Annotated in this window: 38 protein-coding genes (1 of these 38 running past the window's edge); 36 read left to right on the top strand and 2 right to left on the bottom strand. The window is 54.9% G+C overall.

All coding sequences use genetic code 11. The features are described 5' to 3' along the window. From BMW41_RS04180 to BMW41_RS04080, 21 genes are all read left to right on the top strand, one after another. Positions 1–933, top strand: partial view of a TRAP transporter permease gene (locus BMW41_RS04180; RefSeq protein WP_242870293.1) — the final stretch only. Its footprint begins 1,080 nt before the window's first position; 933 of the gene's 2,013 nt are visible here — the last part of the coding sequence; its start codon lies beyond the left edge, outside the window; its stop codon occupies positions 931–933. 246 nt (positions 934–1,179) lie between these two features. After that, complete coding sequence (locus BMW41_RS04175) at positions 1,180–3,012, top strand: LytS/YhcK type 5TM receptor domain-containing protein (RefSeq protein ID WP_074648985.1); 1,833 nt, start codon at positions 1,180–1,182, stop codon at positions 3,010–3,012. After that, positions 3,009–3,824, top strand: coding sequence for a LytR/AlgR family response regulator transcription factor (locus tag BMW41_RS04170; protein ID WP_074648984.1), 816 nt, complete (start codon positions 3,009–3,011; stop codon positions 3,822–3,824). The genes BMW41_RS04175 and BMW41_RS04170 overlap by 4 nt, the downstream gene beginning before the upstream one ends. A 360-nt stretch (positions 3,825–4,184) precedes the next feature. Continuing rightward, a complete protein-coding gene (locus tag BMW41_RS04165; RefSeq protein ID WP_074648983.1) occupies positions 4,185–5,678 on the top strand; it encodes a carbon starvation CstA family protein in 1,494 nt (497 codons plus the stop codon). A 232-nt stretch (positions 5,679–5,910) separates the two neighbouring features. Beyond that, complete coding sequence (locus BMW41_RS04160; protein ID WP_074648982.1) at positions 5,911–6,930, top strand: hypothetical protein; 1,020 nt, start codon at positions 5,911–5,913, stop codon at positions 6,928–6,930. Between the two features lie 325 nt (positions 6,931–7,255). Next, positions 7,256–8,632, top strand: a complete 1,377-nt coding sequence (locus tag BMW41_RS04155; RefSeq protein ID WP_074648981.1) for an ABC transporter ATP-binding protein — start codon at positions 7,256–7,258, stop codon at positions 8,630–8,632. Positions 8,633–9,521: 889 nt separating this feature from the next. Continuing rightward, positions 9,522–12,764 (top strand): glycosyltransferase, encoded by a 3,243-nt coding sequence (locus tag BMW41_RS04150; protein ID WP_420341566.1) that lies wholly within the window; start codon positions 9,522–9,524, stop codon positions 12,762–12,764. Positions 12,765–12,908: 144 nt separating this feature from the next. Next, entirely contained in the window at positions 12,909–13,622 is a 714-nt protein-coding gene (locus BMW41_RS04145) for a nucleotidyltransferase family protein (RefSeq protein WP_074648980.1), read from the top strand. A 39-nt stretch (positions 13,623–13,661) separates the two neighbouring features. Beyond that, positions 13,662–14,402: a D-glycero-alpha-D-manno-heptose-1,7-bisphosphate 7-phosphatase gene (locus BMW41_RS15115; protein ID WP_074648998.1), complete on the top strand. Its 741-nt coding sequence runs from the start codon at positions 13,662–13,664 to the stop codon at positions 14,400–14,402. A 74-nt stretch (positions 14,403–14,476) separates the two neighbouring features. After that, the gene (locus BMW41_RS04135; RefSeq protein WP_083378774.1) at positions 14,477–16,930 is read left to right on the top strand and encodes a hypothetical protein; all 2,454 of its coding nucleotides are present in this window, start codon (positions 14,477–14,479) and stop codon (positions 16,928–16,930) included. Next, on the top strand, positions 16,927–17,568 hold the full coding sequence (locus BMW41_RS04130; RefSeq protein WP_074648979.1) for a D-sedoheptulose-7-phosphate isomerase: 642 nt from the start codon (positions 16,927–16,929) through the stop codon (positions 17,566–17,568). The genes BMW41_RS04135 and BMW41_RS04130 overlap by 4 nt, the downstream gene beginning before the upstream one ends. Then, positions 17,565–19,613 (top strand): B12-binding domain-containing radical SAM protein, encoded by a 2,049-nt coding sequence (locus BMW41_RS04125; RefSeq protein ID WP_074648978.1) that lies wholly within the window; start codon positions 17,565–17,567, stop codon positions 19,611–19,613. The genes BMW41_RS04130 and BMW41_RS04125 overlap by 4 nt, the downstream gene beginning before the upstream one ends. Then, positions 19,614–20,699: an aldose epimerase family protein gene (locus BMW41_RS04120; RefSeq protein WP_074648977.1), complete on the top strand. Its 1,086-nt coding sequence runs from the start codon at positions 19,614–19,616 to the stop codon at positions 20,697–20,699. Next, positions 20,696–22,099 (top strand): hypothetical protein, encoded by a 1,404-nt coding sequence (locus tag BMW41_RS04115; RefSeq protein ID WP_074648976.1) that lies wholly within the window; start codon positions 20,696–20,698, stop codon positions 22,097–22,099. The genes BMW41_RS04120 and BMW41_RS04115 overlap by 4 nt, the downstream gene beginning before the upstream one ends. A gap of 123 nt (positions 22,100–22,222) precedes the next feature. Continuing rightward, positions 22,223–22,996 (top strand): glucose-1-phosphate cytidylyltransferase, encoded by a 774-nt coding sequence (rfbF, locus tag BMW41_RS04110; protein WP_074648975.1) that lies wholly within the window; start codon positions 22,223–22,225, stop codon positions 22,994–22,996. Next, the gene (gene rfbG / locus BMW41_RS04105; protein ID WP_334292492.1) at positions 22,993–24,057 is read left to right on the top strand and encodes a CDP-glucose 4,6-dehydratase; all 1,065 of its coding nucleotides are present in this window, start codon (positions 22,993–22,995) and stop codon (positions 24,055–24,057) included. Before rfbF ends, rfbG begins: the two co-directional genes overlap by 4 nt. 62 nt (positions 24,058–24,119) lie before the next feature. Further along, positions 24,120–25,451 (top strand): lipopolysaccharide biosynthesis protein RfbH, encoded by a 1,332-nt coding sequence (rfbH, locus tag BMW41_RS04100; protein ID WP_074648973.1) that lies wholly within the window; start codon positions 24,120–24,122, stop codon positions 25,449–25,451. Between the two features lie 186 nt (positions 25,452–25,637). After that, positions 25,638–26,477: a LicD family protein gene (locus BMW41_RS04095; protein ID WP_031472420.1), complete on the top strand. Its 840-nt coding sequence runs from the start codon at positions 25,638–25,640 to the stop codon at positions 26,475–26,477. 4 nt (positions 26,478–26,481) lie between these two features. Continuing rightward, a complete protein-coding gene (locus BMW41_RS04090; protein ID WP_031472422.1) occupies positions 26,482–27,438 on the top strand; it encodes a glycosyltransferase family 2 protein in 957 nt (318 codons plus the stop codon). A gap of 2 nt (positions 27,439–27,440) precedes the next feature. Then, a complete protein-coding gene (locus BMW41_RS04085) occupies positions 27,441–29,423 on the top strand; it encodes a D-alanyl-D-alanine carboxypeptidase family protein (RefSeq protein ID WP_074648972.1) in 1,983 nt (660 codons plus the stop codon). A gap of 98 nt (positions 29,424–29,521) precedes the next feature. Then, a complete protein-coding gene (locus tag BMW41_RS04080) occupies positions 29,522–30,193 on the top strand; it encodes a hypothetical protein (protein WP_074648971.1) in 672 nt (223 codons plus the stop codon). 173 nt (positions 30,194–30,366) lie between these two features. On the opposite strand, the gene BMW41_RS04075 is transcribed toward BMW41_RS04080, so the two are convergent. Beyond that, positions 30,367–31,362, bottom strand: coding sequence for a zinc dependent phospholipase C family protein (locus BMW41_RS04075; RefSeq protein WP_074648970.1), 996 nt, complete (start codon positions 31,360–31,362; stop codon positions 30,367–30,369). 524 nt (positions 31,363–31,886) lie between these two features. On the opposite strand from BMW41_RS04075, the gene BMW41_RS04070 reads away from it, so the two are divergent. From BMW41_RS04070 to BMW41_RS04010, 13 genes are all read left to right on the top strand, one after another. Beyond that, the gene (locus BMW41_RS04070; RefSeq protein WP_074648969.1) at positions 31,887–33,005 is read left to right on the top strand and encodes a metallophosphoesterase family protein; all 1,119 of its coding nucleotides are present in this window, start codon (positions 31,887–31,889) and stop codon (positions 33,003–33,005) included. Then, positions 33,002–35,656, top strand: a complete 2,655-nt coding sequence (locus tag BMW41_RS04065; protein WP_074648968.1) for an AAA family ATPase — start codon at positions 33,002–33,004, stop codon at positions 35,654–35,656. Before BMW41_RS04070 ends, BMW41_RS04065 begins: the two co-directional genes overlap by 4 nt. Before the next feature lie 204 nt (positions 35,657–35,860). Further along, positions 35,861–36,379, top strand: a complete 519-nt coding sequence (locus BMW41_RS04060; protein ID WP_074648967.1) for a peptidylprolyl isomerase — start codon at positions 35,861–35,863, stop codon at positions 36,377–36,379. Positions 36,380–36,381: 2 nt separating this feature from the next. Next, entirely contained in the window at positions 36,382–37,203 is an 822-nt protein-coding gene (locus BMW41_RS04055; protein WP_074648966.1) for a GNAT family N-acetyltransferase, read from the top strand. 191 nt (positions 37,204–37,394) lie between these two features. Next, complete coding sequence (gene ispE / locus BMW41_RS04050; protein ID WP_074648965.1) at positions 37,395–38,348, top strand: 4-(cytidine 5'-diphospho)-2-C-methyl-D-erythritol kinase; 954 nt, start codon at positions 37,395–37,397, stop codon at positions 38,346–38,348. Then, positions 38,345–39,061: a GntR family transcriptional regulator gene (locus BMW41_RS04045; RefSeq protein WP_074648964.1), complete on the top strand. Its 717-nt coding sequence runs from the start codon at positions 38,345–38,347 to the stop codon at positions 39,059–39,061. The genes ispE and BMW41_RS04045 overlap by 4 nt, the downstream gene beginning before the upstream one ends. Positions 39,062–39,443: 382 nt before the next feature. After that, complete coding sequence (locus BMW41_RS04040; RefSeq protein ID WP_074648963.1) at positions 39,444–40,088, top strand: TetR/AcrR family transcriptional regulator; 645 nt, start codon at positions 39,444–39,446, stop codon at positions 40,086–40,088. A gap of 172 nt (positions 40,089–40,260) precedes the next feature. Next, on the top strand, positions 40,261–41,394 hold the full coding sequence (locus tag BMW41_RS04035; RefSeq protein WP_074648962.1) for an efflux RND transporter periplasmic adaptor subunit: 1,134 nt from the start codon (positions 40,261–40,263) through the stop codon (positions 41,392–41,394). Positions 41,395–41,406: 12 nt separating this feature from the next. After that, the gene (locus tag BMW41_RS04030) at positions 41,407–44,460 is read left to right on the top strand and encodes an efflux RND transporter permease subunit (protein ID WP_031472446.1); all 3,054 of its coding nucleotides are present in this window, start codon (positions 41,407–41,409) and stop codon (positions 44,458–44,460) included. A gap of 44 nt (positions 44,461–44,504) precedes the next feature. Then, complete coding sequence (locus BMW41_RS04025; protein WP_074648961.1) at positions 44,505–45,659, top strand: TolC family protein; 1,155 nt, start codon at positions 44,505–44,507, stop codon at positions 45,657–45,659. Positions 45,660–45,712: 53 nt separating this feature from the next. Continuing rightward, positions 45,713–46,996, top strand: coding sequence for a TolC family protein (locus tag BMW41_RS04020; protein ID WP_074648960.1), 1,284 nt, complete (start codon positions 45,713–45,715; stop codon positions 46,994–46,996). Positions 46,997–47,156: 160 nt separating this feature from the next. Beyond that, complete coding sequence (locus BMW41_RS04015) at positions 47,157–48,218, top strand: D-alanine--D-alanine ligase family protein (RefSeq protein WP_143050809.1); 1,062 nt, start codon at positions 47,157–47,159, stop codon at positions 48,216–48,218. After that, on the top strand, positions 48,218–48,637 hold the full coding sequence (locus BMW41_RS04010) for a YwiB family protein (protein WP_074648959.1): 420 nt from the start codon (positions 48,218–48,220) through the stop codon (positions 48,635–48,637). The genes BMW41_RS04015 and BMW41_RS04010 overlap by 1 nt, the downstream gene beginning before the upstream one ends. A gap of 121 nt (positions 48,638–48,758) precedes the next feature. Here the strand turns inward: BMW41_RS04010 and BMW41_RS04005 are convergent, their stop codons facing one another. Beyond that, the gene (locus BMW41_RS04005; protein WP_074648958.1) at positions 48,759–49,247 is read right to left on the bottom strand and encodes a hypothetical protein; all 489 of its coding nucleotides are present in this window, start codon (positions 49,245–49,247) and stop codon (positions 48,759–48,761) included. Positions 49,248–49,613: 366 nt separating this feature from the next. Here BMW41_RS04005 and BMW41_RS04000 point away from each other — a divergent pair, with 366 nt between their 5' ends. Both BMW41_RS04000 and rpoC read left to right on the top strand, forming a co-directional pair. After that, positions 49,614–53,540 (top strand): DNA-directed RNA polymerase subunit beta, encoded by a 3,927-nt coding sequence (locus tag BMW41_RS04000; RefSeq protein WP_074648957.1) that lies wholly within the window; start codon positions 49,614–49,616, stop codon positions 53,538–53,540. Positions 53,541–53,558: 18 nt separating this feature from the next. Further along, the gene (gene rpoC, locus BMW41_RS03995; protein ID WP_074648956.1) at positions 53,559–57,242 is read left to right on the top strand and encodes a DNA-directed RNA polymerase subunit beta'; all 3,684 of its coding nucleotides are present in this window, start codon (positions 53,559–53,561) and stop codon (positions 57,240–57,242) included. The last annotated feature ends 429 nt before the right edge of the window (positions 57,243–57,671 follow it).

The following is a 57,671-nucleotide window of genomic DNA, read 5'->3' as shown; positions in this document are numbered from 1 at the left end:
TTGGAAATGAAGCCGACCCCGAAGGAGGATCTCCCGAAGATCGGCGAGGTCATGAAGGAATCCGGACATCTGGCAATTCCGATCATTTTCCTCGTATACATGCTGTTCTTCTCCGGCAAGACCGTTATCATGGCGGCGTTCTACTCCATCATCTGCACCATCGTGGTAGCACAGCTCAGAAAGAACACCAGAATGAGCCTGAATGACATTCTGGGCGCACTGCAGAAGAGTGCAACCTCCACCGTATCCGTAGCGATTGCCTGCGCCTGCGTTGGTTGTATCGTCGGCGTATGCTCCATCACCGGATTTGCGCTGAACCTGGCAAATGCCATCGTTATGATCGGCGGAAAGAGCCTGCTGTTTACACTGGTATTCTCTATGATTACCTGTATGATCCTCGGCATGGGACTTCCGTCCATTCCGTCCTACATCATTACATCCACCGTTGCCGCTCCGGCGCTGGTACAGCTCGGTATCCCGGCAATCGCAGCTCACATGTTCTGCTTCTACTTCGCGATGTTTGCAAACCTGACACCGCCGGTAGCACTGGCATCGTTTGCGGCGGCAGGTATCTCCGGCGGCGATCCGATGAAGACCGGATGGGCATCCGTAAAACTGGCACTTGCAGGATTTATCCTTCCGTACATGTTCGTTTACAACACAGAGCTTCTGCTGCTTGATACCCCGATTGCAACAGGCCTGCGTGTAGCGATCACCGCGATCATCGGCGTATTCCTGATCTCGGTTGCGGTTGAGGGCTTCCTCTATGCAAATGTCAATGTAGTTCTCCGTGCAGCTGCGCTGGTCGGCGCTTACATGCTGATCGATTCCGGTATGGTTACCGACCTGATCGGCGTAGCGATCGCCGTTGTTCTCTTCGTGATTCAGAAAGGAATCCAGAAGAAGAACGGTGTCACACCGACGGCGGCATAAGATTGGATTTTTAAGACATGATTTGATAGGCAGTTATGGCTGACCGGAGATGTCCTCCGCGGCAGACGTAACCCGATCCGCAGCCTCGCATCACCGGATGCGGGGCTGCCTTTGTATTATTGCGGGCTGACAGGCTGTTTGAACCTGTTGTCCTGCGCAGCGCCGCCGGATGAGCACGAATGCTCGCCCGGTTCGTGCTTTATCGTGTATAATCAGTATCAGAGCAGAAATGGAAGGAGACGGTGCATGGATTACGAAGTTTTCATGAGCCTTCTGATGAATATATCGATCCTCGTGCTGATCGCGGAGGGAATGACGAGTCTTACGGTTTTCCGGAGAATTCTTGCCGGCGAATTGTACGGAGGATTGGTTGAGGGACGTTTTTCTCAAAAAGGGAAGGAGGAACCGGCGGATGAACGGCGCAGCGAGGGCGAACCGGGACAGGGCGGAAATGCCACCGGTTTCCGCATGGTCCGGGGAGTCCTGCTGGGTGTCTGCTTCGGCCTGTTCTGCATCGTCTCGGACTGCATCGGTGTTCAGATGAACGGATCGATTCCGAACGCCCGGGTGATCGGCATTCTTTCCGCCGGTATTCTGGGCGGACCGGAGGCGGGAATTCTGACGTCGCTGATCGCGGCGCTTCACCGCTATCTGGTCTTTCCGCAGCGGGCAAGCACCCTCGCGTGCATTGCGGCGACATTTATTCAGGGCTTCATCGGCGCAGCCCTCGGAGAAATGATCCGTCACGGAAAAATGAAGAGCCAGATGAGGGCGGTGGTCCTGTTCTTGGCGGCGTTTGCGGCCGGGCTCATTCATCTGATTCTGGTCTACACCCTGGTGGAGGACCGCGTGACTGCCGTGGAGATCGTCCGGTCCGTGATGATTCCGATGCTGATCATGAATTCACTCGGCATTGTGATTTTCTTCGGCGTCTTCAACTCTGCCATGCGGCAGTCAGATCTGGAGTCGGCGGCAAAAGTCAGCAACGCCCTGCGCATTGCCGAACAGTGCACGCCGTTTCTGCGGAACGGGCTGGAGGCCGACGGGAGTGCGGATGAGATTGTGAACATTATCCGGAATGAGGAGCCGGCCTGCGAGGGTGCGGCGATTGTGAAGGATTGCCGGTTTCTGGCCAGAAGCGAGGAATTCGGCGCAATCACGCTGAGTGAGGATAACTATCCGAGACTGCTGATGGCGGCAAAGACCTATAAGAATACGAGGATCAGTCATGTCCCGGTTCCGGAGGACGCATTTTATCCGCTCTACGGTAAAAGTCTGATCATGGCTGCGCCGATTCAGCCGGATGAGGCGAACTGCTATATTCTGGTTATGCTGTTCCGCCGCGGCGTGCAGTTCATGAAGGCAGATGAGGAAGTTATCGGCGGACTGGCGCATTTCCTGACGTCCCAGCTTCAGCTGGCACAGATGGACCACCAGAAGGACGAACTGCAGAAGGCGGAGTACCGGGCGCTGCAGTCCCAGATCAACCCGCATTTTCTCTTCAATGCGCTGAATACGATCTCCTGCTTCTGCCGGGAGAAACCGGACCGGGCCAGGGAACTTCTCCAGTCCCTGAGCTCGTATTTCCGGAATATGCTGACGGACAGCAACAAAAAGGTTACACTGGAAAAGGAAATGGAGCATGTGGAGGCGTATCTCGAACTGGAGAAGGCGCGGTTCGAGGAACGGCTGATCGTGGAAGTGGAGGCGGAGCCTCAAGACTGTATCTGCCGGGTGCCGAACCTGATTCTGCAGCCGATTGTGGAGAATGCCGTGCATCACGGCGCCATGCAGCGTGAGGTTGGAAGGGTTTCCATCCGGATTCACCGGGAGGAGATCAACACCCTGATCGATGTGGAGGACAACGGGCCCGGAATCCCGCAGTATGTTCTGGACCGGCTTCACGGAGCCGAGACAGAGAGCTTTAAGAGTATCGGGATCGGTATGCTGAATGTGCAGGAACGTCTCCGGGCCGTTTACGGCAAGGCGGCGAGTATGCAGATTCTGACCGGCGAGAGCGGAACGACGGTGCGGCTGGTACTGCCCAACAACCTGAAGACGGAGGAAGATGCGGAATGAAAATCGCAGTAGTGGATGACGAAAGACCGGCAAGAAGCGAACTGATCTGGCTTCTTCAGCAGTGCGAGCCGGAGGCAGGAATACAGGAGGCGTCGACGGCGGACGCATTTCTGAAGCTGCTGGAAGAGGAACACTTTGACGTCTGCTTTGTCGACATCAATCTGAACGGTGCCAACGGGACGACACTGGCGTCCATGGTCCGGTCCAAGGCGCCGGATACCAAGATCGTCTTTGCGACGGCGTACCGGGAGTATGCGGTGAAGGCGTTTGAGCTCGGGGCGCTCGACTATGTGCTGAAACCGTTTGATCTGGAGCGGATCCGCAAAACCATGGAGCGCGTCCGGACCTGGAGAAATCCTGCGGCTTCGGAGAACGGAGCCGGAGCAGGCGCCGATGCCGCGCACACCGCACACACACCGCACACGGCGGAGCAGGATATTCCGGCAGGAAATGACCGCAGCCATGAGCTGTCCGCGGAAAAACCGGACAGCATCCTTCTGACACTTGGGACCGGTTTCAGAATTGTGGAAGTGAAGGATATCATCTACATTGAGGCACAGAACCGTCAGTGTCTGGTCCATACGAAAAACGGTTCCTTCGAGCAGAAAGAAACACTGGGATATTACGAGCAGAAGCTTGCAAGACACCGTTTTTTCCGGATTCACAAGAGCTACCTGATCAACCTTGACCGGCTGGAGGAGATGGTGCCGGGGTACAACAACGGTTACAGTGTCCGCATGAAGGGAAGAGATGAGCAGCTCCCCATTGGCCGGACCCAGCTGAAAGACTTTCGGAGTCTGTTTGGAAAATAACGAAACATTCTAAAAAGCAACGGACGCAAGCATAAAAATAAGAATAACGCATCCTGTAATTTGTGCAGAATATGTCGAAAACTGACGTATTCTGCACAAATTTGTCGTTATAAGGAAATGCTCCGGTACAGCCTCTGCCGAAACACCGAAAAAAGCAAGGAAAACCGTGGATCCGCAGGCATTGTCAATGTACTTGGACAATCGCGGAGGGCAGACCTGAATTATTATGGAAATTATGATGAAAAAACGGAATAGACAGTTGAAAACGGTTTCGCCGGGAATATAATTAAGATAATAACAGGCAATCGCCGGCCCGTGGGTGCAGGGCCGACAGGGCGAATACTACAGGAGGGGAATAGTATGATAAGCTTTGTTATTTGTTTATGTTTACTTATTGGCGGATACTTCACCTACGGCAAACTTGTCGATAACACCTTCGGCCCGGATGATCGTGAGACACCGGCCGTTGCGATCAATGACGGCGTTGACTACGTTGTCATGCCGCAGTGGAAGCTTTTCCTGGTTCAGCTGCTTAACATTGCCGGCCTCGGCCCGATCTTCGGCGCACTTCAGGGTGCTCTCTGGGGCCCGATCGTATTCCTTTGGATCACCTTTGGTACGATCTTTGCCGGTGCCGTTCACGACTATTTCTCCGGTATGCTCAGTGAGAGAAATAACGGCGCATCCATCGCTGAAGTTACCGGTAAATATCTCGGCAACAGGATGAAGGCAGTCATGAGAGTGTTCTCCGTTGTTCTTCTGGTTATGGTAGGTACTGTATTTGCAGTAGGACCGGCAGGACTTCTGGTAAAACTCCTCGGCGAGAAGGGGGTGACAGGACCGTTTGCGAATACCGCGGTATGGCTTGCCATCATTCTTGCTTACTATTTCATCGCAACCTTTATTTCCATCGATAAGATCATCGGTAAGATCTATCCGCTGTTCGGTATCTGCCTGATCGTGATGGCTGTCGGCGTTGCAATCGGAATGCCGCTCAATGGATTCCATACACCGGAGATCTGGACCAACTTCTACAGCATGCATCCGGCAAATACACCGGTATGGTCCTTCATGTTCATCACGGTAGCCTGCGGCGCGATTTCCGGATTCCATTCCACACAGTCCCCGCTGATGGCAAGATGCCTGAAGTCGGAGAGACAGGGACATTTTGTATTCTACGGTGCCATGGTAGCAGAGGGTGTCATCGCTCTCGTATGGGCAGCGGCAGGATGCTCGATCTATGAGGTGACCGGCGGACTGAACACCGGACTTTCCGAGGCACTCGGTGCAGGACAGTCTGCAGCCATCTATGATGTTTGTGTAAAGACCATGGGTTCTCTCGGTGTGATCCTTGCCATGCTCGGCGTTATCGCATGTCCGATCACTTCCGGTGATACCGCATTCCGTTCCGCAAGACTGACTCTTGCCGACTGGATGGGACTGGATCAGGGATCCTATGTCAATCGTCTGAAACTCTGCGTTCCGCTGCTCGGCTGCGGCGCATTCCTTGGATTCGGAAACTCCTTCGGACTCTTCTCTTATCAGGTTATCTGGAGATATTTCTCCTGGACCAACCAGACACTGGCAATGCTCGTTCTCTGGTCTGCATCCATGTATCTTGCTTCTGAGAAGAAGAACTTCTGGATCACCGCGGTTCCGGCAACCTTTATGTCTGCGGTTTCCGCAACCTACTTCAGCATGGCTCCGGAGTGTCTCGGCCTGATTCCGTTCTTTAAGAACAACGTAGCCTTTGCGTATCCGTTCGGAATCGTGGTCGCTGTCGTATTCCTGGGACTGTTCATGAAGGCGTCCGCAAAGCACAGAATGTCCGACGGAACGAAAACTGCCGCATAATCACGGCGCAGGATTCGCCATCGCGCACCGGATGACGGACTGAAACTCAGACAGAAGAAGTAAAAAGCGAAACAAACAGGGCGGACGGAGAATACTTCATCCGCCCTTGACTGTATCATGGAAGGCCGTCGAGCCGCCCTCAGAAATGAGGGGAAGTGAGTCGATGACCGCTTGCGGAGCTTTCCTGTGATACCGTCGGAGTGAAAAACAGATGGTTTCAGGGGGAGGGAATATGATTTTAAAACCGGTATGTATCGGTACATCACAACTGAGGGATGACATTCTGAAGGAAGATGCCCGCAGATGCCTTCGGATCGGTCCGTGCGGACTCGGAGAGAAGGCACTTTATATCGGCAGTCTCTTTCTGGAACGCCGGTGCTACATCCGATACAGTGACATCAGCCGCTGTTTTAAGCGCGTCGCCATGAGCAAGGGCGGTTTTACCGGAAAGGGAATGTTCGGTTCCATCGCGTATCTCGTGGTTCTGACCCGTTCGGGTGAGGAGCATCAGTGCAGTTTTAAATTTGAAGACGAAGTCGATCTGTTTCTCGCCCAGCTGAAGACCGCACATCCGGATATCCGCCTTCACAGTGAAGAGGCGGAGCGGAAACTGAAGGAAGCGGAGGCGAAGGAGCGGGCCAGATATCTGGATAAACTCTCACCGGAACAGGACGCGGCAGTAAGGGATCTCACCGCCGCCGAACACGCGCTCCGGAGACATCCGGTTCAGTATACACAGCTGGCGCATGCCGCGAGACAGAAACGCATCATTGACCATATCAGCCCGACCTATCGTCTGGCCGCCATGGTTGTGTTCGGACTCGCCGCCGCTGCGGCCCTGTTTGGAGTATATTCCATCATTCAGGGAATGGGCGGAGCCGTCTACTTTGTCCTTTTCGGCATTGCGGCGATCTTTGCGGTGGTCTCTTCAAGAATTCTGCCGACCGGCCGCAATAACAGGAAGGCGGCACAGGAAGACTGGGAGTCGGCACTTCAGGCGATGGCAAAGATCGTGGATGAGGAGTCGGACGGCCGACAGACATTTCCGGTTCCGGCGCAGTATGCGCATCCGGTGGTGCTGGAGCGAATGATCCGTGTGGTTCGTGAGGGAAGAGCATCCTCGGCGGCGGAGGCGCTGGCGGTGGAGAAGGAGGACCTTCGAAAGCTGAATTATACCGTGGAAGTTTCCCAGAAAGAGCACGATGAAGTGGTCATGGTGAAGCCGATGTTCCTTGTGATGAATTACGAGTGAAAGTCGTCGGCGGAACGGTGAACTGCCGGACGAAATTCTGAACCCGGTCCGGATCAGAGGCGGAAAGGGGCGGAACGGAATTTGAAACAGATTTTAACGGAAGGGAAAGCCGGACGGGTGAAAGTATTTTGACCTGTCCGGCTTGATCTTGTGTTATAAGAGACATCTCTGAAATTCCGGTAACGCAGAAACTGCCTGCGAAGGATGTCAGGTTATGGGAAATATGTTCTGTTTCAAGGTTTTTCGGCGGTTTTTGACTGTTTTTTAACGGTGTGATATGCTATACTGTCGAGGTTAATGTGGAAAACTATGTTCGGAGGGTAACATGTCACCGGAGAACGCAATCGAAGTAAAAAACGTTGTTAAAATATATAGGCTTTATAACAAGCCGATCGACCGTCTGAAGGAGTCGATGAATCCGACGCACAAGAGCTATCACAAAGATTTCTACGCGCTGAACGATATTTCCTTTGATGTAAAAAAAGGCGAGACTGTCGGCATCATCGGAACCAACGGATCGGGAAAATCCACGATTCTGAAGATCATCACCGGAGTGCTCACGCCGACATCCGGAACCGCGCAGGTAAACGGAAAGATCTCCGCGCTTCTGGAACTCGGGGCGGGATTCAACCAGGATTACACCGGAATTGAGAACATCTACATGAACGGCACGATGATGGGATACACCAAAAAGGAGATGGACGAAAAACTCCAGGATATTCTTGATTTTGCCGAGATCGGCGATTTCGTCTATCAGCCGGTCAAGACGTATTCCAGCGGTATGTTCGTCCGGCTGGCGTTTGCGCTCGCCATCAATGTCGATCCGGAGATCCTGATCGTCGACGAGGCACTGTCGGTGGGAGACGTCTTCTTCCAGGCAAAATGCTACCGCCGTATGGAGGAGATCCGCAAGAACGGCACCACCATCGTGATGGTTACGCATGATATGGGCTCGATCATCAAGTACTGCGACAAGGTTGTCGTGCTGAACAAGGGCGATTTCGTCGCGCAGGGAAGCGCCGGGAAAATGGTGGATCTCTACAAGAAGATTCTGGCCGGACAGATGGATCAGCTGAAAGAAGATCTGGAGATGAACGACTATTCCGGAGAAAAGGAAGTCGTTGCCGAGAAATCCGGCGCACTGGAGAACGGAAAGGATGCTGCCGGCGGATCAAAGAAAAAAATGCTGGATCAGATGGTGATCAACGGAAACCGGGAAGAGTACGGAGACGGCCGTGCCGAGTTCATTGACCTGGGTCTTCTCGATCAGAGGGGCAATGTCACGAACCTTCTTCTGAAAGGGGAAATGTTCACCATTCGCGAGATTATCAGGTTCCATGCGGATATTGCCGCACCGATTTTTACTTATACGATCAAAGACAAGAAGGGAACGGATCTGACAGGAACCAACACCATGTACGAGGGGACGGATATCAAGCCGGTCAGGAAGGGCGATGTCTATGTCGTGGAATTCCGTCAGAAGATGAATCTTCAGGGCGGTGAGTACCTGCTCTCCATGAGCTGCACCGGATTCGAGCAGGGAGAGCACGTGGTCTATCACCGGCTGTATGACGTGATCAGCATGACAGTCATTTCCAATAAGAACACGGTCGGCCTGTATGACATGGATTCTCAGACCGCGGCCATGAAGACCACGGAAGACCACCTGCAGGAAGCGATCGCGGAACTGGGGAAGGAATGAGGAAAACAACATGAACGGAACGAAGATCAAGGACTCCGCGGAGGAAGTTCTGGCGATTCTTGAGAGATATCACGGTGATACGGAACGGATTCTGCGTGAAAACCGGAATCTGTCGTATCTTTGTGCGTTTGCACCGCTGCGCGAAAATCTTCTGGAGTGGATTGACGTGAAAGAGGGGGCGGAGATCCTGCAGCTCGGCGCGGATTTCGGCGCCGCGACGGGCCTTCTGGCGAAGAAGGCGGGACATCTGACCGTGCTTGCCGCGGAGAATGCATCCCGAAAAACGGCGGAGCTTCGATACGGTGAGCTGGATCATGTCACTTTTACCGATCGGATCGAAGATGGCGCGGTCTACGACTGTGTCATCGCGCTGGGACCGGAGGCATTCGATGTGCCGGAGGGGACCGAAGGCACGCGGAATGGGGCAGAGGGACCGGCCCCGGATACCGCCGGGGCCACGGATGCGAGGAAACTGCTGGAGCAGGCGAAGCGTCTGGTGAAAGACGGCGGTATTCTGATTGCGGCGGCGGAGAATACGTACGGCTTAAAGTATCTGGCCGGGGCGGAGAGAGAAAGCGTCTCCTTCACAAGGGAACAGATGGCGGAATCTCTTCCCGGGGCGGCATTCTACTATCCGATGCCGGACTGGCGCTTTGCCGGGGAAATCTTCTCCGACCGGTATTTGCCGAAGCAGGGTGATCTTGCGGGAACACGGATGATCTATGATTATCCGGAGTATCTTCCGATGAATGTCGGCGCGGAGTTTGAGAAGACCGTGGAAGACGGAAAATTCCCGGAGTTTGCCAATTCCTATCTTGCCGTGTGGCAGAAAACGGGCGACGTGGATTCTTCGATGAATGCCGCGCTTTGCGATAAGCTTCCGTCCTATATCAAATATAACAGTACCCGGGATACGGCCTATCAGATTAAGACCGAGATCTATGAGACACCGGAGCGAAAGGTCGTAAAAACCGCGCTCTGCCCGGAAGGAAGAGAGCACATCACTTCCTTTGCGGAGAAATACCGCCTGCTGTCGGAGCAGAGTGCGGAACTCCGTTATGCGGAACCGGAGATCATCCGGGACGGCATGAGTGTCCGCTTCCCTTATGTTGAAGGAGAACTGCTGTCAGAGATCATCGCAAACCGGATCGGTGAGACCCTGGGAGCGGCAAAGGGCAGCGGAACGGATGCGCAGGATGACCTGACTGCGGTGTTCGACATCATCCGGGCTTATGCGGCGGACATTTTCCGTGTGGCACCGGATAAAACCGGACCGTTCCGCCTGACGGATGCATTTCTCGATGTGTTCGGTGCATCCGGAGAGCTGTTTGATCCGTTTAGAGTTGCCGGTGCGGATGGAAAAGAGAATCCGCGCCGCACGCGGGAGGAGCTGGAAGCGCTTCTGGCGGATGAATCGTGGACGGCATCCAATATCGATGCCCTCTTTGCGAACATGATCTGCACAAAGGACGGCATGTTTGCGCTGGACTATGAGTGGGTGTTCCTCTTCCCGGTACCGGCCGGGTTTGTGAAGTACCGCATTTTATCCTACTGCATGCAGATGCTGCAGGGCTTCCTCGGCGGCATGACAGAGGAAGAATTTCTGGGACATTTCCCGGAGTTCGTCCGCACCGAGCCGGAGCTTCTGGATCTTTACCGGAAGATGGAGCGAGGTTTCCAGGCCCATGTTCACGGCAAGAATCAGTATGATCTGCAGGAAAAATATATTGTTCAGCCCCGTACCATCCGTGATCTGGCGCAGGCCCATCATGAGCGCGACGAGCTGAGAGAGCGGGTGGAGCAGCTGAAAGCGGAGCTTTCCGCCAAGGACACGGAGCTGAAAAAAGTCCGCGAGGTTCAGCGGCTCACCAACAATCATGTGACCAATCTGACCGCCATCATCGAGGCGCTCCGTCATGAAAACGGGGAGATGGCGAAGACGCTTGCCTACCTGAACCGTCACGAAGCCCTGATCTTCAAGGGGAAGAGAAAGCTCGGAAAAGCGTTTAATCATCTGTATCCTCAGGGATCGGCAGGCAGAAAGCGCCTCGGTTACATCAAGCGGGGCATCCTGAACCCGGCGGAGGGAATCCGGCTTCTCACAACGGAAGAAGGCAAAAACCTCGTCAAAGGTGACTTCGAGATCGGCGCGGAGTACCGCACATACGGAAAGATCCGCCTGCCGTATTATGAGAATCCGACGGTTTCCATCGTGATTCCGGTATACAATCAGATTCATTACACCTACCTCTGTCTGCAGTCCATCCTGGAACACACCACGGATGTGACGTATGAGGTGATCATCGCGGACGACGTGTCGAAGGATGCGACCGAGCACCTTACGGAGTTCGTGGAAAATGTGGTCATCTGCCGGAATGCCACGAACCAGGGCTTCCTGCGCAACTGCAACAATGCGGCGAAGTCGGCCCGCGGCAAATACGTGATGTTCCTGAATAACGACACGCAGGTGACGGAGGGATGGCTTTCGAGCCTCGTAAATCTCATCGAGTCGGATGACAGCATCGGCATGGTGGGATCAAAACTCGTCTATCCGGACGGCCGGCTGCAGGAAGCCGGCGGCATCATCTGGAGCGACGGTTCCGGCTGGAACTACGGCCGTCTCGATGATCCGGACAAGCCCGAGTATAACTATGTCAAGGATGTCGACTATATCTCCGGCGCGGCAATCCTTCTCTCCACCGAACTCTGGAAGGAGATCGGCGGCTTTGACGACCGGTTTGCTCCGGCGTACTGCGAGGACTCCGATCTGGCGTTTGAGGTCAGACGGCACGGAAAACGGGTGGTTTATCAGCCGCTTTCCAAGGTCATTCACTTTGAGGGCGTATCGAACGGAACCGATGTCAACGGCACGGGACTCAAGCGTTATCAGGTGGAGAACAGCCGGAAACTGAAAGAAAAGTGGAAGGATGTCTTTGCGCGCCAGTGCGAAAACACCGGTAATCCGGATCCGTTCCGCGCCCGGGAGCGCAGCATGGGCAAGCCGATGATCCTTGTGGTTGACCACTATGTGCCGACCTATGACCGTGACGCCGGTTCGAAGACGACGTTCCAGTATTTAAAAATGTTCCTTCAGGAAGGCTATCAGGTAAAATTCCTGGGCGACAACTTCCTGCACGAGGAGCCGTACACGACCGCGCTTGAGCAGATGGGAATCGAGGTGCTCTACGGAGCGGAGTATGAGACCGGTATCTGGGACTGGCTGGAGAAACATCAGAACGACATTGCGGTCGCGTATCTCAACCGTCCGCACATCGCGACAAAATATGTGGACTTCATTGCGGAGCACACCAATATTTCCATGATCTTCTACGGCCACGACCTTCACTTCATGCGCCTTTACCGGGAGTATGAGCTGTCGGGGGACGTGAAGAAGAGAACCGAGTCCGAATACTGGAAATCGGTGGAGTTTACGCTGATGCACAAGGTTGCCATCAGTTATTATCCGTCGCAGGTCGAGATTGACGCGATTCATGTGCAGGATCCGGAGATTCCGGCGAGGGCGATCACCGCGTATGTCTATGACGAATTCAAGGAGAAACTGAACCTTGACTTCGAAAAGAGGGAAGGTCTCCTGTTTGTCGGAGGATTTGCGCACCCGCCGAATGCCGATGCGGTGCTGTGGTTTATGGACCATGTATGGCCGCGGATTCACGAGGCGCTTCCGGAAGTGAAATTCCACATTGTCGGTTCCAAGGCGACCGACGAGATCAAGGCGCTTCATGATCCGGAGAACGGCGTCATCGTCGAGGGCTTTGTCTCCGAGGAACGGCTCGGAGAACTCTATGAGACCACCCGGATTGATGTGGTTCCGCTCCGTTACGGCGCAGGCGTCAAGGGAAAGGTGGTCGAGGCGCTCTATGACGGCATGCCGATCGTCACGACGTCGGTCGGCGCGGAGGGAATTCCGGAAGTAGAGACGGTTCTCCGCGTGGAAGACGAGCCGGCGGCATTTGCGGACGCGGTGGTAAAGCTTTATCGCGACCCGGAGACACTGGCATGCATGGCGCAGGGAACGCAGGACTATGTGAAAAAGAATTTCTCCACGGAGGCGGCCTGGAGCGTCATCGAGGATGATTTTCGCATCGCCGGCGCAAAAGCGCCGAAAGCGTGACATTCACCGGATAGATGAACACAGATGCGTACGAGCGCAACGTCTGCGAGATCTCCTCAGGAATGATGGGATGGAGAAGCCGAAGCCCGGCGTGCGGGATGCGCCGGTGAATTTTGAAGATAAAGCAGGAAGAGGCATAATTACATGAAAGCAATTCTGTTGGCCGGAGGACTCGGCACGCGGCTCCGCAGCGTTGTGGCGGACCGCCCGAAGCCGATGGCGGACGTGAACGGAAAGCCGTTCGCGGAGTACCTTGTGCATGCTCTGGCGTCACAGGGAATCCGGGAAATCACCTTTGCGGTCGGTTATCTCGGAGAGATGATAGAGGAATATTTCGGCGACGGCTCGAAATTCGGCGTGAAAGCGCGGTATGCGTACGAGAAAGAGCTTCTCGGAACGGCCGGCGCGATCAAAAATGCGGCAAAGGCGATGGATCCGGATTTTGACCGGGTTCTCGTCCTGAACGCGGATACCTTCTATGCGATGGATTATTCCCGGTGCTTTTCCTGTGCGGAAGAGCGGAACCTTGATATGGCGCTGGTTCTGCGCGAGGTGCCGGATATCCGCCGTTACGGCGAGGCGGTGCTTGAGGAAGGAATTCTCACCGGCTTCAATGAAAAGAGCGGAGAGGAGAGACGCGGCACCATCAACGGCGGCGTCTACTGTATTACGAAGGAGCGGATCGACGCCATCCCCGACGGAAAGGTTTCACTGGAAAATGAGATGATTCCGCTCTGGATGAAGGAAGGCCGGAAAATCGGCGGATACGTGGAAAAAGGGTATTTCATCGACATCGGCGTTCCGGAGGACTATGCGCGTTTCGGGCGCGACGCGGCAGCCGGTAAAGTGACATGGTGAGCCGGATTTTCGGCACAGGAAGGACGACTCTTGGACAATATGCAGCACGGCGCGGGCGTGATCTTTCTGGATCGCGACGGGACGCTGAATGAAGAGGTGAATTACCTCCACAGACCGGAAGATCTCCGGATCATTCCGGGCACGGAACAGGCGCTCCGGCGTCTGAAGGAAGCAGGTTTCCTTCTCGTGACGGTGACCAATCAGGCCGGCGTCGGAAGAGGATATTATCCGGAAGCCGATGTGTCGGCATTTCACCGGTATTTCAACGGGATTCTTGAAAAAAAAGGCGCGGCGATCGATGCGTTTTATTACTGTCCGCATCACCCGGAGCACGGGATCGGGGCATACCGGAAGGCATGCCATTGCCGAAAACCCGAAACCGGTATGTTTGAACAGGCGGAGTATGATCTCGCGGCGGGACGCTGGCCGGCGCGGGGCAGTTCGGAATTTTCGGGCGATCTCCCCTATGATCCGTATGCGGTTCCGGTTGTCATCACGGCGGAGGAGTATGCGGAATTCCGCAGACGGGTGTCGGCGATCGACAAGACGAGATCCTTTATGATCGGCGACAAGCTGATCGACACGGAGGCGGGACACCGCTTCGGCGTCCGATCGGTTCTGGTCGGTACCGGCTATGGGGCGGAACTCAGGGCAAAGGAGGCCGAAACGGAAGGACTCAACCCGGACGGAACGCCGAAGAGCGGAAAATACGATTATTACGCGGAGAATCTGACGGAGGCCGCAGACTGGATTCTGAACCGGTCGGGAATCAGTCTCTGAGGGAGTGAAATGCTCCGCAAAGATGTGCGCAGGCGGTCGGAGAAGGCGCCGTAAACCCTGGACTGAGGGAGAACGTGAGGACAGAGACGATACCGGACGGAGACCGGAAAAAGACGGATACGACGGCAATCACACAGAAGGGAGCTATGATGGAAAAGCAAAAACTGACGGGAGCAGTGCTGTTTCTGACCGCATTTCTCGGAATCGTGCTTCCTTCTTATGCCCTCTACGGGCCGGACGGCATTGCGGCAGCGGTGATCCGCACGCCGGCTGTCTTCTCGGAGATCGGTCAGCTCCTCGTTCTCGCCGCGGCGTACACGCTGGCGGCGGTCCGGTTCCGGGAGAAGAGGAAATTCCTGCTCGCGGTGGGGGCGATTTCTCTGATCTGGCTCTACCTTCATGTTGTGCTTCTTCCGGTGCTGCTATCGGGGCTGTATTTTGCGGATATGATCCTGATCGGACGTCTGATCCGGCGGCGGGTCCGGAACGGTTCGGAAGAAGCGGGATTCCGGCCGGAACGGACCGGCGTGGATCTGGTGTTCGGCGTCTCGGCAATCATCACGCTGTTCTGCCTTCTCTCAGCGGTGCACGCCGCATATCTTCCGGTTCTGCGGGGAGCGGCTGCCGCGTTGGGCATCTTCGCCGCGATTCTTCAGCGGAAGGATCTGGCGGCGATGTTCGGCAGAGGGAACTCAGCTCCGGTCAAAGGAGAAAAGAGGCATCGTCTTCGCAGGGAATATCTGCCCAGACCAGAGTTTCTCTTCTGCCTCTGGATTCTCATGCTGCAGGCTGCCCGGATCAATATCACGCTGGACTATGACACACTCTGGTACGGAATGCGGTCTCAGTATGTGCTCCTTGTGGACGGGAGCATTTATCAGGATCCGGGGCTGGTGGGAATGGTCTATGTCTATTCGAAAGGCTTTGAGACGCTGATGCTTCCGCTCAGCGGTCTTGCCAGTCACAGCTATCATCTGTGCATCAGTCTGTGGTTTCTGGCTGCCGGTCTTCAGGAGACGGTTCGGATTGCGAAAAAACTTGCCGGCGCCCGTATGGCGGTCGCAGCGGCTCTGTTTACGGCGGCGACACCGGCGATTACGAATATGGGCCTCGCCGGAAAGCCGGACATCATCACCTGGTATGTACAGCTCCTGATGATCGGATTCTTCTTCCGATATCTGTCGAGCGGGTATGAGGCGAAGACCGAGGGGGCAAGTCCGGAACGGAAATATCTGCGCCCCCGGAGAAAACGGATGGACGCATTCTGGCTTCTGATGACGGGAGCGGCGTACCTTCTCACACTGTCGCTCAAGCCCTCCGCGCTGGTGTTCTCCACCGCGATGATGGGAATGATGGCCGTCTTTCTGATTCTGACCGGGAAGCTGGATCTGCGGGCAAAAAAGAGAGAGTGGGCGGCCCTCCTTCTTCCGGCGGCAGCGCTGACCGGAATCTGGATGCGTACCTGGCTGATTACGGGGATGCCGGTGACCAGTGTGTTCACATCGATTTTCGCAAAACTCGGTTTTGAACTGAAGTATCCGTTCAAGGTGACGGCACTGCCGGAGTCGTATCAGACCGATCCGGCGTGGATCGTTCTTCTTCGCCGCCTGTTCCATATCCTGATCTATCCGCACGGAAAAGACATGAACCATGTGGCCATCGCATGGGCCACGGCGCTGCCGGTCCTGTTTCTTGTGATCATTTTTTATTCCGTGCTGTTCCGGAAACCGGACCGGAGATTTCCGGGAATGCGGACGGGGCTTCTGCACCGGGCGTATCATGTCATCTTCTGGCCGGTGCTTCTGTGCAGCATGGTCAGTCTCTGTATGCTGTACCAGATTGACGGAAATTACTATATGCTTCTGTGCAGCATGATCATTTTCTGGGTCAGCATCGCCCTCCGCAAGCTGGTCGGCACGGGGCTGATTCCGCAGATCCGGATGGCGGTTCTGCCCATGCTGCTGTTTGCGGCACTGGTGACTGTGACCACCAACTGGAGTATGCGGGAAGGGCTCACACCGGTTAAACTTCTGAACAAGGGCAGGGAAAACCAGCTCAGCGAAGAGTTTGAACGGATGAAGAGCCGCGGCAGCGAGAATATCTGGTATATTCTGGCAAAGGATCCGTCCACCCGCTGCATCGCGTTCGGCGAGCACCCGTATGTTCTTCAGTTCCCGTGCGTGATGCAGGCGTACAAGGATATCACGAAGCCGTGGGGCAATGTCGATCTGGTTCTCACACCGGAGAGCTTTGAAGAGTATATGGAATACGCGGAGACCGATTACGTCTTTGCGGAACGGGAATATTTCTCCTCCGATGAGGAGGAGTGGAATCTGATGATCCTGCGCGGACTGATCCGGTCCGGATGTCTGGATGATCTGATTTTTGAGAACGGAAACTGCCTGATGAAGCGTGTGAAGGAACACGTCTCACCGGAAAAGGCAGAGGAAAATCTTCAGGCCTTTGACGCGAATATCGTGAAAAAGGCGCCGAAGGAAGACGAAAACAGGAGGAACGAAAAACAATGACAGTGGAAGCATATCTGGATCATCTGATCGAGCGTTATCCGGTGCTGGAAGGGCAGAAGGATCACGTGCGCGGGATGTATGAGATTCTGCGGGATTCCTACCGGAACGGCGGAAAACTGCTGATCGGCGGAAACGGCGGAAGCGCTTCGGACGCCGAGCACATCACCGGCGAGCTCATGAAGGGGTTCGTGAAGAAGCGCCCGGTGCCGGAGGCGCTTCGGAAGTCACTCTGCGAGATCTCACCGGAAATCGGGGAAAAGCTGGCGGACCGGATCCAGATGGGGCTGCCGACCATCGCGCTTGACGGTCATCCGGCGCTCACCACCGCATTTCTGAATGATGTGGACGGAAGCCTCGGTTTTGCGCAGCAGGTCTGCGGATACGGAAAGGCCGGCGATGTCTTTCTCGGAATCTCCACCTCCGGAAACTCCGGCAATGTGATCAGCGCGGCGGTTATGGCGAAGGCGATGGGCATGAAGGTCATCGGTCTTCTCGGAAGAGACGGCGGAAAAATGCTGCCGCTCTGCGATGAAGCGGTGGTCGTTCCGGAGCAGGAAACTTATAAGATTCAGGAACTTCACCTTCCGGTGTATCACGCGGTATGCCTGATGCTGGAAGAGGAATTCTTTGAGGCATGAGAGTGCTTCTGGCGGCGGTCAACGCCAAATATATCCATGCCAATCTGGCGGTTCTGTATCTCCGGGAAGTGACAGGAGATCTGCCGGCGGAGACGATCATCGGAGAGTACACGATCAACATGCGGAAGGAAGAGATTCTGGAAGATATCTACCGGAAGCATCCGGATATCATCTGCTTTTCCTGTTATATCTGGAACCGGGATATGATTGCCGGACTGATCCGTGATCTCCGGAGGATTCTGCCGGAGGTTCCGATCTGGGCGGGGGGTCCGGATGTGACCTATGAAGCGGAATCGTTTCTGGAGCAGTTCACGGAGTGCACTGGCGTGATGGTCGGAGAAGGCGAGAGGAGTTTTCGCGGTCTGATCGGTGCCTGCCTGCGGGGAGAAAAGGATCTGTCCGGAATTCCGGGGCTGGTCTTTCGCGATGAAGACGGAAGCATCCGCCGGAACGCGCCGGCGGTGCCGATGGCCATGGATGACCTCCCGTTTGTGTACTGTCCGGAGCTGGATTACGGCGGGGCATGTTCTGCCGCAGATCATCTTTCCGGCGGTGAGCCGCAGCGCACGGAGAAAACGCAGCGCAAGGAGCAGCCGCAGAGCATGGGGAAACTGCAGTGTACGGAGCAGCCGCAGCGCATGACGGAATCGGAAGCGCCGTGCAGAGCGCAGCAGGGGGACGGAGACTGGGCCTTTGAGAACCGGATCATCTATTACGAGACGAGCCGCGGCTGTCCTTTTTCCTGCAGCTACTGCCTCTCCTCCGTGAGCGACCGGACAAGGTTCCGGAGCCTTTCCAAAGTTCTGCCGGAACTTCAGTTCTTTTTGGACCGGAAGGTGCCGCAGGTCAAATTCGTGGACCGCACGTTCAACTGCAATCATGCGCACGCCATGGCCATCTGGAAGTACATCGCGGAGCATGACAACGGGATAACCAATTTTCATTTTGAGATCGGCGCGGATCTTCTGCGGGAGGATGAAATGGATGTTCTCGCGGGGCTCCGGCCGGGAGCGGTTCAGCTGGAGATCGGAGTTCAGTCGGTGAATCCGGATACGATCCGGGCCATCGACCGCGTGATGGATCTTGGAATTCTGCGCCGCAATGTGGAACGGATTCACCGGGCGGGCAACATCCACTGCCATCTGGATCTGATCGCGGGACTTCCGTATGAGAACCTTGCCAGTTTCCGCCATTCGTTTGACGAGATCTTCCGCATGAAACCGGACCAGCTGCAGCTTGGTTTTTTGAAACTGCTGAAAGGTTCGGCACTGTGCCGGGACGCGGATAAATACGGCATCGTCTGCAGTCCGGAAGCGCCCTATGAAGTGCTCCGGACAGACTGGATTTCGTATGAGGATCTTCTGGAACTGCGCGGCGTGGAGGAGATGACGGAGGTTTACTACAACAGCTTCCAGTTCAGCACGAGCGTGACGCTTCTGGCGGACGCGAAGGGGAGTCCGTACGACTTCTTCCGTGCGCTCTCGGAATTTTACCGGGAGAATCATCTGACCGGCCGGGCGTTTTCGCGGATCCAGCGGATTGATATTCTGAGAGAATTTGTGAAAAACTGGGATCCGGATAAGAAAGAGCGGTATGATGAGCTCTTTCTTCTGGATCTCTATCTCCGGGAGAACAGCCGCCGCCGCCCGGAATGGGCGGGGGAAGCGCTCTCTGCGGAGGAAAAAGACGGTGTGCGGGCGTTCTTCCGCCGGGAGGCATCGCTTCCGGAAGCGGAGCGCCGCCTCCGCGGCTATGAGGCGTATGATTCCAGACAGATGGAGCATATGACCCATGCGGAGACATTTACGGACCCGTATGTCGTCCGTCTCCTGAATGAGGCGGTGAAAAACGGCGGTTTTTCCCGGAACGTGGATGAAAATCTCAAAAATGTGGACAAAGAGGAACCCCCGGTGGACAAAATCACGGTTCTCTTCGATTATCGGAGAAGGGATCCGCTGAACGGCAATGCGGATGTGATCCGGATCGATTCGCCAAATGACGGCCGGACAGCGGGGGCAGAGAGCAGAACGGACAGGAGGATGTGAATGGAGATCATTAAGGAGACCTTCGGACTCATGGAAGACGGTCACATGGCGCATTTATACACCATGAAAAATGATCACGGGATGGAGGTGTCCGTCTCGGATTACGGAGCGGTTCTTGTCCGCGTGATTGTGCCGGACCGGGACGGAAATCCGGTGGACGTCGTGCTCGGATACGATGACGTGGAGGGATACATCCGGAATTCCGGATCCGTCGGCTGTTTTGTCGGACGGAACGCGAACCGGATCGGCGGTGCCCGGGTGACCATTGACGGGAAAGTCTATGAACTGGAGAAAAATGACGGCGAAAACAACCTTCACAGCGGAAGCATGCGTGCCGGAACCATGTTCTATCATGCAGAGTATAAGAGCTCGGAGGCACTGGCGGCAGTATCCTTTACCACCCGGATGATCACGATGGAACAGGGGTTTCCGGGAAATCTCGACGTGACGGTAACCTATACCCTCGATCAGGAGAATACGCTGACCATTCATTATGAGGCCGTATCCGATGAGGATACCATCGTGAATTTTACCAATCACAGCTATTTCAATCTCTCCGGTCATAACAGCGGATCGGTGCTGGATCAGGAAGTGCAGATCGTATCGCATTACTACACGCCGACGGGACCGGATATGATCCCTACCGGTGAGATCCGGCGCGTGGCCAACACGCCGATGGATTTCCGGATGCCGAAGCCCATTGGCCGGGATATTGACACTCCGTACGATGCGCTGCGGATCGGCGGAGGATACGATCACAACTATATTCTGGAGACGGAAGCGGGAAATCCGGTTCCGGTGGCGGAGATGTTCAGCCCGAAGACAGGAATCCGGATGACGGTTTCCACGGATCTGCCGGGACTGCAGTTCTACACGGCGAACACGCTGAAAACCAGGCTTCCGGGAAAGAATCTCTCGATTTACCTGCCGCACGCCGGCGCCTGCTTTGAGACACAATACTTCCCGAACGTAGTGAATGAGCCGAAATTCGCGAAATACCGCAATTCGTATGTGAAGGCGGGGGATGTGGTGACAACGGAGACTTCTTTCCGGTTTGCGGCGGAACAGGAGAATGCGGACGTATGACAAAAAAACAGCTTGCATATCTCATCCCGGTGCTGGCGGGACTGGTATTCTGCTTTTATTATGTCAGAACCGCCTGCCTGGATGTGGCATATACGGACTACGTCCGGCTGGTCCTTTCGTATCTGCCGGATGTGATGAACCCGGATAAATTTCTGGTTCCGGACATTCTGACCCGCGTGCCCGTGACATATCTCGCGCGGATCGTCAACGTGAAGTTTTTCGGATACAGCACGCTCTTCGACATTTCTCTGGGGGTTCTCTCCCTGGGACTCGGAGGCTTTGCCATGGCCCGCTATATGCAGCGGCAGGGCGGCTTCGCGATGTGGATCCTCTGGGTATTCCTGTCGGTTCTGTATTTCGGGCTGAATCAGTGGGAAATGATCACGAACGGAACCGGCTGGGTCTGCTTTCTTTCCATCTCCGGCTTTATCGGACACTTCGTGCTGATCGACCGGATCGCGGCGTCTCGCGGCGAGGTGAGCGGGAAGGATGTCTTTCTTCTCTGTCTGATCCCCCTCGTGTTGGATACTCTGGTCGCGGGGCCCTACTGCGGCGGATATTCCGTCATTTTAGTCCTGACATATCTCGGGCTGATGTTCCGGGAGATCCGGAAAAAGACCTATGCCAGAGAGACGGGACATACCCGCCGGAACCGTTTTTTCGCGTGGTTTTTGTCGTCGGCGGCGGCGGTGGGAAGCCTTGCGCTCTATCTCTGGAGCAATCATTTCGCGGTGTATGAGCACCGCGGCGCGACGGACCGGGCGCTGCTCGATGTGGCGAAAGAGACGCCGTCGTTCTTTGTGCAGTTTCTGCTGAAGGCATTTGCCTCCGATGTGATCGGCCTGAATCAGGTGACCGGGTTCATGAACCGGAGCGAGAATCACATGCGGATGGTCTATGCTCTGGGCGGGCTGGTGATTCTGGCATATCTGGCTGCAGTCTGGCTGAACTGGAAAATGAAGATCACAGCCGACACCATTTTTCCGCTGATCATGGTGCTGTCCGGAGGCCTCAATCATCTGCTGATCCTCGTGTCCCGCTGGATTTTCATGAATCCGGATTACGGCATGTCCTCCCGGTATGCGCTGCAGTATAAGATGGGCGTCATCGGCATCGTGCTGACCTTCGCGATGGCGGCGCGGATCCGCCGCAGCGGCGTGCACGCGTTTCTTCTGACGATGGCGATCCTCGTCTTTGGTGCCGGAAGTCTCTGGACCACCTATAAGGAGCTGGAGACCGCGCCGTACCGGAAGGCGTATCTGGAACGCGCCCGGAAGGTCGGATTAAATTACCGGAACGAACCCGACGAGGTTCTCGCGGCGCAGTTTCAGCATTCCGGGGCAAAAGTCCGGGAGGCGCTGCGGATTCTGGAGGCAAACCGGCTGAATATTTTCCGCTGAGGGCTGTCGGCAGCCCGCGCAGGCACAGCGGTTATTTGACAGGCTTTTACAACAAAGCGCTTGAAGCAGGGCTTCAAACTGCTTATTATTAGATTATCTATGTACTTTTTTCGGAGGAACCAAATGAAAGTTGTTATTCTTGCAGGCGGATTCGGAACCCGAATCAGCGAAGAGAGTTACCTCAAACCGAAACCAATGGTAGAGATCGGCGAGCAGCCGATTCTTTGGCATATCATGAAATATTATTCCCAGTTCGGATACAATGACTTCGTCATCTGTCTGGGATACAAGCAGTATGTGGTGAAAGAGTATTTCGCGGACTATTTCCTGCACACGTCCGATGTCACCTTTGATCTGGCGAACAACTCCATGGAAGTTCACCGCAAGCATGCAGAGCCGTGGAAGGTGACGCTGGTTGACACCGGTCTCAACACCATGACCGGCGGAAGAATCAAGCGCATTCAGGAGTACATCGGCAATGAGCCGTTCCTCCTGACCTACGGCGACGGCGTCAGCAACGTGGACCTGAAGGCTCTTGTGGAGTTCCACAAAAAGCACGGCAGGATCGCAACCATCACCGGCGTGAACATCGGACAGCGCTTCGGTGTCATGGTGGTGAAGGATGACGGTCACATCAGCGAATTCCGCGAGAAGAATGACAATGACGGCAAGATCGTCAACGGCGGGTTCATGGTCATGAATCCGGAAGTGTTCGACTACATTGAGGGCGATGCCACTTCCTTCGAGAAAGAGCCGCTGGAGCATCTGGCAAAAGACGGCGAACTGATGGTATTCCAGCACTCCGGCTTCTGGAAATGCATGGATACGCAGCGTGACCACAGACAGCTTCAGGAGATGTGGGACACCGGCAATGCTCCGTGGAAGATCTGGGAGTGAGTATGAGCGAATTATTTGATTTTTATAAAGGGAAAAAGGTATTTCTCACCGGTCACACCGGTTTCAAGGGTTCCTGGCTCTCCCGCATTCTGATTCTGGCCGGCGCGGAGGTGACGGGGTATTCCCTGGAGCCGCCCACCGATCCGTCCCTGTTCGCAAAACTCGGACTGGAGAAGGAGATGCACTCGGTGACCGGCGATGTCCGGGATCTGGAGCATCTGATGAGGGAAATGCAGGCGGCACAGCCGGAGATCGTGTTTCATCTTGCGGCACAGCCGATCGTCCGGGAATCCTATCAGGCGCCGGTATACACCTATGAGACCAATGTGATGGGAACGGTCAATATTCTCGAAAGCATCCGGCAGACACCGTCGGTGCGTTCCTTTGTCAACGTTACCACCGATAAGGTGTATCTGAACCGGGAGTGGGAGTACGGCTACCGCGAAAATGAGCGGCTGGACGGCTATGATCCGTACTCGAACAGCAAGTCCTGTTCCGAGCTGGTGACGGCGTCGTACCGGAGATCATTTTTCAGTGACGGAACCCGTGACCTCACCATTTCCACCTGCCGTGCCGGCAATGTCATCGGCGGCGGAGACTATGCTCCGGACCGCATTATTCCGGACTGCATCCGCGCGGCGGAAAAGAAAGAGGCCATCATTGTCCGCAATCCGTATTCGACAAGGCCCTATCAGCATGTGCTGGAGCCGCTGTTTCTCTATCTTACGGCGGCGATGCGACAGGAGCTGGATCCGTCCCTGGCCGGCTGTTACAATGTCGGACCGGATGATTGCGACTGCGTGACCACCGGCGAGATTGCCGATCTGTTCTGCAAGTACTGGGGCGAGGAGATACATTGGGAAAACCGCTATGTCGGCGGCCCGCACGAGGCGAACTTCCTCAAACTGGACTGTTCGAAAGCAAAGAAGACCTTTGGATGGAGTCCGAAGACCCACATTGATCAGGCCGTAGCCATGACTGTGGAGTGGGCGAAGGAAGACCGGGCCGGAAGCGATATGCGAGGCGTGACCGACCGTCAGATTCTCGCGTTCTTTGAATAGACAGAAACAGCGCCCGGCGCGTAAGGTCCACTGGACCGCGATATTGAAAAAGGAGCATATATATGACCGATCAGGAGAGAGCGCGAAAAGAGATTCTGGATCTCGTGCGCGATTATTGCGATAAATACCACAATCAGAAAAAAGATTTTCAGGAAGGTGACCGAATTCCGTACGCGTCCCGCGTCTATGACGGCGATGAGATGGTAAATCTCGTGGACAGCGCGCTGGAGTTCTGGCTGACCAGCGGACACTGGACCGATCAGTTCGAGAAGGGACTTGCGGACCTTCTCGGTGTGCGCTATGCGGCACTTGTGAATTCCGGTTCCTCCGCCAATCTTCTCGCCTTTATGACGCTGACCAGCCCGCTGCTCGGCGACCGCCGTGTCAAGCGCGGAGATGAGGTCATCACCGTCGCTGCCGGCTTCCCGACTACCGTAACCCCGATGATTCAGTACGGCGCGGTGCCGGTATTCGTGGATGTCACCATTCCGCAGTACAACATTGACGTCACAAAGCTGGAGGAGGCGCTGTCCGGGAAGACCAAGGCAGTCATGATTGCGCACACTCTGGGCAATCCGTTTGATCTGAAGGCGGTAAAGGATTTCTGCACAAAGCACGGACTGTGGCTGGTTGAGGACAACTGCGACGCGCTCTGCAGCCGATATGAGATCGATGGACAGATGAAATACACCGGCACCATCGGCGACATCGGCACGTCCAGTTTCTATCCGCCGCACCACATGACCATGGGCGAGGGCGGCGCTGTCTACACCGACAACCCGCTTCTGGCGCGCATCGCGAAATCCTTCCGCGACTGGGGCCGCGACTGCGTATGTCCGCCGGGACAGGATGACACCTGCCATCACCGGTTTGACGGACAGTACGGCGAACTGCCGGCCGGATACGATCACAAGTATGTGTACTCTCATTTTGGATACAATCTGAAGGCAACCGATATGCAGGCGGCGGTCGGCTGTGCACAGCTGGAGAAGATGCCGGGTTTTGCGGACCGCAGACGGCACAACCATGCGAGACTCAGAGCCGCTCTGAAGGGCCTGGAGGACTATTACATCCTTCCGGAGGCCTGTGAGCACTCTGATCCGGACTGGTTCGGTTTCCTGATCACATGCCGGGAAGGCGTGGACCGCAACAGGATCGTTTCGTATGTGGAAGCGCACGGCGTTCAGACCAGAATGCTGTTTGCCGGAAATCTCATCAAGCATCCGTGTTTCGACGAGATGAGAAAGAGCGGGGAGGGCTACCGCGTTGTCGGCTCGCTGGAGACGACAGACCGCATCATGCGCGACACCTTCTGGGTCGGCGTATATCCGGGCATGACCGATGAGAAGATTGATTATATGGCCCAGGTTCTGCGGGACGCGGTCAAAGCCTGAATGCCCCAAAAGCCGGAAGGTGACTTTTCAGACCTTTCCAGTTCGGAGGGCCGCTCAGACAGGCAGCCTGAATTGTCTGCCTGAGCCGGAGAGACAAAGTTTGAACGTACATTTTCAAACTTCATTGACGGATCAGATCCGGGTACGGAGAAAACCGGCCTGGGCCTGATCTCGGAGGAGAGAAAAATGCAGCAGAAGTTTGATCTGACGGAGGTGCACGCCGCCAACCTGAAGATGCTGAAGGAGATTGACCGGATCTGCCGGAAATACCGGATCCGGTATTTCCTCGACGCCGGGACGCTTCTCGGCGCGATACGCCATAAGGGGTTTATTCCATGGGACGATGACGTGGATATCGCGATGCCAAGGAGAGATTACGAGCGGTTTCTGCGGATCGCAAAAGATGAACTTCCGGAGGGGATCGACCTCCTCCGGCCCGAGGATTTTCGCGGCGGGACGGCATTCTACGACTTCACTGCGCGCCTCATCTATCAAAACAGCCGCCGTTATCCGGACAATGAAGAAATGCGGTTTTATGAGGGAAAACTCAACCACCTCTGGATCGATATTTTCACGATGGACCGGATTCCGGACAATCCCGTTCTGGACAGGCTGTCCAGACTGTCCCAGAAGATTGTCTACGGTCTTGCGATGGGACACCGCCGGGAGCTGGATTATTCCAAATACTCTGCGGCAGACCGCATAAGAGTAAAGATTCTTGCCGGGATCGGAAAGCGGATCCCGATGAAGATGATCTTTGGACTGCAGAGAAGAGCGGCGTCTTTCTGGAATTTCCGGAAAAAGACGAGACACCTGTACTTTACCAATTATGCGCCGGACTGGATGTACTGCACGGCGGAGAGCTCCTGGTTCCGGGAGTCGGTGGACGTGCCGTTTGAGGACACCGTCCTCTCGGTGGCGGCCGGCTATGAGCCGATGCTCCGGCAGCTGTACGGGGATTACAGGAAACTTCCGCCGGAGGAAAAGCGTGTGCCGGAACATTCCGACTTTACGTTCTGGGAGTAAAATGATGGAGAACAAGACAAAACTGCTGTCGATCGTTGTCTCGGTTTATAACGAGGAGGCGGCACTGGAAGAATTTGCCCGGACAGCGGTGCCGGTCTTTGAGGATCTCGCCTGGGATTATGAGCTGATCTTTGTCAATGACGGAAGCGCCGACCGGTCACCGGAGATCCTGCGCCGGTTTGCCGGCGAAAATCCGAAGATCAAGGTGATCAATTTTTCCCGGAATTTCGGCCATGAGGCGGCGATGATCGCCGGCATTGACATGGCAGACGGCGACGGCATCCTCTGTATGGACGCGGATCTTCAGCACCCGCCGGAGGCGGCGCGGGAGATCATCCGCCGATTTGACGACGGCGTGGAAGTGATCACCATGGTCCGAACGGAAAACCGCTCGGCCGGTTTGATCAAAAATGTCACATCGACGGCATTTTACCGTCTGATCAATCATATATCGGATGTAAAACTGATGGAAAATGCCTCCGATTTCTTCGCGGTCACGCAAAAACCGGCGGAGATTCTCCGGAAGAATTATCGGGAAAAGGTGCGTTTTCTGCGCGGTTATGTGCAGAATATCGGCTTTCGCCGGGAGGTTCTGACATACGAGGCGAAGCCTCGCGTGGCCGGACACAGCAAATACAGTATCCGGCGTCTGTTCCGGTTTTCCATCAACACTATTCTGTGTTTTTCCGATCTGCCGCTCCGTCTCGGCACATACTCCGGCCTGTTTGTGGGCTTTCTGGGACTGATTCTGATGGTCTACACGATCTGGAGTCATGTGGTGAACGGAACGCCGAACGGATACGCAACGATCGTTGTTGCACTCTGTTTCATGTTTGCCATGCTGTTTTTTGTGGTGGGCATCATCGGAGAGTACATCGCGATCCTGTTCAGCGAGCTGAAGGATCGCCCGATCTACATTGTGCATGACACAATGAATATGGACGAGAAAGAGGACAGCTGATTTTGAAGTCAAATCTATTTCACTGGAAACGATATCTGTGGATTCTCTCGGCAGCAGGAATTCTGACGGTGTCAGCGACTCCTGCCGTTGTTTTTGCGGCTCCGGAGACCGGGGCGGCATCCACTGCAGCGCAAAGCGGAAGTGAGGCATCTGCGATAGCGGAGACCACGGAGACCGCTACGAAGGCGCTGTACGGCACTTCCCCGCAGCAGGCACAGTCAGCCAGGGTTGCCTCCATCGCGGCGCAGGCTGCGGCAACGGCGGGAACCGGGGAGGAAGCTTCGGCGGCGGTGGCGTCCATTGCGGCCGCTGCGGCGGAGACGGCGGCACAGGAAGTCACGGAGGATGCACAGGCATGGCCGTCCGACACGGGGATCTTCTCGGAGGCGGGCGTCGTGATCGATGTGGACTCTGGCTGCGTGCTGTTCGGACAGAATATGCATCAGCAGAAGGCCCCGGCCTCAATCACCAAGATCCTGACGGCACTGGTTGTGTTGGAACATGTCGATAATCTGGACCAGATGATTCCCTATTCGCATGATGCGGTATACAATACGGAATCCGGCAGCGGCAACAAATACGGACTCGACGAGGGCGATTCCCTCTCGGTGCGGGATGCGCTCTATCTGATGCTTCTGGCGTCCTCCAATCAGTCGGCGAATGCACTGGCGGAGTATGTGGGCGGAACCCGAGAGGGCTTCGTCCAGATGATGAATGACAAGGTGGCGGAACTCGGATGCAGAGACAGTCATTTTGCGAACCCGTCGGGATTAAATGACGATACCCAGCTGACCAGCTGCTATGATATGGCGCTCATCGGCATGGCGGCATACCGCAACGAGCGGCTTCTGGAGATCGGAAGCACCCGCTCCCATAAGATCACCACGCCGACGAAAAACAATCCGAACGGAATCAACGTGAAAATGGAGCACAAACTCCTGATCACAGAGGATCCGAACAGTGAAAACTATTACCCCTTTGCAGTGGCCGGAAAGACCGGATACACATCCATCGCGGGACAGACACTGGTGACCTATGCCGTGAAGGAGGGCCGCAGACTCATTGCGGTTACGATGAAGTCCCGGCAGAAGACCCATTACACCGACACCATCAATCTGCTGGAATTCGGATTTAACCGGTTCGAGAATGTTCCGGTTGCGGAACAGGAGACTGCGATCTCACAGGCGTCCGGCAATGTGACACTGGGAGACAGCACGTTCGATGCGGCGGATCTTTCCGTTGAAGAGACGGTGATGACGGTTCCGAAGAATCTGAGCGTGACGGATCTTGAGCGAACCGTTCTCACGGGAGAGGATATGCCGGCTCCGGCACCGGACGGCGCGGCAGCCTACATCCAGTACAGTTATCGTGACCGCGTCACCGGCGGTGCGTATGTGACCGCCGAGTCTCTGCGGGCAAAAGAGACGGGAGCGACCGGGACGGAAGGTAACCGCAGGACAAAGGCGGAATCGGGAGACAACATTTTTTCAAAGGCAGCAAAGGGGATCGGAAGCTTCTTTGCCGGGATCGGAGATGCGGTCCGGAACCTGTCCGTTCCGGGAATCATCGCCATCGCCGCCGTGGCCGGACTTGCGATTCTGACGGTAATTGCTTTTTTTACTTATAGCGTCCAAAAGCGCAGAGAGAATGAAAGGCTTGAACGGCGCCGTACACGTCTCAGAGAAATGGGAGTCAGTGAGGAAGAGTTTGCGGAAATGGTCGGCCGCCGCCGCAGAAGCCGCGGGGAGAAAAACAGCTCCCGGGATTTCTCCGCAGAGACTTACCGTGTGACGGAAGCCGGAAATTCTCCGGCGGATCATCACGGCAGGGCGGAAGACGTGAAATCTCCGGCGGTTCCGCAGACGGAGGCCTTGAAAACAGAAACGCCGGAAAATCCGGACGACAGTTTTCTGGATGAAGACTTCGGTATGGACGGAGAACTGATTACGGAAGAGGATCCGGAGAAGAGACAGCCGCATGTATGAAGATTTCTTGAACTTTTTCGTAATCTGCTGACAATCAAAGCGCGGATAGTATATAATACCGAATAGTTTTTGCTGGAATGCATTTTGGAGGTTACCGAATGAAAAAGCCGTTACTGTCCGCAGCAGTCGTTCTGACATCCCTTGCGATGCTGGCCGGATGTACAAAGAGTAATATTGTCAATGCCGATCACCAGACCGTTGCCGTAACGGGCAACCCGGAGGATGGTGCACCGGAAAATGTCGAGATTGACTGGGAGCAGGTCGCAGATGACGCTCATTCCATTTTTGATGATAAAACGGAGTATCCGAACAGTGTCAAGTTCAGCATTTATCTGAATCAGGAGACCAAGGAGATCATGCTGCTCTGGGCGGTGGACGATAAGTTCTCCGCTGAGGACCTGAGCCGTTATGCGGAAGATGCTCTGAAGATGTTCAACGATATTGTCGCAACGCAGGACGGCAAGATTGCCATGTCGGATGAGAATTCCTACGGCGGTCTCTGGAAGGATTACGGTGTATCCCTCGGAATCATGCCGGACAGCACCAAGGAAGACCGGGATACCTGGTATCTTGACTGTGAGTATCCGGCCGGAGAGGACTTCAAACTTCCGGATACCAAGGCAGCGCTCGAAGTGCTGAAGAAGCATGCTGCCGAGGAGGCAGCTGCAGCGAAGACCTCTGCGGCTGCAGAGGAGACGGAGAGCAGTTCCGAGACAGAGGAAGAGGACGAGACAGAGACAGAGTCAGAGTCAGAGACAAAGGCGCAGTAAGGAATCTGCGGAAGGATAAAGAAAACGGCGGAGAAACCGGATGGCACGGTTTCTCTGCCGTTTTTGAGATCATGGGAATATTCTCCGTTTTTTCCGTAATCTGAAAACACTCCGCGGGGCTCCCCCATCCCCTCAGGACTGAGGGGATGGGGCGCCGAAGCCCCCTGCGGACGTTATTCCGCACCCATCTCATGGCCGGTCGGAAGGCCGGAGTGATAGGAATTGCTTCCGATGACAGTCAGGAGATCTTCCAGATTCTGTCGCTGGAGCGAGATCGGGCACTCGATGCTGTGATTCAGCATCCGGAAGATCTCGTCGGATTTTTCTATTGTTTTCCCGAAAAGATCGGGGAAGGATTCCGTGGAGACCAGAGACGGATCCCAGGGATTGATCCACGGCTCGTGGGCGGTGTTCAGACACCCATGGTAGTCGACCACGCCGTCTGCCACCATTTTCGCCGACGCCACCGGCCGCCGCATGACGAGGGATTCCAGAACCGCGAGGCCGAATCGCTTGCGGCCTTTGGAATCCGAGAGCGTCCGGGTTCCGATCTTCATGGCGATGATCGACCGGTGCACCATGGCCGGTGTGACGCGGAAGGTGGAATGAACCGTCACCGGGTAGTAGACCGAATTGATGCATTCCGACAGGAAACGGCTGATAAACTGGATCTCCTGACCGTTCAGAAGGATCGTTGCCGTCTGGCTGAATTCCGACGGTTTCTTCTTTTTGTAATGCCACAGAAGAATGGCATCGATATCATTTTCCAGTTCGGCGTGCCGGCCGTAGGAGGCGGCGTTCGGGTGTTCCACACAGTGATCCGACAGCGCATAAATGTACGGATGGCAGATGGAGTCCGCCGCGTAGTGACTCAGGAGCCCGGCGAGATAAGCGATGGCCTGTCCCTGCTGGGTATTGGAGTCGGTCGAGCCGATGTGACGGATGAAAGTCTCGAAGAAATCTCCCGTGCGGTAGGAATGCATGGTTGAGCCGACGTTGTTGAAACCGCGGTGCCGGAGTCCCGGAATATAATAGAAGAACATATCCGGGCCCTGAAGACCGAGCTGATAGAGACCGCGGTAGCGGGAAATCAGATATTTCAGCCGGCAGCTGCCGAGGTGCCGGTATGATTTCAGACCGAATATATAATGAGTGGTAAATCCGGGCATTTCGGTTCCTTTCTGTATCGTTATCGTTTGAGTTCAGTATAGCACAGAAGTAATATCGGCGATTTGCCGGGGATCATATAGAAAAAATAAAAAACAGTTCCGGATATAACAAATGGCCTCCCCAGCAGTGGGAGGCCATTTGAAAAGGGAGGAGAGCTGAACTATGATCAGCTCAGTATTATGAAAAAAACTTGTAAGCAATTTCCGTAATCTCTTTCGATTACAGGTTCATTATAGGAAGTGTTCATGTCGAAACGGTGTTCTTTTTGTAAAAGAATTTCGAATTAAATATGAACGAAATATGAACCGCATCGGGTTTAAGATTTTCGCGGATGCATGATATAATACGCCATGAACCTCGGTAAGACGGGCGGAACAGGCGGGATTGCGGCCGGAATGGAGCCGGATCCGGAAGACTCCGGCTGTGCGGATCGGGGCGGAACCGGCATTTTCCGGCGGAGGCAGCAGTTTTTCGGACCGCAGGAAGCTTTTTGGGGGAAATGCCGCAGAAAGGAAGGCATACATTGAGAATTCTGCATTGTGCCGACATTCATCTGGATTCCAGAATGTCGGCGAATTTTGATAAAGAAGAGGCTGCTGTGCGGCGCCAGGAAATCCTCGGGACGTTTCTGGATATGATTGAGGAGGCGGCGAAAGCGCACACCGACCATATCCTGATCGCCGGTGATCTCACGGACAGCGCGAAAGTGACCGCGACGGTCCGGAACACCGTTCTCGGTGCCCTGAGGGATCATCCGGAGATGAAATTCTGGTATGTTCCGGGCAATCACGACACCGGCGAGGATTTCCTCGGTGTCACGGAGGATCTGCCGGACAATCTCCATGTGTTCGGAAATGACTGGGAGACGTGTTCTCTGGATGCGGACGGCCGAATCCGGCTGTCTGCGGCGGCGATGGACGGGACGCCCCGGGTCGGGGAAGGGCTGTCACTATTGCTGAACCCGGAATGCTTCAACATCGTGATGCTGCACGGACAGGCAGCGGGGTATCATGCGCGGTCGAAGGCGGAGACGATTTCGCTTTCCGCTTTTCGCGGGCGGGGAGTGGATTATCTGGCTCTCGGGCATATTCACTCCCATCAGGAAGGCGAACTGGACGGCCGGGGGATATTCTGTTATCCGGGGTGTCTTGAGGGGAGAGGTTTTGACGAGTGCGGCGAACACGGTTTTGTGACGCTGGAGATCGACGAGGATACCCTGCGGATGAAGCGTCATTTCATCCCGTTTGCGGGACGGTGTCTGTGGGAGATACCGGTGGATGTGAGCGGATGCGCGGATTCCGACCGGATGGCGAAACGGATCCGGGAGGAGATGGATCGGCAGAAAGCGGAGAACATCATCCACGAGGGGGACCTGATCCGGGCTCTTCTGGTGGGAAAGATTCCGGCGGATGCGGAAAAAAATCTGCTGTTCCTTCGCCGGAGCATGGAAAAGGAGTTTTTCCATTTTGAGGTGGAGGACCGCACCGGGATTGAGATTGATTATGAGAGTTTCCGTTATGACACTTCGCTGCGAGGGGAGTTTGTGCGGCTTGTGGAACAGGCGGAGATTCCGGAGGAAGAGAAGGCGGAGATCCTTCGCTGCGGAATCCGAGAACTCAGCGGGGAGGTGGATGAGTTATGAGACTTCGGAGTCTGCACATTGAGAACTTCGGAAAACTCTCCGGAACGGAAATGACATTTGACCGGCCGATGACCGTGATTCTTCGGGAAAACGGCTGGGGAAAGAGCACGCTGGCCGCATTTATCCGCATCATGTTCTACGGTTTTGCCGGAGGAGCGAAACGGAGCGGGCTGGACAATGAACGCCGCCGCTACCGTCCGTGGAACGCGGGCGGAGCATACGGCGGGTCACTCACGTTTGAGATTGACGGACATCCCTACCGGATCGAGCGCATTTTCGGCAGCAGGGAAAAAGAGGATCTGTTTCAGGTCTTTGATGAGGTGACCGGAAAGCCGACGGATGTGTTCACGGACCGGATCGGGGAGGAGATCTTCCGGATCGATGCGGAATCATTTGCCAGAACCGTGTTTACCGCGCAGATGGATGCGTCGACGTCATCCACGTCCGTGATTCACGCTCGGATCGGCGACAAATCGCAGACCGGCGGAGACATGGAGCGATACGGGGAAGTGAAGGAACGGCTGAAGAAAGAGCAGGACCGGCTGACTCCGGACCGGAAGACCGGAGCGATCGCCAGGACCAGAGAGCGCATTGCGGAACTGGACGGGATCCTGCGCGGACGCCGCTCGGCAGAGGATGCACTGAAAAAGCTTTCGGGGGAGATCGCAGAGCGCAGGCGCCGGAAAAATGAGATCGATCTCCAGCAGAAAGAGCTGGCAGAGGCGGCGTCGAAGATGGCCGAATCCGGCGATCGGGCGCTGCTCTTCCAGCGGTATGACGATCTGCTCGGCGCGGAGCAGCGGGCGGCGGAGGAAACCGCGCGCCTCCGGAAAACCTTTGCCGGGGGAATTCCGGAGAATACTGCACTGGAGGCGATGATCCGGGAGGCGGGGACGCTGTCCGGGGTGGAAATGACGTCGTTTGCGGAGCATCTGAACGAGGCGGAGACCGAAGAATTCAACCGCCTGATCCGTCTGTTTCATGCGGGCGTTCCGGAGGAAACGGAATTGGAAGATCTGGTGGAGAAATCGCGCCGGATGGAAAAGATGAAACACTGGGTTGCGGAACACCGTCTCACGGAGGACGAGGAACAGCGGCTCGCAGAGGGAGCCGCGTATTTTACGGCTGCTCTCCCGGAAGAGACCGAGATCCGCGCGGCGGCGGGGGCCTGGGAGAGGCTCGGTAAGATTCGCAGTGAGATTGAGAGCAGCGAGGCGGCCCGAAAGGCGCTTCGGGAGGAACTCCGGCGGCGGAGCGGCAGTGAGCAGAGAGCCGCGGAGGAAACGGACAACCGGATCCGGAGAATCCTCGGAATTCTGGTCTTTGCCGCGGGATGTGCGGCGGTATTCTTTCTGGCAGACGCGGGGGCGGGACTCTATGCGGTCGGCGGCGGAGCCGCCGCGGCTCTGGCAGGCCTTCTGCTGATTGCCTTTTCATTCGGCGGCCGAAAGCAGCCGGCGGAAGAGCGGGAATCCGAAGAAGAATTTCAGGAGCTCTCCGATCGGGTCCGCGCCGCGAAGGAAGATGCGGCGAAACTGGAGAATACAGTCCGGGATTTCTTTTATCACTGCGGGATGGCTTATGCGCCGGACCGTGTGAGTGACGACCTCTACGAGATCCGGAGCCGTGCACAGGATTACCGGGAACTGCTGAAACAGTACAGGGTATTTCGCAATTCCGGTTACGAAGAGGCCATCCGGGACATTTCGACCGAACTCATGGAATATGCACAGCGGCATCACATGGAGATTCCGGATGACGGACAGTGGACGGAGACACTGGTGCGGATGGGAAAAGACGCCGCGGAATACCGGATTCTCTCCGCAAGAAACGCCGGCGCGAGAAAAGGGAGGGAGGCGATCCGGGAGCGGAAGGCCAGAGTGGAAGAGTATCTCCGTACACTGGGGATCCGGCCGTCGGAGCCGTATCTGGATCAGTTGACGGATCTTCGCGACCGCACCCGGGCCTATGACCGCGCGGAGGCAAATTTCCGAGAGGCGAGATGTGCCCGTGAAGTGTTTGAGACGGAGCACGAAGGAATTGCGCAGGCAGACCGCAGGGCGCCGGAGATGAGCGGCGGAGAACTGGGGGAAAAGAATGCCCGGCTTGAGGCGGAGGAAGAACGCATCCTGGCGGAAAAACGGAGTTTTGAGTCACAGGCGGAAGCGCTTCGGGAAGAACTTGCCCGTCTGGACGACGCGGAAGAAGAGCGGATCGCGGAGACGGAAAAACTGGAGAAACTGACCCGGCGGTACGCGGTGGTATCAAAAACCGCGGAGTATCTGGAAAAGGCGGCAGAACGCTATTCCATCCGCTTTCTGGATCCGGTCAGCCGTTCGTTCCGAAAATATTACCGGCTTCTGACCGGGGAGGACGGGGATACATTCCGGATCGATTCCTCCCTCTGTGTCCGGGTGTCGGAATGCGGCGCGCTCCGGGAGGAGGCCTGCTTCAGTGCGGGAATCCGGGACATGATCGGTCTGTGCTCGCGAATGGCGATGACGGACGCAATGTATCCGGGCGAAAAGCCGTTTCTGATCTTTGACGATCCCTTTGTCAATCTGGACGACGGGAAGCAGGAGCGGGCGAGGAATTTTCTGGACGCCGTGTCGTCGGAATATCAGGTGATCATTCTCACCTGCCACGGTTGAGACGGAACCGGATGCGATGCAGGAACCGGCGGCGGAGAGATTCCGGGGCCGTTCCGACAGATTGAGCAAAAGGGTGGAACGATTCAAAAATATCCGAAAAAAACAGGTTGTTCGCATCTTACGCATGCTGTAGAATGAACCTGTATGTATGGAACAGGGATTTCCGGCGCAAAAGCGCACGGGAAATTTAAGGAGGATAATACTATGCAGAACCCGGTTGTAACGATTGAGATGGAAGACGGCGGAGTTATGACAGCAGAGCTTTACCCGGAGGTTGCACCGAATACGGTCAACAACTTTGTAAGTCTGATCAAGAAGGGCTTTTACGACGGTCTGATCTTTCATCGTGTCATCAAAGGATTTATGATCCAGGGCGGCGATCCGGAAGGTACCGGCGTAGGCGGCCCGGGATATGAGATCAAGGGAGAGTTCCGGGATAACGGTTTCCAGAATGATCTTCGGCACACAAAGGGTGTTCTCTCGATGGCGAGAACCATGGATCCGGATTCCGCCGGCTCCCAGTTCTTCATCATGCACGCGGAGGCCTCCTATCTGGACGGCCAGTATGCGGCGTTCGGAATGCTGACGGACGGTCTCGAGGTTCTCGATAAGATCGCAGGAACCCGCACCGATTTTGATGATCGTCCGCTGAAGGACCAGAAGATCGCCAGGATGACCGTGGATACCTTCGGACAGGAGTATCCGGAACCGGAGAAACGCTGACCTTGAAATATACGGTAAATGTTTCCGTGGACGGGAGAATCTGCCCGGTCACGGTTTCCGACGAGAACAAGGCTCTCCTTGCCGCGAAAGCGGCCGGGGGAGCCATTGTCGGTATATGGAGAGAAAACCGGGACACCTCCGGTCTGGACGCCTGCCTCTATCTTGTGACGGGGGAGGAGGATGTGACGGCAGATCTCCTGGAAAAAGCGGCCAGACGGCACCTCGGCCTTCCGTGGATTATCGCGGACACTCCCCGGCTCCGGATCCGGGAGTTTACGGATAACGATCCTCTGGAGAAACCAAACCCCTGGGACTGCGGCGTCTTCGCCGAAGAGGAGACGCGCAGGGCGTATATCCGTCATCAGTACCGGTTTTCCGAACACGGCCTCTGGGCACTCGAAGAGAAGTCGGGCGGCCGGATTATCGGAAAAGCCGGGATTACGGATATCGCGGAAGAAGAAGAGATTTCGGCACTGCGGAAGACGGCAAACTCCGGGCAATCCGCAGATGGGCAGACAGAGAGGACGGAAGCCGGGAAACGGATTTATGTTCTCCTTTTTGACGAGGGGAAGCCGGACTCCGGGAACGGATGCGGCTTTTGCCCCGGCACCGCCGTCGGCGAACTGGGATACCACATTTACCCGGAATACCGGGGGCAGGGATTTGCGGAGGAGGCCTGCCGTGCCGTTCTCCGCTATGCGGAGGAAGAGATGGAACTGGACGGCGCATTTCTCCGTATCCGAAATGACAATACCGCGTCGCAGATGCTTGCAAAAAAACTGGGATTTCGGTGCAATTCCGCCGGAAAACCGGATGAAATATAGTAAAAAAGGAAATTGTTTTTTATCTGTACATGATATAGAATATATTGTATACATAAAAGACCTTATATTTATGCCCGGATCGAATCCGATCCGGAAGGAAAGTTTGAAAGTAAGCCTTCCGACTTTGATTGGCGGCTCAAGCAGACAGAAAAAAAGGAAAGTCTGAGGGAGTGAGCCTGGAGGAAATAACCATGGAACAGTCGCTGCGTCTGCGCGCATACGGAAAGATCAACCTCGGACTGGATGTCACGGGGACAAGGGAGGACGGCTATCATCTGGTACGGATGATTATGCAGTCGGTCCGGATCTATGACCGGATCACGGTTACCCGGAAAAAGACGCCGGGGATCGTCCTTCACAACAGTCTGTCGTTTCTCCCGACGGATCGAAGAAATCTGGCATACCGTGCGGCAGAGCTTCTGTTTCAGGAGACCGGCATGGAAGACACGGCCGGTGTGGAGATTCGGATTGAGAAATATCTCCCGGTGGCTGCGGGAATGGCAGGCGGCAGCACGGATGCGGCCGCGGTACTGTACGGAGTGAACCGGCTGTTCCGGATGGGATTCGACGAGAAAAAACTCTGTGAGCTGGGGCTCCGCCTCGGTGCGGATGTTCCGTTCTGCGTGATGCGCGGAACGGTTCTGGCGGAAGGAATCGGTGAGGAGCTGACGAAGCTCCCGGATATGCCGGACTGCAGCATTCTCGTGGTAAAACCGGACTTCCCGGTCTCGACAAAACAGGTATATCAGGATTTGGATGCCGTTATGCCGGAGTACAGAGATCACTCCGAGGAAGCGGAGCGGTTCCGGGCGAGCAGACCGGATATCGATGGACTGATCCGCGCCATTTCCGCGGGAAGCATCGGTGAACTTTTGCCGTGCATGGGCAATGTTCTTGAACAGGTCACGGTTCCGGCGCATCCGGAGATTGCGGAGATCGCAGAAAAGATGGAAGCGCTCGGAGCGGACCGGGCCATGATGAGCGGCAGCGGACCGACGGTATTCGGCATTTTCCGGTCCGGAGAAGCCGCAGAAAATGCATATCGGACATTCCGGGAGGATTCCCGCAGAGAGAAGGACGGTGCCAGAATTTATCTCACACAGCCGTATGCGCCGTTGAAACCAGAAAGAGAGGTACGAAAGTGACAGATAAGTTTGAAGTTGACATGAGTGAATATCTGCCGCTCCGCGATGTTGTCTTCAAGACACTTCGTGCGGCGATTCTGAAAGGAGAACTGGCACCGGGAGAGCGACTGATGGAGATCAAGCTGGCAAACCAGCTGGGAGTCAGCCGTACTCCGGTCCGTGAGGCGATCCACAAGCTGGAACAGGAGGGACTGGTTCTGATGATCCCGCGCAGAGGCGCGGAGGTCGCAAAGATTTCCTCCAAGATGCTGCAGGATGTTCTGGAGGTGAGACGCTCGCTGGAGGATCTCGCGATTACGCTGGCGTGCCGCAGAATGACGCCGGAGCAGTACCACGATCTGGAAGAGGCGGAGAAGGTATTCGTTCAGGCCATTGCCACCGGCGATTCCCTGAAGATTGCGGAGTCGGATGAGGCGTATCACGATGTGATCTACTATTCCACCGGCAACGCAAAGCTGGTTCAGATCCTGAACAACCTCCGGGAGCAGATGTACCGGTATCGCCTGGAATATATCAAGGACGGAGAACAGCACGATGTGCTCTGCAGAGAACATGAGCATATTATGAAGACTCTTCTGGAGAAGAATATCCCGGAGGCGTCTAAGGCGATCCGTGAGCACATCGATAATCAGGAGTTCACGGTATTAAAAAACCTGAGAGATCAGGAGGCGCTGGAAGAGAAGCAGGCGCAGGCAAAAAAAGGAAAACGCTGACGGAGACACCGTCTGCAGCGAAATTTAATCCGGGGCATGTCATTGCGGCATGCCCCGGATTTTTTTTGTCAAAGGAAAGAGTTCCGCACTTTCTATGGTAAAAAGCGCTGTGAGGAATGTGTACGCCGCTGAGGAAAAGAAAAAATTATCTTTAAACAAAAGTCAGCCGAAAGATAAAAAAACAATAAACAAAGGTGAACTGCGTTGACAAGGTGACAGGGTGTCACTATAATGGGTGACAGATTGTCACTAAACGGGAGCCATGGAGATGCGAGTCTTTCGGTGATCCCTGCCGGTTCGAGGCAGAAGCGGCACCGATGCGGACATAGATCAGGTATGGACCCGGATGGCAGACAGGAGCAAAAGGTTAGGAGGAACCGATATGCCGACAGAACGGTTTTTTCGTCTTCCGATGGAAAAACAGAAGGCGATCAGACAGGCAGCATTTCGTGAATTTGCAGCGCAGACGCTGGACCTTGTTTCGATCAACCGCATTGTCAAAGATGCGGATATTTCCAGAGGAAGTTTTTATACGTATTTTGAAGACAAATGGGATCTTCTGAACTATCTTCTGGAGTCCTATCAGCGGGCCATCGAGCGGGAGGCACAGAAATCCCTGAAAAAAACCGGAGGGGATGTATGGGAAATGTTCCGCGACATCTTTCAGATGATCATTGAGCACTGTCAGGATACGCAGGTCCGTGATTTTATCGGCCACATTCTCGTGAATGAGAATCCGGAATCGGCGCTGAAACTTTTTCCCTGTGTGGAAGAAAGTGAGAAAAACGCCGATATGGAGCGGAAACTCCGGGCTTTCTACGAGGCATACAAAGAAGAAAAGTTCCGGAAGATGCCATTTTCCCGATTTCAGAATTTTATGCAGCTTGCGATGCTGTCGGTTCTCTATGAACTGAGCCGGTATGCGGGCGGTGCGGAAGAGCAATGTGTCATCGAGGAATTCCGGGAGAAAATGTCGATTCTCCGCAGCGGTGTGGCCGTGATCGGAGAGGTCTGTCCGGATGACTGAGATCAGGCGGACGGCAGCGTAAAATACAGAAGGTCCGGAGAGACAGAAGTTCAAAAGGATGCGAAAATCCCGGAGAACGGACCGTAGGATCAAATGACAAAACAGAAGGCCCGATGAAGAAATCGGACCCTGATAAACAGGCGGATGAGAGCCGGAGAGGAAAGAACGTTCTATGAAAAAGAAGAAACTGATCATTGGTGCAGCAGCTGCTGTGCTGCTTGGCGGAATTATCGTATTCCGTTTTATGCAGAAACCCGAAACCGATGTTGCATCGGCAGTGCCTGCTGTCGTGGTTGAAAAACCGTCGACAGGATCCATCTACGTCGAGACGGGACTGACCGGTTCGATTGAGCCGGCGGATTCTGTTTCGGTTATTCCGAAGGCGGCCGGCGAAGTGACTGAGGTGGCAATTCGTGCCGGTGATGTGGTGCAGGAAGGTCAGAAGCTGGTTCATATTGATACCAAAATGGTTGACAGTGCGAGAATCAGCCGGGACAGTGCGCAGATTGCCGCCTCGGATGCGGCAACTAATCTCAGCAGAATGCAGGCGCTTGCCGCGGCCGGAGACATTTCCCAGCAGCAGCTTGAGCAGGCGAGCTCCTCTGCCCGCACGGCGGCGCTTCAGCTGGAATCGGCAAAGCTGAATCTGAAGAATCAGATGGAATACAGTGATATCACCGCGCCGATTACAGGACGCGTGGAAAGCGTGAGCGTTGAGGTGCATGACAATGTATCCCAGCAGAATGTGATCTGTGTCATTTCCGGAGAAGGGTCCAAAATCGTTTCCTTCAATGTCACAGACCGTATTGTGAAAAATCTGAACGTCGGTGACCGTATCCGCGTTGAGAAACAGGGAAAAGAGTTTTACGGTCAGATCACCGAGATCAGCTCGATGGTGGACAGCCAGACGGGACTGTTCAAGGTGAAAGCGTCCATGGATGGTGCGGACGACCTCGCAACCGGCGCAACGGTAAAACTCTATGTTGTCGGAAGCAAGGCGGAAAACGTGATGACGATTCCGACCGACTGCATTTATTATAACGGCGGCCAGGCGCAGGTATACACGGTGGACGATGACAACACAACGGTTCACCTGATTCCGGTAACGGTTGGCGTGTATGACAGCGAAAACTCGGAGATTCTCGAGGGCATTGATATGAATTCCCGGGTGATCCAGACCTGGACATCCGAGCTCTTTGAGGGAGCGAAAGTCCAGATCACGGAACCGGATACAGCACCGGAGACGGACGAAAATCCGGAGATCGGTTCTGCGGAAGAGAACAGTCAGGCCGGTCAGGCGAAGTAAGGGGGCACGGAAATGGGTATTACAAAATCAGTTCTGAGGCGCCCGGTCACGACATTTCTCGTGGTCCTCTGCCTTCTTGTATTCGGTGTGTCATCCTTTCTGGGATCCAAGATGGAGCTGATTCCGAAGATGGAAATGCCGATGCTGGTCGTTTACGCGACCTATCCCGGAGCCAACCCGGAGGACGTCAATACGCTGGTTACGCAGCCGATTGAGGATTCCCTCGGCACACTGAACGGAGTAAAGGATATCACGTCGTACTCGAATGCGAATATGTCCTTCCTGCTTCTTCAGTATGAGTACGGCTCGGATATGGATAAGGCCTATGATGACCTGAAGAAGGCGATGGACGGCGTCAAAAACAAGCTTCCCGATGATGTGGATACGCCTTCCATCATTGAGATGGATATGAACGCGCAGGCGTCCATGACCCTGGCGGTAAATAATGACGCCGAATCGAATCTCTATAACTATGTGGACAATACCGTCGTTCCGGAATTCAAAAAACTGAGTTCCGTCGCGAGCGTGGATGTCAGCGGCGGCCAGGAGCAGTATCTGAAGATCGAGCTGATTCCGGAGAAAATGAGTCAGTACCGGCTCAGTATTTCTGCGGTGGCTCAGGCCATCTCTGCTGCGGACTTTTCCATCCCGGCAGGAAAGACGAAGGTGGGCGACCAGAAGCTTTCGGTTACCACCGGCGCCACCTTTGACACGGCGGAAAAACTGAAAAATGTTCCGATCACGTTATCTTCCGGCAACACCATTTACCTTCAGGATGTGGCAAATGTCCGGAATACGCTGAAGGATGCGGCCGGTATCGGCCGATATGACAAGAAGGATACCATCGCGCTGGCACTGAAGAAGAACGACAGTTCCTCGGCGGCGCAGGTATCCAGAGAGGCACACCGGGTAATTGACCGCCTGACCGCGGAGAATCCGAATCTTCAGATCGTTGTCGTAAACGACAGCGCAGACAGTATTAACAGCTCGCTGAAGAGCGTAATGGAGGCAATGGTTGCCGCGGTCATCATTTCCATGATCATCATCTGGCTCTTCTTTGGCGATATCAAGGCGTCCATGATCGTCGGAACCTCGATTCCGGTATCGATTCTGGTGGCCCTGATCGCGATGAGCACGATGGGATTTTCTCTGAACGTCGTTACTCTCGGCGCGCTGGTTCTCGGCGTCGGAATGATGGTCGACAACTCCATCGTTGTGCTGGAGAGCTGTTTCCGTTCAACGGAAGGGAAGGGATTCGACAAATTCCATGAGGCGGCGCTGGACGGAAGCGGTAAAGTCCTGATGTCCATCATCGGATCGACCCTGACTACCTGCGTTGTATTCCTGCCGCTGGCGACACTCTCCGGTCTGTCCGGCCAGATGTTCAAGCCGCTGGGATTCACCATTGTGTTCTGTATGCTCGCTTCACTTCTGTCGGCGATGACGATCGTTCCGCTCTGCTATGTGCTCTATAAGCCGAGAGAGCGCGAGAAGGCGCCGCTGTCGAAGGCTCTGATCTGGATGCAGGACGGCTATCGCGGTATTATGGAGGGTTTCCTTCAGAAAAAGAAGAGAGTCATGCTGGTCAGCGTGGCACTTCTGATCTTCTCCTTTTTTCTTGCGACCAAGATCCATACGGAGCTGATGCCGGCAACCGATGACGGAGAGGTGCAGATCAGTATCAGCATCCGGCCGGGTGCCGATATGCAGAAGGCCGGAGAGATCTTCGGCCGGGTGGAGGACTTTATTGAGAAGGATCCGGATGTGGATCATTTCCTTCTCTCCTACGGAAGTACCGGTCTGTCGGTTCAGAGTGGCTCGTCCGGAACGCTGACGGCATACCTGAAGAAGGACCGGAGCCGGTCGACAAAAGAGATCATCAATGAATGGAAGCCGGTTCTCACGGCTTATCCGGACTGCCGGATTACGCTTACGATGTCCAGTTCGACCTCGATGAGCGGATCCTCCAACGAGTCGGATGTTCAGTATATGCTGCAGGGCGCTCAGTATGATGAGCTGAAGAACGCTTCGGACGAGGTTGTGTCGATCCTCAAGGAGAGGGGAGATATCACCCAGATCCATTCCACGCTGGAGAACTCCGCACCGGTAGTCAAGATTGATGTGGATCCGCTGAAGGCACAGGCGGAAGGACTTTCACCGGCGGCCATCGGAAGCACGGTCAACATGATGCTTTCCGGAAACAAGGCGATGACGCTGAAGGTCAATAGTGATGATATCGAGGTTCGGGTGGAGTATCCGGACGATGAATACGATACGGTCGAGGACGTCCAGAGTATCATTCTTCCGAACAGCAAGGGCGGTTCCGTGGCACTGGCGGATGTGGCGGATATCTATTTTGAGGACAGTCCGAGAAGCATCCAGAGAAAGAACAAACAGTATCAGGTGACCATCAGCGGAGCCTTTGCGGGAGACGTTCCGGCAAAGGAAAAGACCGCGATCTCCGATCAGATTTATCGGGATGTCGTGGCTCCGAAGATGCGGAACGGCATCACCCGTGCCCAGAGTCTGCAGACCGAGATGATGAACGATGAGTTTGCATCGCTCGGAAAAGCAATTTTGACGGCGATCTTCCTGATCTTCGTCGTTATGGCGGCACAGTTTGAGTCTCCGAAATTCTCTCTGATGGTTATGTCCACGATCCCGTTCTCGCTGATCGGCGTGTTCGGATCGCTGTTCTTCTTTGATATCTCGATCAGCATGACATCACTCCTCGGATTCCTGATGCTGGTCGGAACGGTAGTAAACAACGGTATTCTCTATCTGGATACCGCGAATCAGTACCGGATGACCATGGATCAGAAAACGGCGCTGATAGAGGCCGGTGCGACCCGACTTCGCCCGATTCTGATGACAACAATGACCACTGTTCTCTCCATGATCCCGATGGCGGCGACCACCAGCGGAAGCGGACAGGTTATGCAGGGGCTGGCGATGGTAAATATTGGCGGTCTGACGGCTTCGACCGTGCTTTCTCTGCTGATGCTTCCGGTTTATTACGCAGTGGTCAGCCGCAGAAGCAAAGTGGATGCAATGGATATCGACTGATCGGAAGAACAATCAAAACAGTTCAAAATGCAGGAGGAAGGCAGTTGAAATATAAATTCGCGAAACGGTATGCCGCGCTGGCGGCGGTCGCGCTTCTGACGCTTTCCGGGGGGACCGCGGCCTATGCCGGTCCGTCCGGCGAGGTCTCGGAAGAACAGATGACGGAGGAGCGGAAGGCACAGCTCGCAGACAAGGTGGTTGAGTTTGATGAGATTGCGGACCGGATTGAACTGTATAACCAGACATACCGGAACACGCTTCTGACCATCAACAGCTCCGCCATCAACAGCGCGGCGGCACATTCGATGGCGGAAGAGGCGGACAGCCTGATGGAAGATGCGAGGGATGTGAAAGAGGCGGACCGCCTTCTCTATGAGGAATATAAATCCGCGGCGAGAGAGCTCCGGAGACTGGCGGCCGAAACCGGCAACAAAGACCTGTCCGGACAGTATGAGAGAAAGCTCCGGCAGGTAAAGAACAATCTGACCAAGAGTGTGGAGGATGTGCTGATCCAGTATCAGCAGACCGAGGCGAACCGGCAGACCGCGCAGATCGCACAGGAGCTTGCGGCGCAGGGATACAAGAGCGCACAGGACAGCTATGGGCTGGGAATGGCAGGCACCTCGGGAGTTCTTTCCGCCGCGAAAGGTGAGCTTTCGGCGGAAAACAGTGTTCAGAAACTGGATGCCGGACTTCAGACACTGCGACAGACGCTGCAAGTTCTTCTCGGATTCGGCGCGGATGAACCGGTGACATTTTCCCCGGTACCGGAGCCGGATCCGGAGCGGATTGCGCATCTCGATCTGAATGCGGATACGGACACGGCGATCGCGTCCAACTATACGCTGATGGACACGAGATCCGCTTCCGCGAAGGGAACGAGAGCCCGCGGAATCAAAAACCGTACCGTCGAGAACTCCAAACAGGAGATTCGCTCGGCGATGGAAAATCTGTATCAGGAAATTCTGTCAAAGAAGCAGGCTTATGAGGCAGCGCAGACTGCATTTTCCGCCGCACAGGCGTCAAGGGCTGCAGCGGAGAGAAAATGGAGTCTCGGTATGCTGAACCGTGCGCAGTATCTGCAGGAACAGATGTCCTATGCTCAGGCAGAGGGAGCGAAGACTTCCGCGTCCCTTGCACTGGTCAAGGCGCTGAATGATTATGAGTGGGGCCGCGCCGGTCTGATCACCATCGGCTGACGCCGGGCAAAGGGCCAATTTTAAGGAAAACAGTCATTGCAGGAGGAAACAGGATGAACAGAACAAGAAAGATCGTTGCGCTTTGTCTGGCCGCCGCGATGTCGGCACTTACGCCGGCAGCGGCATTTGCGGCCAGCCCGCAGTTTGCGCATGACGAGGCAACCTGGGCGAGACTCCGGGACAATGTCATGGAATATGATGAACTGGAAATGCTGGTGGAGGAATACAATCCGGATTATCTGAATAATCAGGCGGAATATCAGGGCAATAAAGGCGTTGAGGACGCCAATGCCGTCCGGCAGAAAAAACTGGACAATGCCAATGATCTACGCGATCAGGCGGAGTCCATGCGGGACCGCGCTTCCTCCATGGAAGCGATGTTCTCTTCGATTGAAGATCTGACGGGAATGCTGCCGGTGATGAATGATACAACACTGAAGGGAATGGGGGTGACATCTTCCGGTCTCAGCGCGGTCGGATCCGGCTATGCATCGATGCTCGCCGCAGCGGCGATGCTGGAGCAGAGCGCCCTTTCCACGGAACAGTCGGCGGCGGCCTCTTATGAGGACAGTGAGTCGAGAAGTTTGAGCCTTCAGAATAAACAGCTGGGACTGAAAGCGCAGACCAAAGCGCTCTTCGCTTCCTATAATCTGACAAAGAAATCCGTGGATTCTCTGAACGCCAATCTCGCGGTGGCGCAGAAGTCCTGTGAGACGGTTCAGCATCAGCAGGCTCTCGGAATGGCGACATCCACCGATGTTCTGAAAGCGCAGAATTCCCTCCAGTCTCTTCAGTCGTCCATCACTTCCACGCAGGCGACGGCGGAGCAGCTTCGCCAGAAACTCTGTTTGGCAACCGGGTGGAAATACAATGATCAGCCGGAGATTCAGGATATCCCGGCTGCAGACCCTGCAAAGGTGGATGTGCTGAATCCGTCGGAGGATATTCCCAAAGCGATGGATGCCAACCTGTCGCTGAAATACAATCAGCGGATGTTTGCCAATATGTCCGAGGGATCGGTGGATTACAAGAATATGAAACGCACCATCGAGAATCAGAAGGAGAATATCAAGACAAAAGTCAGCACACTGTATAATACCGCTGTTCAGAACCGCACTGCCCGAAAAGTGGCAGAGGCGGCGCTCAGTGAGAAACAGCAGGCGCTGAACAGCGCGCAGACACGGTTTGCGCTCGGCATGGCTTCTTCGTCGGAACTGCTGAGCGCCCAGTCACAGCTCTTCGCGGCGCAGATCGATCTGGCTACTGCGGATGCGAACCTTCAGCAGGCTCTGGAAAATTACGATTTTGCGATGAGAGGATATGTGGCGCAGAACTGATCCAATGGGTCGGTGAGGCAGAAAAAAGGAAAAGAATAATCCGATCGGGAAACTTCCGCATATGCACGGAAATGGTGCATATGCGGAAGTTTTGTGCTATATTAGTGCGGTATTGGCAATGGAAATCGCGCTTTCTGCGCGGAAAGGATATAAAGAAGTTATGAAAAAGACAGTACTGGTTCTGTTCGGCGGACAGTCGTCCGAGCATGAGGTTTCCTGCAAATCGGCAATCAACGTGATCCGGAATGTGGATCCGGCGCTTTTTGAGACGGTTCTGATCGGAATCACCAAGGCAGGGGAGTGGCTCTATGTGGATTCGGTGGAGGAGATTGAGAAGGACACCTGGAGAAATTCCTCAAAGAAGGCGTTTATGGCACCGGATGCAGTGGAAAAGTCTGTCGTGATCCTGGACGGAGAACACTGCTCCAAAGTGAAAGTGGATGTTGCCATTCCGGTTCTGCACGGCCTCTATGGTGAGGACGGAACGGTTCAGGGTATCTTCGAACTCGCGAAGCTTCCGTATGTCGGCTGCGGCGTGTTCGCGTCCTCCGCATCCATGGACAAATTCTATACCAAGGTTGTCGTTGACCGCGCAGGGATCCGCCAGGCGGCATATGAGCCGGTCTTTAAGGATGAACTGAGTGATATGGATGCTGTCACGGCAAGAATTGAGGGACGTTTCAGCTATCCGGTCTTCATCAAACCGGCCAACGAGGGTTCCTCCTGCGGCATTACCAAGGCGGAAAACCGGGAAATGCTGGTTTCCGGTCTTCGTGTTGCGGCAGAGCATGACCGCAAGATTCTGGTGGAGGAGACCATTGTCGGCCGCGAAATCGAGTGTGCGGTGTTCGGCGGCGGAAAAGATCCGGTGGTTGCCTTCGGTGTCGGCGAGGTGCAGGCTGCGGCGGATTATTATGATTACGATGCAAAATACAACAATCCGGATTCCAAGACGGTGGTCGGTCCGACCCTTCCGGGCAATGCCGCAGAGGAAGTCATGGAATCGGCGGTAAAGATCTTCCGTGCCGTGGACGGCTACGGTCTTGCCCGGGTGGACTTCTTTGTATGTGAGGACGGAACCGTGGTTTTCAACGAGCTGAACACACTGCCGGGCTTTACCGCCATCAGTATGTACCCGATGATCGCGGAAGCGGCAGGATACGATAAGAAAGCTCTGATCTCGAAACTCATTGACAGCGCCATGAAGAGGTACGAACGATAATGACGAAAGACGTGCTTGTCCGTGTAACCGGCAGACACCTTATGGAACAGGACAGCGGTGAGATCGAAGTGGCCGCGGAGGGATCGTATTACGAAAAGAGCAGCGGACATTTTCTTGCGTACGACGAAGTGCAGGAAGGCGGGGAAAAGGTCCATGTAGTCCTGAAGATCGGAGCGGAACGCGTCGACATGATGCGGTCCGGCGTGGTGAAGACGCACATGGAGTTTCTTCCGGGCCGTACCACGACGAACTGTTATTACACGCCGTACGGCGAAATGCTGCTCACCGTGACGACGGATGAACTGGCGACGGATATCCGGGAGGACCGGATCGAAGTTCGGATCCGTTACCGTCTGGAGATCGACGGCGGCACGGGAAGCAGCGCCGAGATCCGGATCACAGCGGTTCCGAGGGACTGAGACGACGAGCAAAAAGGCGAGACATGCGCTGATTTGCCGGCCGCGCAAAAAAACACCCGGCGAAAAAATCCGCCGGGTGTTTTTTTGTTCTTATGCGCGGCCGGTGAAAACCGGACCGCGATTATTTTTTCTTGTTGTTGGCCTGAGCTCTGTTTGCAGCGCCTGCTGCTTTCTCTGCAAGCCATGCGCGCCAACCGGTTGCTTTCTTGACCGGAAGGAGGCTTCCACCGCGAACACTCTTTACATCCGTGATGTAAAGGCCGCTGATGATGACATTGCATTCCTTCTTCAGCGGAAGCTGTTCGAAGACATTGCCGTCCGCGATCATCGTCATGACTCTCGGTCCGATCTTTGCCTTGACGATCGGGAGCTTCATGCGCTTGGAGTACCACGGAACCTGATCGATCACCTGCTTCGGAAGTCCGGATTCTGTGATCTTCAGTCTCTTTTTGTCAATTACCAGAATAGTTGCGGGCTGCTTCGCTGCCTCCAGCATCTCCTGCGACTGCGCCTGATTCTTCTGTGCCTTATTACCCATAAAGTACAGAACCACAAGACCGACGATCAGGATGATGAGGATGACCAGCAGAACGATGGTCAATGTGCTCATATTATCTTATACCTCCGGTTGAAATGCTCCGCGGCCTAAGGAATCCCACATACGACCCGCTTCAGCTTCCGCAGATGCTCATACAGAAAGGTATTATAGCATTTGAAGGGCAAATTAGCAAGATATAACGGCGGAATCGTCAGCATTTTCGGCATTTTTTTCCTTATTATACGTTGACGTATTGACATTCAGATGATATTATGGAATGTGCACTATTGTGGATTCGTGGGCCTAACAGCCCGGGAAGAAACAACAGAAGAGTCCGCTTTTAAAAGGGATTCGGTACCTCACAAAGCCGAAAGGCTCTTCGTGCTGTGAGGCGCGAAGCGTACATGCATAAGAAAGAATACAGGGGTGAAACGTCGAATGGAAAAATGCAGAATGCATCCGGTCAAATCCGGCAAGGGCCAAAGAATGACATTTGCCAGACACAAGGAAGTTCTTGATATCCCGAATCTTATCGATGTCCAGAAGAACTCCTACCAGTGGTTCCTTGATCAGGGACTCAGGGAGGCTTTTGATGACATCTCTCCGATCAGAGATTTCAACGGCAACATGAGTCTGGAATTTGTCAGCTTCTCGCTCAAGAAGAAAAGCAGCGGCGAGTACGATACAAAGTATTCCATCGAGGAATGCAAGGAAAGAGACGCGACATACGCAGCTCCGCTTATGGCGAAAGTTAGGCTTTTACTGGCGGACGGAACCTTCAAAGAGCAGGAAGTTTTCATGGGCGACCTGCCGATCATGACGGATACCGGCTCCTTCGTCATCAATGGAGCAGAGCGTGTTATCGTCAGCCAGCTGGTACGTTCTCCGGGCATCTATTATGACATTACCGCTGATAACAAGATGAATAAAGACCTCTACTCCTGCACTGTCATCCCGAACAGAGGTGCATGGCTGGAGTATGAGACCGATGCGAACGATGTATTCTGGGTTCGTGTCGACAGAACCAGAAAGGTTCCGGTTACCGTTCTGATCCGTGCACTCGGATACGGAACCAACGCGGAGATCCTCGAGCTGTTCGGTGATGAGCTGAAGCTGGAGAAGAGCTTTGAAAAGGATACTTCCACCAACGTGAAGGAAGGTCTTTTGGAACTTTACAAGAAGGTTCGCCCGGGCGAGCCGCTTTCCGAGGACAGCGCGCGCAGCCTGTTTGACGGCATGTTCTTCGATCCGAAGCGCTATGACCTCGCAAAGGTTGGACGCTACAAGTTCAATAAGAAGCTGAGCTTCCGCACACGTCTTGACGGACACACCCTGGCAGAGGATGCGGTTGACAAGGCAACCGGCGAGATCATCGCCGAGGCAGGTACCGCCCTTGACCGTGAGACTGCACAGAAGATTCAGGATGCAGGCATCCCGTTTGTATACATTGCAGGTGAGAAGAAGAACAGCAAAGTTATCTCCAACCTGTCCGTCAACATGGCGAACTATGTTGACTTTGATCCGGCTGAGGTCGGCGTGGAAGAGGCGGTTTACTATCCGGCACTGAAGGCAATCCTCGACAAGGCCGAGGCGGAAGAACTGGATCAGGATACGGTAAAAGAACTGTGCCGCGAGAATATTCACGAGCTCGTTCCGAAGCACATCACAAAAGAAGATATCATTGCGTCCATCAACTACTGCATGCACCTCGAAGAGGGCATCGGCCAGCACGATGATATCGACCATCTGGGCAACCGTCGTATCCGTTCCGTAGGAGAACTCCTTCAGAACCAGTACAGAATCGGTCTTTCCCGTATGGAGAGAGTCGTTCGCGAGAGAATGACCACACAGGAGGCAAAGGATATCTCGATCCAGGGCCTGATCAACATCAAGCCGGTAACTGCAGCGGTGAAGGAGTTCTTCGGAAGCTCCCAGCTGTCCCAGTTCATGGATCAGAACAACCCGCTTTCCGAGCTTACACATAAGAGACGTCTTTCTGCCCTTGGTCCGGGCGGTCTGTCCAGAGACCGTGCGGGATTCGAGGTTCGAGACGTACACTATACCCACTACGGACGTATGTGCCCGATCGAGACCCCGGAGGGTCCGAACATCGGTCTGATCAACTCTCTCGCAACCTATGCGAGAGTCAATGAATACGGATTCGTTGAGGCTCCGTACCGCATTGTGGACAAGAGTGATCCGAAGAATCCGCGTGTAACCGATGAGGTTCGCTACCTCACGGCTGATGAAGAGGATGATTTCATCGTAGCGCAGGCGAACGAGCCGCTGGATGAGGAAGGCCATTTCATCAATAAGAACGTTTCCGGACGTTACCGCGAGGCAACCGCATCCTTCCCGAAGAGAAGCGTGGATCTGATGGACGTATCCCCGAAGATGGTATTCTCCGTGGCAACATCCATGATTCCGTTCCTTCAGAACGACGATGCGAACCGTGCGCTGATGGGATCCAACATGCAGCGTCAGGCCGTTCCGCTGCTCACAACCGAGAGATGTGCAGTCAGCACAGGTATTGACGCGATCGCCGCAGTTGATTCCGGCGTCTGCGTTGTCGCAAAGAATGCGGGTACGGTTGTGATGGCTGCATCCAACTGCATCACCATTCGCAGAGACTCCGACGGTGTGATCGATACCTATCACCTGACCAAGTTCATGCGCAGCAACCAGTCCAACTGCTACAACCAGAAGCCGATCGTCAACAAGGACGAGCACGTAGAGGCCGGCGATGTCATCGCAGACGGTCCGTCCACCTGCAACGGCGAGATTTCCCTCGGCAAGAATCCGCTGATCGGATTCATGACCTGGGAAGGTTACAACTACGAGGACGCGGTTCTGATCAGTGAGCGTCTGATCAAGGAAGACGTATATACTTCCGTTCATATCGAGGAGTACTCCGTTGAGTGCCGCGACACCAAGCTTGGACCGGAAGAGTTTACCAGAGACGTACCGGGCGTCGGCGATGCCGCTCTCAAGCAGCTTGACGAGCGCGGAATCATCCGCATCGGTGCAGAAGTACGTACCGGAGACATCCTTGTCGGTAAGGTTACCCCGAAGGGTGAGACCGAGCTGACCGCAGAAGAGAGACTTCTTCGCGCCATCTTCGGTGAGAAGGCAAAGGAAGTCCGCGATACATCCCTGAAAGTTCCGCACGGAGCATACGGTATCGTCGTTTCTGCGAGAATCTTCTCCAGAGAGAACGGCGATGAGCTTCCGCCGGGTGTAAATGAGTCCGTTCGCATCTACATTGCACAGAAGAGAAAGATCTCTGTCGGCGATAAGATGGCAGGACGTCACGGTAACAAGGGTTGCGTATCCCGCATCCTTCCGGTAGAGGATATGCCGTTCCTGCCGAACGGCCGTCCGCTGGATATCGTGCTGAACCCGCTGGGCGTTCCGTCCCGAATGAACATCGGACAGGTTCTTGAGATCCACCTGAGCCTTGCAGCAAAGGTTCTCGGTGTGGATATCGCATCCCCGATCTTCGACGGCGCAACGGAGACAGAGATTCAGGATCTTCTTGAGCTGGCAAACGACTACGTAAACTCCAGCTGGGAAGACTTCAAGGCAAAATACGAAAACAACTGTGATCCGGAACTTCTGGCGGTTCTCGGCGACGAGGAGCACCTCGCGCACAGAGCACTCTGGAGAGGCGTTCCGATCAGCCGTGATGGTAAGATCCGTCTCCGCGACGGACGTTCCGGTGAGTTCTTCGATAACCCGACTACCGTCGGACACATGAACTACCTGAAACTCCACCATCTGGTAGATGATAAGATCCACGCACGTTCCACCGGTCCTTACTCTCTCGTTACACAGCAGCCTCTGGGCGGAAAAGCTCAGTTCGGCGGCCAGCGTTTCGGAGAGATGGAGGTTTGGGCTCTCGAGGCTTACGGTGCATCCTATACACTTCAGGAGATTCTGACCGTGAAGTCGGATGACGTAGTCGGACGTGTTAAGACATACGAGGCAATCATTAAGGGCGAGAACATTCCGGAGCCGGGTATTCCGGAGTCCTTCAAGGTAATGCTGAAGGAACTTCAGGCACTTGCACTGGATGTCAAGGTTCTTGATGAGAATGGCCAGGAGGTTGACCTGTCCGAGAACATCGACGAGCAGGAACCGACATTCCGCTCTGTTCTTGAGTCTGACAGCAGACGCTATCAGAGGGAAAATGAAGCCCTCGGACAGCTCGGCTACCAGGAGCAGGAATTCAGAGACGGAGAACTGAAGAGTGTAGAAGGCGCACCGACACTGAGCGATGGCGCTGAAGTATTCTCGAATGATGACGACTTCGGCGATGAAAACTTCAGCGAAGCTGACGATTTTTCAGGTTCAGACGAGGAATAACGGAAGGGAGTTCTGTTCATGCCAGAGACAAAGACAACATTCAAGCCAGTGACCTTTGAGTCCATGCAGATCAATCTGGCTTCTCCGGAGAGGATCCTTGAGTGGTCCCACGGAGAGGTCACCAAGCCGGAGACCATCAACTACAGAACTTTAAAACCGGAAAAAGACGGTCTGTTCTGTGAGAAGATCTTTGGCCCGACCAAGGACTGGGAGTGCCACTGCGGTAAATATAAGAAGATCAGATATAAGGGCGTCGTCTGCGACCGTTGCGGCGTTGAGGTAACCAAGTCCAGCGTCCGCAGAGAGCGTATGGGTCACATCACCCTCGCTGCTCCGGTATCCCATATCTGGTACTTCAAGGGAATCCCGAGCCGTATGGGACTGATCCTCGGACTGTCCCCGAGACTGCTCGAGAGAGTTCTCTACTTCGCATCCTACATCGTTCTCGATGCCGGAAACACAAGCCTCAACAAGAAGGATATTCTTTCCGAGGCTGAGTACCGTGAAGCGGTAGAAACCTGGGGCGCGGATGCGTTCGACGCGCAGATGGGTGCCGAGGCAATCTACAAGCTTCTCAAAGAGATCGACCTTGAGAAGGATTCTGTAGAACTGAAGGCTGAGCTGGAGACAGCAACAGGCCAGAAACGCGCAAGAATCATCAAACAGCTCGAAGTAGTTGAGGCATTCCGCATCTCCGGCAACCGTCCGGAGTGGATGATCCTCACCGTTGTTCCGGTTATTCCGCCGGAGATCCGTCCGATGGTACAGCTGGACGGCGGACGTTTCGCTACTTCCGATCTGAACGATCTGTACAGAAGAATCATCAACCGAAACAACCGTCTCGCAAGACTGATCGAGCTCGGCGCTCCGGACATCATCGTCCGCAACGAGAAGCGTATGCTTCAGGAGGCAGTCGATGCCCTGATCGATAACGGCAGACGCGGCAGACCGGTAACAGGACCGGGCAACCGTGCGCTGAAGTCCCTTTCCGACATGCTGAAAGGTAAGCAGGGACGTTTCCGTCAGAACCTTCTCGGTAAGCGAGTTGACTATTCCGGCCGTTCCGTTATCGTCGTAGGACCGGAGATGAAGATCTATCAGTGCGGTCTCCCGAAGGAGATGGCGGTAGAGCTCTTCAAGCCGTTCGTTATGAAAGAACTTGTTCAGAACGGTACTGCAAACAATATCAAGAATGCGAAGAAGATGGTCGAGAAGTACGATCCGGAAGTCTGGGATGTACTGGAAGATGTAATCAAGGATCATCCGGTTATGCTGAACCGTGCTCCTACACTGCACCGTCTCGGAATTCAGGCATTTGAGCCGATTCTGGTAGAGGGACATGCGATCCGTCTTCATCCGCTGGCTTGTACCGCGTTCAACGCGGACTTCGACGGAGACCAGATGGCTGTGCATCTGCCGCTGACCGTAGAGGCGCAGGCAGAGTGCCGTTTCATGCTTCTGTCCCCGAACAACCTTCTGAAGCCGTCGGACGGCGGCCCGGTAGCGGTTCCGTCTCAGGATATGGTACTCGGTATCTACTATCTGACACAGGAGAGACCGGGATCCAAGGGCGAAGGTATGTGCTTCAAGAGCGTCAACGAGGCTCTTCTTGCATATGAGAACGGCCTGGTAACCTACCAGACCAGAGTCAAGGTCAGAATGACCAAGACCATGCCGGACGGCAGAACTGTCAGCGGCATGGTGGAGTCCACCGTAGGACGTTTCCGTTTCAACGAGATCATCCCGCAGGATCTTGGCTTTGTCGACAGAACCATCCCGGGCAATGAGCTCAAGCTGGAAGTCGACACTCTTGTCAGAAAGGGTGAACTGAAGGATATCCTTCAGCGTGTCATCAACGTGCACGGCGCGATTCAGACCGCGATCACACTGGATGACATCAAGGCAATGGGTTATCACATCTCCACAAGAGCGGCGATGACCATTTCCGTAGCAGATATTTCCGCTCCGAGCGAGAAGAAAGACATTCTTGCCGAGGCTCAGGCCAAGGTTGACGAGATTGCAAAACTGCACCGTCAGGGTCTTTCTACCGAGGAAGAGCGTTACAAAGACGTAGTCAAAGTATGGGAAGAAGCCGATAAGCACCTGACCAAGGTTCTTCTGGACGGCATGGACCCGTACAACAACATTAAGATGATGGCTCACTCCGGAGCCCGTGGTTCCGATAAGCAGATCAAGCAGCTTGCCGGAATGCGAGGTCTGATGGCGGATACGACCGGACACACCATCGAACTTCCGATCAAGTCCAACTTCCGTGAGGGTCTGGACGTACTGGAGTACTTCATTTCCGCGCACGGTGCCCGCAAGGGACTTTCCGATACTGCGCTCCGTACCGCAGACTCCGGTTACCTGACCAGACGAATGGTTGATGTAACTCAGGATCTTATCGTTCGTGAGGATGACTGCTGTGCGGGAACCGGCAAGATTCCGTACATGGAAGTCAAGGCATATCACGACGGCGATGCGGTAATCGAGTCTCTGGATAAGAGAATCAATGGCCGCTTCAGTGCAGAGGATATCTACGATCCGGAGACCAACCAGCTGATCGTCGGCAAGAACCAGATGATCACTCCGGCAAGAACCGAGAAGGTAATGGCCGCTCTGAAGAAGACCGGCAGGGATTCCGTAAAGATCCGTACCGTCCTCTCCTGCAGAAGCCACCACGGCGTATGCGCAAAGTGCTACGGTGCGAACATGGCGTCCGGACAGCCGGTACGTGTCGGCGAGGCAGTCGGAATCATCGCTGCTCAGTCCATCGGAGAACCGGGTACACAGCTGACCATGAGAACATTCCATGCCGGCGGTGTCGCAGGTAACGATATCACACAGGGTCTTCCGCGAGTTGAGGAGCTTTTCGAGTCACGTAAGCCGAAGGGTCTTGCGCTCCTCTCCGAGATTGACGGTGTGGTTACCATCAAGGAGACCAAGAAGAAGCGTGAAGTTATCGTTTCCAACAATGCAACCGGTGAGTCCAAGACTTACATCCCGTCCTACACATCCAAGCTTCTGGTTGCGGACGGTCAGACCATCGAGCACGGCGCGAAGCTGAACGAAGGTTCCGTCAACCCGCACGATCTTCTGAGAATCTCCGGCGTTGAGGCGACGCAGGACTACCTCATCCAGGAAGTACAGAGAGTTTACGGACTTCAGGGTGTAGATATCAACGATAAGCATATTGAGATGATCGTTCATCAGATGCTGAAGAAGATCCATCTGGATGATGCCGGTGATTCCGGTATTCTTCCGGGTCAGAATGTGGACCGTCTGGACTTCGAGGAGACCAACGAGAGACTCCTTGCCGAGGGCAAGAAGCCGATGGAAGGTACCCCGATTATCCTCGGTATCACCAAGGCATCTCTGGCAACCGACTCCTTCATGTCCGCTGCTTCCTTCCAGGAGACTACAAAGATCCTGACCGAGGCTGCCATCTACGGCAAGACCGATAACCTTGTCGGACTGAAGGAAAATGTTATCATCGGTAAGCTGATTCCGGCAGGTACCGGTATGAAGCGTTATCGCTCCATCCACCTGAGCACGGATAAACCGGAAGCAGATGAATCTCTTCTCATGGACGAGGCGGACGAGCTGACGCAGGGTCAGTATTACGGCGAGACAGCGGAAAATGATGTCATCGACGAGGCAGCCGTTACCGTTATGAACGAAGACGATCACATGAACGACTGATATTTCAGACAGAACAAAGCCTTTTGAGGGCACATTCCTGTTGCAAAGATAATCCCGCGGGGGCTGCCAAGAGGCGGACCTGCGGGATTTTTGGTGCGCCCGGCGGGCGCACGTTCTAAGGGGTGAAAGTCCCTGATCCGCCCGGCAGTGGGAAGGATGCAGCCAGAGGCAAGGGCTCCACCGTGAGGTGTGGGTCTGAAGGAAGCCCGAGGCAAAGCGCTGGCCTGACGAACAGGAATCCCGAACAGGCTGTGAAGCGTGGATGAGGCTGCCAAACAAGCCAAAGTCCAAAAACTGCACGGAACGCCAACAGTAGACGGGACAGGTATAAGTGTGAAAGAACGTGTGGGTACCCGGGGAGATCTCACGGACGCGGCAAAGACGATACAACATTCGCCGCCGCGGAGTAAAGCTTGCCGTGAGAAGTCA

Source organism: [Clostridium] aminophilum, from assembly GCF_900101295.1.
Taxonomy (GTDB): domain Bacteria; phylum Bacillota; class Clostridia; order Lachnospirales; family Lachnospiraceae; genus Clostridium_R; species Clostridium_R aminophilum_A.
The sequence above is the reverse complement of the archived record's forward strand: the minus strand, read 5'-3'. Positions and strand labels throughout refer to the sequence as shown.

What these genes read in the sequence shown, in the direction of transcription:
- BMW41_RS04175 (WP_074648985.1), top strand. Translation starts at nt 1,180, where the DNA reads ATGGATTACGAAGTTTTCATGAGCCTTCTGATGAATATATCGATCCTC.
- BMW41_RS04170 (WP_074648984.1), top strand. Translation starts at nt 3,009, where the DNA reads ATGAAAATCGCAGTAGTGGATGACGAAAGACCGGCAAGAAGCGAACTG.
- BMW41_RS04165 (WP_074648983.1), top strand. Translation starts at nt 4,185, where the DNA reads ATGATAAGCTTTGTTATTTGTTTATGTTTACTTATTGGCGGATACTTC.
- BMW41_RS04160 (WP_074648982.1), top strand. Translation starts at nt 5,911, where the DNA reads ATGATTTTAAAACCGGTATGTATCGGTACATCACAACTGAGGGATGAC.
- BMW41_RS04155 (WP_074648981.1), top strand. Translation starts at nt 7,256, where the DNA reads ATGTCACCGGAGAACGCAATCGAAGTAAAAAACGTTGTTAAAATATAT.
- BMW41_RS04145 (WP_074648980.1), top strand. Translation starts at nt 12,909, where the DNA reads ATGAAAGCAATTCTGTTGGCCGGAGGACTCGGCACGCGGCTCCGCAGC.
- BMW41_RS15115 (WP_074648998.1), top strand. Translation starts at nt 13,662, where the DNA reads ATGCAGCACGGCGCGGGCGTGATCTTTCTGGATCGCGACGGGACGCTG.
- BMW41_RS04130 (WP_074648979.1), top strand. Translation starts at nt 16,927, where the DNA reads ATGACAGTGGAAGCATATCTGGATCATCTGATCGAGCGTTATCCGGTG.
- BMW41_RS04125 (WP_074648978.1), top strand. Translation starts at nt 17,565, where the DNA reads ATGAGAGTGCTTCTGGCGGCGGTCAACGCCAAATATATCCATGCCAAT.
- BMW41_RS04120 (WP_074648977.1), top strand. Translation starts at nt 19,614, where the DNA reads ATGGAGATCATTAAGGAGACCTTCGGACTCATGGAAGACGGTCACATG.
- BMW41_RS04115 (WP_074648976.1), top strand. Translation starts at nt 20,696, where the DNA reads ATGACAAAAAAACAGCTTGCATATCTCATCCCGGTGCTGGCGGGACTG.
- rfbF (WP_074648975.1), top strand. Translation starts at nt 22,223, where the DNA reads ATGAAAGTTGTTATTCTTGCAGGCGGATTCGGAACCCGAATCAGCGAA.
- rfbH (WP_074648973.1), top strand. Translation starts at nt 24,120, where the DNA reads ATGACCGATCAGGAGAGAGCGCGAAAAGAGATTCTGGATCTCGTGCGC.
- BMW41_RS04095 (WP_031472420.1), top strand. Translation starts at nt 25,638, where the DNA reads ATGCAGCAGAAGTTTGATCTGACGGAGGTGCACGCCGCCAACCTGAAG.
- BMW41_RS04090 (WP_031472422.1), top strand. Translation starts at nt 26,482, where the DNA reads ATGGAGAACAAGACAAAACTGCTGTCGATCGTTGTCTCGGTTTATAAC.
- BMW41_RS04080 (WP_074648971.1), top strand. Translation starts at nt 29,522, where the DNA reads ATGAAAAAGCCGTTACTGTCCGCAGCAGTCGTTCTGACATCCCTTGCG.
- BMW41_RS04075 (WP_074648970.1), bottom strand. Translation starts at nt 31,362, where the DNA reads ATGCCCGGATTTACCACTCATTATATATTCGGTCTGAAATCATACCGG.
- BMW41_RS04065 (WP_074648968.1), top strand. Translation starts at nt 33,002, where the DNA reads ATGAGACTTCGGAGTCTGCACATTGAGAACTTCGGAAAACTCTCCGGA.
- BMW41_RS04060 (WP_074648967.1), top strand. Translation starts at nt 35,861, where the DNA reads ATGCAGAACCCGGTTGTAACGATTGAGATGGAAGACGGCGGAGTTATG.
- ispE (WP_074648965.1), top strand. Translation starts at nt 37,395, where the DNA reads ATGGAACAGTCGCTGCGTCTGCGCGCATACGGAAAGATCAACCTCGGA.
- BMW41_RS04040 (WP_074648963.1), top strand. Translation starts at nt 39,444, where the DNA reads ATGCCGACAGAACGGTTTTTTCGTCTTCCGATGGAAAAACAGAAGGCG.
- BMW41_RS04035 (WP_074648962.1), top strand. Translation starts at nt 40,261, where the DNA reads ATGAAAAAGAAGAAACTGATCATTGGTGCAGCAGCTGCTGTGCTGCTT.
- BMW41_RS04030 (WP_031472446.1), top strand. Translation starts at nt 41,407, where the DNA reads ATGGGTATTACAAAATCAGTTCTGAGGCGCCCGGTCACGACATTTCTC.
- BMW41_RS04020 (WP_074648960.1), top strand. Translation starts at nt 45,713, where the DNA reads ATGAACAGAACAAGAAAGATCGTTGCGCTTTGTCTGGCCGCCGCGATG.
- BMW41_RS04015 (WP_143050809.1), top strand. Translation starts at nt 47,157, where the DNA reads ATGAAAAAGACAGTACTGGTTCTGTTCGGCGGACAGTCGTCCGAGCAT.
- BMW41_RS04010 (WP_074648959.1), top strand. Translation starts at nt 48,218, where the DNA reads ATGACGAAAGACGTGCTTGTCCGTGTAACCGGCAGACACCTTATGGAA.
- BMW41_RS04005 (WP_074648958.1), bottom strand. Translation starts at nt 49,247, where the DNA reads ATGAGCACATTGACCATCGTTCTGCTGGTCATCCTCATCATCCTGATC.
- BMW41_RS04000 (WP_074648957.1), top strand. Translation starts at nt 49,614, where the DNA reads ATGGAAAAATGCAGAATGCATCCGGTCAAATCCGGCAAGGGCCAAAGA.
- rpoC (WP_074648956.1), top strand. Translation starts at nt 53,559, where the DNA reads ATGCCAGAGACAAAGACAACATTCAAGCCAGTGACCTTTGAGTCCATG.